Source organism: Lysinibacillus sp. NPDC097231 (genome assembly GCF_044761885.1).
GTDB lineage: Bacteria > Bacillota > Bacilli > Bacillales_A > Planococcaceae > Lysinibacillus.
The window spans coordinates 1-57,671 of sequence record NZ_JBIWDH010000023.1 but is presented as its reverse complement, the minus strand read 5'-3'; the positions used below and the strand labels follow the sequence as shown (position 1 = coordinate 57,671).

At 35.2% G+C, this 57,671-nt stretch carries 52 protein-coding genes and 1 pseudogene; 47 read left to right on the top strand and 6 right to left on the bottom strand.

Features of this window, described 5'->3' with window-relative positions:
• The first annotated feature begins 27 nt into the window (after positions 1-27).
• The 6 genes from mnmG (at position 28) to ACIQXF_RS14575 (ending at position 6,770) form a co-directional block, all read left to right on the top strand.
• On the top strand, positions 28-1,923 hold the full coding sequence (gene mnmG / locus ACIQXF_RS14600; RefSeq protein ID WP_402783913.1) for a tRNA uridine-5-carboxymethylaminomethyl(34) synthesis enzyme MnmG: 1,896 nt from the start codon (positions 28-30) through the stop codon (positions 1,921-1,923).
• A gap of 157 nt (positions 1,924-2,080) precedes the next feature.
• Entirely contained in the window at positions 2,081-2,797 is a 717-nt protein-coding gene (rsmG, locus tag ACIQXF_RS14595) for a 16S rRNA (guanine(527)-N(7))-methyltransferase RsmG (protein ID WP_402783911.1), read from the top strand.
• Between the two features lie 179 nt (positions 2,798-2,976).
• The gene (gene noc, locus ACIQXF_RS14590; protein ID WP_402783909.1) at positions 2,977-3,876 is read left to right on the top strand and encodes a nucleoid occlusion protein; all 900 of its coding nucleotides are present in this window, start codon (positions 2,977-2,979) and stop codon (positions 3,874-3,876) included.
• Positions 3,877-4,371: 495 nt separating this feature from the next.
• Complete coding sequence (locus ACIQXF_RS14585) at positions 4,372-5,133, top strand: ParA family protein (protein ID WP_402783907.1); 762 nt, start codon at positions 4,372-4,374, stop codon at positions 5,131-5,133.
• Complete coding sequence (locus ACIQXF_RS14580; protein ID WP_402783905.1) at positions 5,126-5,974, top strand: ParB/RepB/Spo0J family partition protein; 849 nt, start codon at positions 5,126-5,128, stop codon at positions 5,972-5,974. The genes ACIQXF_RS14585 and ACIQXF_RS14580 overlap by 8 nt, the downstream gene beginning before the upstream one ends.
• Positions 5,975-6,053: 79 nt before the next feature.
• Entirely contained in the window at positions 6,054-6,770 is a 717-nt protein-coding gene (locus tag ACIQXF_RS14575; RefSeq protein ID WP_402783903.1) for a DUF554 domain-containing protein, read from the top strand.
• Here ACIQXF_RS14575 and yyaC read toward each other — a convergent pair.
• The gene (yyaC, locus tag ACIQXF_RS14570; protein WP_402783901.1) at positions 6,687-7,319 is read right to left on the bottom strand and encodes a spore protease YyaC; all 633 of its coding nucleotides are present in this window, start codon (positions 7,317-7,319) and stop codon (positions 6,687-6,689) included. The genes ACIQXF_RS14575 and yyaC overlap by 84 nt on opposite strands.
• A gap of 91 nt (positions 7,320-7,410) precedes the next feature.
• On the opposite strand from yyaC, the gene ACIQXF_RS14565 reads away from it, so the two are divergent.
• The 3 genes from ACIQXF_RS14565 to ychF all read left to right on the top strand — a co-directional run bounded on the left by ACIQXF_RS14565 (position 7,411) and on the right by ychF (position 9,759).
• Positions 7,411-8,295: a mechanosensitive ion channel family protein gene (locus tag ACIQXF_RS14565; protein ID WP_402783899.1), complete on the top strand. Its 885-nt coding sequence runs from the start codon at positions 7,411-7,413 to the stop codon at positions 8,293-8,295.
• Between the two features lies 1 nt (position 8,296).
• Positions 8,297-8,497, top strand: a complete 201-nt coding sequence (locus ACIQXF_RS14560) for a DUF951 domain-containing protein (RefSeq protein WP_402783897.1) — start codon at positions 8,297-8,299, stop codon at positions 8,495-8,497.
• A 161-nt stretch (positions 8,498-8,658) separates the two neighbouring features.
• Positions 8,659-9,759 (top strand): redox-regulated ATPase YchF, encoded by a 1,101-nt coding sequence (gene ychF, locus ACIQXF_RS14555; protein WP_402783895.1) that lies wholly within the window; start codon positions 8,659-8,661, stop codon positions 9,757-9,759.
• Positions 9,760-9,849: 90 nt separating this feature from the next.
• On the opposite strand, the gene ACIQXF_RS14550 is transcribed toward ychF, so the two are convergent.
• Entirely contained in the window at positions 9,850-10,425 is a 576-nt protein-coding gene (locus tag ACIQXF_RS14550; RefSeq protein WP_402783893.1) for a DUF3267 domain-containing protein, read from the bottom strand.
• Between the two features lie 173 nt (positions 10,426-10,598).
• Here ACIQXF_RS14550 and rpsF point away from each other — a divergent pair, with 173 nt between their 5' ends.
• The 8 genes from rpsF to ACIQXF_RS14510 all read left to right on the top strand — a co-directional run bounded on the left by rpsF (position 10,599) and on the right by ACIQXF_RS14510 (position 18,350).
• The gene (gene rpsF, locus ACIQXF_RS14545; protein WP_402783891.1) at positions 10,599-10,886 is read left to right on the top strand and encodes a 30S ribosomal protein S6; all 288 of its coding nucleotides are present in this window, start codon (positions 10,599-10,601) and stop codon (positions 10,884-10,886) included.
• Between the two features lie 44 nt (positions 10,887-10,930).
• Positions 10,931-11,500 (top strand): single-stranded DNA-binding protein, encoded by a 570-nt coding sequence (ssb, locus tag ACIQXF_RS14540; protein ID WP_402783889.1) that lies wholly within the window; start codon positions 10,931-10,933, stop codon positions 11,498-11,500.
• Positions 11,501-11,543: 43 nt separating this feature from the next.
• Positions 11,544-11,780 carry a 30S ribosomal protein S18 gene (gene rpsR / locus ACIQXF_RS14535; RefSeq protein ID WP_012296211.1) on the top strand — a complete coding sequence of 79 codons (237 nt, stop codon included), beginning with the start codon at positions 11,544-11,546 and terminating at the stop codon, positions 11,778-11,780.
• Between the two features lie 327 nt (positions 11,781-12,107).
• The gene (locus ACIQXF_RS14530; protein ID WP_402783886.1) at positions 12,108-13,049 is read left to right on the top strand and encodes a YybS family protein; all 942 of its coding nucleotides are present in this window, start codon (positions 12,108-12,110) and stop codon (positions 13,047-13,049) included.
• A 12-nt stretch (positions 13,050-13,061) separates the two neighbouring features.
• Entirely contained in the window at positions 13,062-15,035 is a 1,974-nt protein-coding gene (locus tag ACIQXF_RS14525; RefSeq protein ID WP_402783884.1) for a DHH family phosphoesterase, read from the top strand.
• Complete coding sequence (gene rplI / locus ACIQXF_RS14520; RefSeq protein WP_402783882.1) at positions 15,032-15,478, top strand: 50S ribosomal protein L9; 447 nt, start codon at positions 15,032-15,034, stop codon at positions 15,476-15,478. The genes ACIQXF_RS14525 and rplI overlap by 4 nt, the downstream gene beginning before the upstream one ends.
• Positions 15,479-15,491: 13 nt before the next feature.
• Positions 15,492-16,850 (top strand): replicative DNA helicase, encoded by a 1,359-nt coding sequence (dnaB, locus tag ACIQXF_RS14515; RefSeq protein ID WP_402783880.1) that lies wholly within the window; start codon positions 15,492-15,494, stop codon positions 16,848-16,850.
• 210 nt (positions 16,851-17,060) lie between these two features.
• A complete protein-coding gene (locus ACIQXF_RS14510; RefSeq protein ID WP_402783878.1) occupies positions 17,061-18,350 on the top strand; it encodes an adenylosuccinate synthase in 1,290 nt (429 codons plus the stop codon).
• A gap of 45 nt (positions 18,351-18,395) precedes the next feature.
• Here ACIQXF_RS14510 and ACIQXF_RS14505 read toward each other — a convergent pair whose 3' ends face one another.
• Positions 18,396-19,208: a YitT family protein gene (locus ACIQXF_RS14505; RefSeq protein ID WP_483869733.1), complete on the bottom strand. Its 813-nt coding sequence runs from the start codon at positions 19,206-19,208 to the stop codon at positions 18,396-18,398.
• A 581-nt stretch (positions 19,209-19,789) separates the two neighbouring features.
• Here ACIQXF_RS14505 and ACIQXF_RS14500 point away from each other — a divergent pair.
• The 16 genes from ACIQXF_RS14500 to ACIQXF_RS14425 all read left to right on the top strand — a co-directional run bounded on the left by ACIQXF_RS14500 (position 19,790) and on the right by ACIQXF_RS14425 (position 37,348).
• Complete coding sequence (locus ACIQXF_RS14500; protein WP_402783874.1) at positions 19,790-21,250, top strand: peptidoglycan DD-metalloendopeptidase family protein; 1,461 nt, start codon at positions 19,790-19,792, stop codon at positions 21,248-21,250.
• 226 nt (positions 21,251-21,476) lie between these two features.
• A complete protein-coding gene (yycF, locus tag ACIQXF_RS14495; RefSeq protein WP_402783872.1) occupies positions 21,477-22,190 on the top strand; it encodes a response regulator YycF in 714 nt (237 codons plus the stop codon).
• A 5-nt stretch (positions 22,191-22,195) separates the two neighbouring features.
• Positions 22,196-24,058 carry a cell wall metabolism sensor histidine kinase WalK gene (walK, locus tag ACIQXF_RS14490; RefSeq protein ID WP_402783870.1) on the top strand — a complete coding sequence of 621 codons (1,863 nt, stop codon included), beginning with the start codon at positions 22,196-22,198 and terminating at the stop codon, positions 24,056-24,058.
• Positions 24,055-25,380, top strand: a complete 1,326-nt coding sequence (locus ACIQXF_RS14485; RefSeq protein ID WP_402783868.1) for a YycH family regulatory protein — start codon at positions 24,055-24,057, stop codon at positions 25,378-25,380. Before walK ends, ACIQXF_RS14485 begins: the two co-directional genes overlap by 4 nt.
• Positions 25,367-26,182, top strand: a complete 816-nt coding sequence (locus tag ACIQXF_RS14480) for a two-component system regulatory protein YycI (protein WP_402783866.1) — start codon at positions 25,367-25,369, stop codon at positions 26,180-26,182. The genes ACIQXF_RS14485 and ACIQXF_RS14480 overlap by 14 nt, the downstream gene beginning before the upstream one ends.
• Complete coding sequence (locus ACIQXF_RS14475) at positions 26,182-26,970, top strand: MBL fold metallo-hydrolase (RefSeq protein ID WP_402783937.1); 789 nt, start codon at positions 26,182-26,184, stop codon at positions 26,968-26,970. The genes ACIQXF_RS14480 and ACIQXF_RS14475 overlap by 1 nt, the downstream gene beginning before the upstream one ends.
• 389 nt (positions 26,971-27,359) lie before the next feature.
• Positions 27,360-28,664 carry a S1C family serine protease gene (locus tag ACIQXF_RS14470; protein WP_402783864.1) on the top strand — a complete coding sequence of 435 codons (1,305 nt, stop codon included), beginning with the start codon at positions 27,360-27,362 and terminating at the stop codon, positions 28,662-28,664.
• Between the two features lie 262 nt (positions 28,665-28,926).
• Positions 28,927-29,091 (top strand): CxxH/CxxC protein, encoded by a 165-nt coding sequence (locus tag ACIQXF_RS14465; RefSeq protein WP_402783862.1) that lies wholly within the window; start codon positions 28,927-28,929, stop codon positions 29,089-29,091.
• A gap of 90 nt (positions 29,092-29,181) precedes the next feature.
• Positions 29,182-29,661 carry a 23S rRNA (pseudouridine(1915)-N(3))-methyltransferase RlmH gene (gene rlmH, locus ACIQXF_RS14460; RefSeq protein ID WP_402783860.1) on the top strand — a complete coding sequence of 160 codons (480 nt, stop codon included), beginning with the start codon at positions 29,182-29,184 and terminating at the stop codon, positions 29,659-29,661.
• 187 nt (positions 29,662-29,848) lie between these two features.
• Positions 29,849-30,097 carry an AlbA family DNA-binding domain-containing protein gene (locus ACIQXF_RS14455; protein ID WP_402783858.1) on the top strand — a complete coding sequence of 83 codons (249 nt, stop codon included), beginning with the start codon at positions 29,849-29,851 and terminating at the stop codon, positions 30,095-30,097.
• Entirely contained in the window at positions 30,069-31,481 is a 1,413-nt protein-coding gene (locus tag ACIQXF_RS14450) for an ATP-binding protein (RefSeq protein ID WP_402783856.1), read from the top strand. Before ACIQXF_RS14455 ends, ACIQXF_RS14450 begins: the two co-directional genes overlap by 29 nt.
• Positions 31,482-31,548: 67 nt before the next feature.
• The gene (locus tag ACIQXF_RS14445; RefSeq protein ID WP_402783854.1) at positions 31,549-31,710 is read left to right on the top strand and encodes a hypothetical protein; all 162 of its coding nucleotides are present in this window, start codon (positions 31,549-31,551) and stop codon (positions 31,708-31,710) included.
• A gap of 333 nt (positions 31,711-32,043) precedes the next feature.
• Positions 32,044-32,229, top strand: a complete 186-nt coding sequence (locus ACIQXF_RS14440; protein ID WP_402783853.1) for a hypothetical protein — start codon at positions 32,044-32,046, stop codon at positions 32,227-32,229.
• Between the two features lie 382 nt (positions 32,230-32,611).
• Positions 32,612-33,898, top strand: a complete 1,287-nt coding sequence (locus tag ACIQXF_RS14435; protein ID WP_402783851.1) for a hypothetical protein — start codon at positions 32,612-32,614, stop codon at positions 33,896-33,898.
• A 5-nt stretch (positions 33,899-33,903) separates the two neighbouring features.
• Complete coding sequence (locus ACIQXF_RS14430) at positions 33,904-34,704, top strand: hypothetical protein (RefSeq protein WP_402783849.1); 801 nt, start codon at positions 33,904-33,906, stop codon at positions 34,702-34,704.
• Between the two features lie 484 nt (positions 34,705-35,188).
• A complete protein-coding gene (locus ACIQXF_RS14425) occupies positions 35,189-37,348 on the top strand; it encodes an alkaline phosphatase PhoX (protein ID WP_402783847.1) in 2,160 nt (719 codons plus the stop codon).
• A 98-nt stretch (positions 37,349-37,446) separates the two neighbouring features.
• Here ACIQXF_RS14425 and ACIQXF_RS14420 read toward each other — a convergent pair whose 3' ends face one another.
• The gene (locus ACIQXF_RS14420) at positions 37,447-39,033 is read right to left on the bottom strand and encodes a flagellin N-terminal helical domain-containing protein (protein WP_402783845.1); all 1,587 of its coding nucleotides are present in this window, start codon (positions 39,031-39,033) and stop codon (positions 37,447-37,449) included.
• Positions 39,034-39,378: 345 nt separating this feature from the next.
• Here ACIQXF_RS14420 and ACIQXF_RS14415 point away from each other — a divergent pair.
• From ACIQXF_RS14415 to ACIQXF_RS14395, 5 genes and pseudogenes are all read left to right on the top strand, one after another.
• Positions 39,379-40,665 (top strand): annotated as a pseudogene (locus ACIQXF_RS14415) (IS4 family transposase); the annotation flags it as partial.
• A gap of 649 nt (positions 40,666-41,314) precedes the next feature.
• Positions 41,315-42,040: a Fic family protein gene (locus ACIQXF_RS14410; RefSeq protein ID WP_402783843.1), complete on the top strand. Its 726-nt coding sequence runs from the start codon at positions 41,315-41,317 to the stop codon at positions 42,038-42,040.
• A gap of 235 nt (positions 42,041-42,275) precedes the next feature.
• Positions 42,276-44,150: a leucine-rich repeat domain-containing protein gene (locus tag ACIQXF_RS14405; RefSeq protein ID WP_402783841.1), complete on the top strand. Its 1,875-nt coding sequence runs from the start codon at positions 42,276-42,278 to the stop codon at positions 44,148-44,150.
• A 459-nt stretch (positions 44,151-44,609) separates the two neighbouring features.
• The gene (locus ACIQXF_RS14400; protein ID WP_402783839.1) at positions 44,610-45,098 is read left to right on the top strand and encodes a nitrous oxide reductase accessory protein NosL; all 489 of its coding nucleotides are present in this window, start codon (positions 44,610-44,612) and stop codon (positions 45,096-45,098) included.
• A 44-nt stretch (positions 45,099-45,142) separates the two neighbouring features.
• Complete coding sequence (locus ACIQXF_RS14395; protein ID WP_402783837.1) at positions 45,143-46,555, top strand: nitrous oxide reductase accessory protein NosL; 1,413 nt, start codon at positions 45,143-45,145, stop codon at positions 46,553-46,555.
• A gap of 225 nt (positions 46,556-46,780) precedes the next feature.
• Here ACIQXF_RS14395 and ACIQXF_RS14390 read toward each other — a convergent pair whose 3' ends face one another.
• Positions 46,781-47,203 (bottom strand): exosporium protein C, encoded by a 423-nt coding sequence (locus ACIQXF_RS14390; protein WP_402783835.1) that lies wholly within the window; start codon positions 47,201-47,203, stop codon positions 46,781-46,783.
• 460 nt (positions 47,204-47,663) lie between these two features.
• Between ACIQXF_RS14390 and ACIQXF_RS14385 the strand changes: the two genes are divergently transcribed.
• From ACIQXF_RS14385 to ACIQXF_RS14375, 3 genes are all read left to right on the top strand, one after another.
• On the top strand, positions 47,664-48,218 hold the full coding sequence (locus ACIQXF_RS14385; RefSeq protein ID WP_402783833.1) for a sigma-70 family RNA polymerase sigma factor: 555 nt from the start codon (positions 47,664-47,666) through the stop codon (positions 48,216-48,218).
• Positions 48,215-49,309 carry a DUF4179 domain-containing protein gene (locus ACIQXF_RS14380; RefSeq protein ID WP_402783831.1) on the top strand — a complete coding sequence of 365 codons (1,095 nt, stop codon included), beginning with the start codon at positions 48,215-48,217 and terminating at the stop codon, positions 49,307-49,309. Before ACIQXF_RS14385 ends, ACIQXF_RS14380 begins: the two co-directional genes overlap by 4 nt.
• Positions 49,310-49,561: 252 nt before the next feature.
• On the top strand, positions 49,562-49,840 hold the full coding sequence (locus tag ACIQXF_RS14375) for a hypothetical protein (RefSeq protein WP_402783829.1): 279 nt from the start codon (positions 49,562-49,564) through the stop codon (positions 49,838-49,840).
• A gap of 70 nt (positions 49,841-49,910) precedes the next feature.
• Here ACIQXF_RS14375 and ACIQXF_RS14370 read toward each other — a convergent pair whose 3' ends face one another.
• On the bottom strand, positions 49,911-50,402 hold the full coding sequence (locus ACIQXF_RS14370) for a hypothetical protein (RefSeq protein ID WP_402783827.1): 492 nt from the start codon (positions 50,400-50,402) through the stop codon (positions 49,911-49,913).
• A gap of 194 nt (positions 50,403-50,596) precedes the next feature.
• Between ACIQXF_RS14370 and ACIQXF_RS14365 the strand changes: the two genes are divergently transcribed.
• The 6 genes from ACIQXF_RS14365 to ACIQXF_RS14340 all read left to right on the top strand — a co-directional run bounded on the left by ACIQXF_RS14365 (position 50,597) and on the right by ACIQXF_RS14340 (position 57,025).
• Entirely contained in the window at positions 50,597-50,746 is a 150-nt protein-coding gene (locus tag ACIQXF_RS14365) for a hypothetical protein (RefSeq protein WP_402783825.1), read from the top strand.
• Between the two features lie 638 nt (positions 50,747-51,384).
• The gene (locus tag ACIQXF_RS14360) at positions 51,385-51,942 is read left to right on the top strand and encodes an RNA polymerase sigma factor (protein ID WP_402783823.1); all 558 of its coding nucleotides are present in this window, start codon (positions 51,385-51,387) and stop codon (positions 51,940-51,942) included.
• Positions 51,939-52,889, top strand: coding sequence for a hypothetical protein (locus ACIQXF_RS14355; RefSeq protein WP_402783821.1), 951 nt, complete (start codon positions 51,939-51,941; stop codon positions 52,887-52,889). Before ACIQXF_RS14360 ends, ACIQXF_RS14355 begins: the two co-directional genes overlap by 4 nt.
• 173 nt (positions 52,890-53,062) lie before the next feature.
• Complete coding sequence (locus ACIQXF_RS14350) at positions 53,063-53,656, top strand: RNA polymerase sigma factor (RefSeq protein WP_402783819.1); 594 nt, start codon at positions 53,063-53,065, stop codon at positions 53,654-53,656.
• Positions 53,628-54,755 carry a DUF4179 domain-containing protein gene (locus tag ACIQXF_RS14345; RefSeq protein ID WP_402783817.1) on the top strand — a complete coding sequence of 376 codons (1,128 nt, stop codon included), beginning with the start codon at positions 53,628-53,630 and terminating at the stop codon, positions 54,753-54,755. The genes ACIQXF_RS14350 and ACIQXF_RS14345 overlap by 29 nt, the downstream gene beginning before the upstream one ends.
• Before the next feature lie 782 nt (positions 54,756-55,537).
• The gene (locus tag ACIQXF_RS14340; RefSeq protein ID WP_402783815.1) at positions 55,538-57,025 is read left to right on the top strand and encodes a malate:quinone oxidoreductase; all 1,488 of its coding nucleotides are present in this window, start codon (positions 55,538-55,540) and stop codon (positions 57,023-57,025) included.
• Positions 57,026-57,671 lie beyond the last annotated feature (646 nt).

Here is a 57,671-nt window from a genome sequence, read left to right as displayed (position 1 = left end):
TTTTACTACAGAAAGGAAGATACGAGCATGCCAACAAAATATGAGGCAGGCACGTTTGATGTTATCGTAATTGGCGCAGGTCATGCAGGTTCAGAAGCTGCTCATGCTGCTGCCAAAATGGGTGCTAACACACTGATGTTAACAATCAATATAGATATGATTGCATTTATGCCATGCAATCCATCCATTGGTGGTCCTGCCAAAGGAATCGTAGTACGAGAAATTGATGCTTTAGGTGGCGTCATGGGGAAAGTTATCGATAAAACTCATATTCAAATGCGTATGTTGAATACAGGGAAAGGCCCAGCAGTACGTGCTTTACGTGCACAAGCGGACAAAGTTTTATATCAACAAGAAATGAAACGTACGTTGGAGGAAACTGAAAATTTAACAATCCACCAAGGAATGGTGGAAGAGCTAATTATTGAAGATGGCGAAGTAAAAGGTGTAATCACACAAATTGGTGCCGTTTACCGTGCTAAAACAGTTGTTATCACAACAGGTACATTTCTACGTGGAGAAATCATTATTGGAGACATTAAGTATTCAAGTGGTCCAAACAACCAACAACCGTCAATCCGTTTAGCAGACAATTTAAAAGAGCTTGACTTTGACCTTGTGCGTTTTAAAACAGGTACACCACCACGAGTGAATAACCGTACAATTGATTATACTAAAACGGAGATACAGCCAGGAGATGACGTTCCTCGTGCATTCAGCTTTGAAACAACGGAATTCATCATGGATCAACTTCCTTGTTGGTTGACTTATACAAGTCCAGAAACTCATGAAATTATCGAGGCTAACCTCCATTTATCACCGATGTACTCGGGGATGATTAAAGGTACAGGTCCACGTTACTGCCCTTCCATTGAAGACAAAGTTGTGCGATTTAACGATAAACCGCGCCACCAAATCTTCTTAGAGCCAGAAGGTCGCAATACACGTGAAGTATATGTACAAGGTTTATCAACTAGTTTGCCAGAGCATGTACAAACACGTTTACTTAAATCAATTCCAGGCTTAGAAAATGCAGAAATGATGCGTGCTGGCTATGCTATTGAGTACGATGCAATCGTGCCAACACAATTATGGCCAACTTTAGAAACAAAACGTATAAAAGGCTTATATACAGCTGGTCAAATTAACGGAACATCTGGTTATGAGGAAGCAGCTGCGCAAGGCTTAATGGCAGGGATGAATGCTGCTGCAAATGTACTTGATAAAGAAGAACTGATCTTAAGTCGTTCAGATGCCTATATTGGGGTATTAATTGATGATTTAGTAACAAAAGGCACAAATGAGCCGTACCGTTTACTAACATCTCGTGCTGAATATCGTTTACTTCTTCGTCATGATAATGCAGATTTACGTTTAGTTGAGCTAGCTTATAAAATGGGTATGATTCCGGAAGAAAGATATGCAAAATTCAATGAGAAAAAAGAGCTGATTGAAAACGAGATTGCACGTCTTCGTGAAGTTATTATTAAGCCAAATGAAGCAACACAAGCAGTTATTCGCTCAGTGGGGGGCAGTGAGTTAAAAGATGGTATTCGTGGAGCGGATTTATTAAAACGTCCAGAAATGCATTATGAATTGATTTCTTCATTAATTCCAGCAGACATTGAATTTTCGGATGAAGTGAAGGAACAAATTGAAATTCAGCTTAAATATGAAGGTTATATTGAAAAAGCATTGCAACAAGTTGAAAAGCTTCATAAAATGGAAAATAAAAAAATCCCAGAAAATATTGATTATGATGCTATTTCAGGTCTAGCAACAGAAGCGCGACAAAAATTAAAACAAGTTACGCCGCTTTCTATTGCTCAAGCATCACGAATCTCTGGTGTAAACCCAGCAGATATTTCAATATTACTCGTTTATATTGAGCAAGGTAAAATCGCACGTGTAAGCGGCGAATAATCAAGAACAGTAAAGTGAATAAGGGGCGGGCATACCTTTGTGCCCGCTTCCTATTTTTCAGGCTATGTTATGCATGTCTTTTAGAGGGTAACAGAGAATTAAATTTTGTTATACGCAGACGTACATTAGCACAGCCATATTATAAAGGAGACTTTACATGAACGAACAACAATTTATTGAGGCATTGAAAGACAAGGGTATCGAACTTTCCCAAAAGCAAATAGCTCAATTCAAAAAATACTTTGAACTCCTTGTTGAGTGGAATGAAAAGATGAACTTAACTGCCATTACCGATTTAGAAGGTGTTTATTTAAAGCACTTTTATGATTCGATTAGTGCCTCATTCTATTTTGATTTTACAAAAGTAACAACAGTTTGTGATGTAGGGGCAGGGGCTGGTTTCCCGAGCATTCCAATTAAAATCTGTTACCCACATTTACATGTAACAATAGTTGATTCTTTAAATAAAAGAATTACATTTTTAAATCATTTAAGTGATGAGTTACAATTAGAGAATATGCATTTTGTACATGCTCGAGCAGAGGAATTTGGTCAAAATGCAAAATATCGTGAGCAGTTTGATGTTGTAACAGCACGTGCAGTAGCCCGTTTATCGGTCTTATCAGAGCTATGTGTACCACTAGCAAAACAAGGTGGATATTTTGTTGCTTTAAAAGCGGCAGCAGGAGCAGAAGAATTAAAAAATGCAAAAAAAGCATTGACTGCATTAGGTGTTACACTGAAAGAAGAATTTTCTTTCCAGTTACCTGTTGAAGAAAGTGACCGCATTTTATATATCTTTGATAAAATAAAAGGAACACCTAAAAAATATCCGCGTAAACCAGGTGTACCAAATAAAACACCGATTCAATAATTAGTGTTTCATGTGAAACTTCTCAAAGTAGAAAATATTTTTTCTATTTTGAGCATACATACTAGTTATGGATGGTTCACGCAAATGACATCTATGAACTATATACATTTTAGGAAATATAATAAATAATAATAGAATGACACAGAGCAAGATAGTTACTTAAAGGTGGTGCCACTTGGATGAAAAGTCCTTTTTCACGTTTTTTTGGAGGCGGGAATAAAACTGAGCCTATTGTGAAAAATGAAGTAGAACAAGCAGAGGCGGTTCATACAGCAGAAGAAGTTATAAAGTTGCCGATTGATCAAATTGTGCCTAACCGATTTCAGCCACGTACTATATTTGATGATGAAAAAATTGAAGAATTATCAAGAACCATTCATACGCATGGTGTAATTCAGCCAATTGTTGTACGTAAAACAGCAGAAAATCAATATGAGATTATTGCTGGTGAGCGTCGTTATCGAGCAATGAAAAAGCTACAATGGACAGAGGTTCCAGCAATTGTACGAAATTTAACTGATAAGGAAACAGCTTCTATCGCGTTAATTGAGAACCTCCAGCGTGAGGAGTTAACTGCAATTGAAGAAGCTGTTGCCTATCAAAAATTATTAGAGCTTCATGAGCTGACACAAGAAGCACTAGCCCAACGACTTGGAAAAGGACAATCCACGGTAGCCAATAAATTACGTTTATTAAAGCTGCCTGAAGAAGTGCAGCAAGCTATTTTGAAGCGTGAAATTTCTGAACGACATGCACGTGCATTAATTGCGATTAAAGATCAGCCATTACAATTAGAGGTTTTGCAACAAACGATTGAAAATGATTGGAATGTTCGTCAATTAGAAGAGCAGATTCATATGTTATTGCATCCAGAGGCAGTAGATCAAGAGGAAGCGGCTCCAAAAAAGGCCAAGCCTAAGCGTAAGGCAATTAGTAAAGACGTCCGTATTGCCTTAAATACTATTAAACAATCGTTGTCTATGGTAACGAAGAGCGGTATAACGGTTAAGACTGAAGAAGAAGATACAGAAGAATATTATCAAATTACAGTGAAAATACCTAAAAAGAAAAAGTCTTGAGTACAAGGGTTAAAAATTATTTTTAAAAAATAATTTATTGATTTTTATGGTGTCATCAAAGTTGAGGATGATAGTTGTATAATGTATATCAAAGTTGATTGGAGTGGGGGTAGGGCGATTCCTTGGAGCGCAAGCGAATATGGGAACGAAGACTAAAAACATCACGTTCTGTAATAACCCCTTCGTTATCCACCGCTTCGTTAGCACTGCGCTTTCGTACAGAAAACGTTTGTTTGCCCTGGCGTCCCCAGGAAAGTGCCAGCCGGAACGAAAATCAACCCAAAATTATGGTGATAAGCCACTTTTATATTTTCATACAGTGGGGGCATCTCAGTAATATTTCTGAGATGCCCTCTTTTTTGTATATATTCTTAATATTTTATACAACTCTTTTCTATTTTTTTGATAGAATGAGAATAGATAGCGGTATTGAACAGTGATTTTACAAATGATTTGTCAAAGCGAACTTTGATAGATGAAAGCAGGTGCTTTTAAATGGGTAGAATTATAGCAATCGCCAATCAAAAGGGTGGCGTAGGGAAAACAACGACATCGGTCAATTTGAGCGCTTGTCTAGCATACTTAGGAAAGAAAGTGCTATTAATTGATACTGATCCACAGGGCAATACAACGAGTGGACTCGGCATTAATAAAGGAGAACTTCATGGCTGTATTTATGATGTATTAATTGATGATGAAAACGTTGAGAATGTCATTCAAGAAACAAATGTAGAAAACTTAGCAATCGTTCCGGCAACCATCTCACTCGCTGGAGCAGAAATTGAATTAGTTTCGACAATTTCAAGAGAAGTGCGTTTAAAGCATGCACTTCAAAATGTAAAAGAAGATTATGATTATATTATTATTGATTGCCCACCTTCGTTAGGGCTTTTAACAATTAACGCTTTAACTGCATCAGATGCTTTGATTATTCCAGTACAATGTGAATATTACGCGTTAGAGGGGTTAAGTCAGCTATTATCAACTGTCCGTTTAGTGCAGAAACATTTAAATCAGCAACTATATATTGATGGTGTATTATTGACGATGCTTGATGCACGAACAAACCTAGGCTTACAAGTTATTGATGAAGTAAAAAAATATTTCCAAGATAAAGTATACAAAACAATAATTCCTCGTAATGTCCGATTAAGTGAGGCTCCAAGTCATGGACAGCCAATTATCATTTATGACGCAAAATCAAGAGGTGCAGAAGTTTATCTAGAGATGGCGAGGGAAGTGATTAAAAATGGCTAAGGGTTTAGGAAAAGGCATTGGTGCATTATTTCCTGGAGAGTCTTTAGAACATAGTGGGCAAGTGGAAGAAATACAATTAGAGCTTATCGTTGCAAACCCATTTCAGCCTCGTAAAATTTTCGATGAAGAAGCCTTACAAGAATTAGCAGACTCTATACAGGAGCATGGTATTTTACAACCAATTGCTGTACGTAAAAAAGGACGTAAATTTGAAATTGTTGCTGGGGAACGTCGTTATAGAGCGACTCAATTAGCAGGGTTAGAGGTTATTCCAGCCATTATAAAAGAGTTATCAGATGCCCAAATGATGGAGCTAGCTATTTTAGAAAATCTACAGCGTGAAGATTTGACAGTTATTGAAGAGGCTGAGGCATATCAAAGTCTAATGGAAAACCTACATTTAACACAAGAGGAGTTATCCAAGCGATTAGGGAAGAGTAGACCACATATCGCCAATCATGTTCGTTTACTAGCTTTACCCGAGGATGTTCGAGTATTGATGAATAATGGCACATTATCGATGGGACAAGGTCGTGCACTACTTGGATTAAAGAATAAAAGAAGAATATCTGAAGTGGCAAATAAGGTTATTAAACAAGGCCTAAATGTTCGTCAGGTAGAAATGCTAGTACAAAATTTAAATGAAGAAGTTTCACGTGAAACAAACCAATCGAAGAAAAAGGACATATTTGTTGCAGCTAAAGAGACACAATTACGTGATTATTTTGGAACAAATGTTCAAATTAAGAAAGTGAACAATAAAGGGAAAATAGAAATTGAATTTTACTCTGAAGATGATTTAGAACGGATTTTAGAAATACTAAACTTACAAGATGAGTAGAGGGAAGTTTCTATAATGCAATCAGAGCGCCGAGCTATAAGGCGCTCTCTATTTTTCTAGAGAGAAGGAAGGTTGGGACGTGGTATTACTAGGAACATTAATTAACGCTTTGCTAATTATAGCAGGTGCATTTGTGGGGCGGATTTTCAAAAATATTCCTGAATCGATGAAATCCACTGTATTATCGATTATTGGTTTAGCAGTTGCGCTTTTAGGAATTAAAATGGGCTTTGAAAGTGATAACTTTATTATTTTAGTGGTAAGTTTAGTAGTAGGTACAGTGATTGGTGAGTGGTTAGATCTAGATAAGCAAATGAATCGACTTGGAAAATGGGTAGAATCTTTATTCAGCAAAAAGCGTACTAATAATAATCAAATTAGCATAGCAGAGGGTTTTGTAACTGCCTCATTAATATTCGTAGTGGGCTCTATGGCGGTCATAGGTGCACTCGATAGTGGTCTGCGCAATGACCATAATGTGCTAATTACGAAAGGATTAATCGATGGATTTACATCGGTAATATTAGCATCTACATTAGGTATTGGCGTATTACTATCCGCAATACCAGTTTTTGTATATCAAGGGATAATTGCACTATTTGCAGGCGTTATTAGTTCATATATACCAGAGGCTGCATTACAAATGTACATTACAGAAATGACTGCTGTAGGTGGTGTCATGATTTTGGCTATTGGTTTAAATATAGCAGGCTTAACCAAGATCAAGGCTGCTAACTTGTTGCCAGGTATCATCGTTGTCGGTATTATGGTTGCTATCTTCTATATTTTTCAGTGAGTAACGATGTGCAGCAAGTAAAAGAGCTCTTGAAAGTTTTTCTGCCATAGCATAGGAAATATGAAGTCTTGTATTTTGTAAAACAAGCATTTCCATAAAGCCTCCAATATTGACTATCCCCTTAACGGAAATGTCACCGATTGGAGGTAGTTGTTTTTTTACAGCTTTCCCTGGAAAAATAGGTCCATTCTGTACAGAAATGTGTCCAACATTTTGTTCACTACCAAGACATGCATCAATCGCAATAATGAATGGTTTTGTAGTATCATTGTGTAGCTGTTGCAAAGTAGTGTCTAAATTAAGAGCATGTAAAGGATCTTCTAAAGAACCTACAACTTCATATGGAAAACTAACAGACCTTTTTAGGAAGCTACCTGTTAATGGCCCAAGTGTATCTCCTGTACAACGGTCACTTCCAATACAACAGAAGATCAAACGTTCATGATGAAACGGTATATGTTCTAAAAATAATGTACTTAATTGCCAAACAGCATTTTTACTTTCATGATGAAGAGAATAAGGAAGTAACAATTTTGGTATAGTATTCATAAAAAAACTCACTTTCCTTTTTATTTGAGAAGTGCTCGATTTTTATGCAGTATACGCAAATTTTTAGCAAGTTATTCAAGAGGTGGTAATAATGGATTGGTTTAGTGAAAAGGTATTAAGTAACTTATGGGACAAGCTGATGTCAGAGAAGCTTTGGGAAGCGATAATAACTGCTTCAATTAAGATAACGGTTGTTTTGATCGCATCGTGGTTAGCTGTCCGATTAGGTAAAAAATTTATTAAAAAAGTGTTTTTAATGCGTATGCGTTCACCTTTAGACCATTCAGAACGTCGACAAAAAACAATTTCAAGATTATTACAAAGTGTCATTTCCTATGCTGTTTATTTTTCAGCAATCGTTGCCATTCTTTCTATCTTAAACATTAAGATAGCAGGGTTGCTAGCTGGAGCAGGGATTGTCGGTTTAGCAATCGGTTTTGGTGCGCAAAGTTTAGTGAAGGATATCATTACTGGATTCTTTATTATTTTTGAAGATCAGTTTGGTGTTGGTGATTATATAAAAATAAATGCAGCTGAAGGAACTGTTGTAGAGATAGGCTTACGTACAACAAAGATTAATGGTTCCACAGGGGAGCAATTTATTATTCCGAATGGTTCGATTGGTGATGTTGTCAATTACTCTGTCAACAACTCAAAAATTTATATAGATTTACAAATGACGACCGATGCCAATTTTGAAAGAGCCGAATCTATTATTAAAAAGTATTTAGATACTTTACCTGAAATTCATAAGGAACTTGTAGCAGTACCTGTCTTTTTAGGTGTACAAAATGTTAAGGGCACAGAGGTAACGATTCGTATAGCAGCAGAAACATTACCACAGCAACAATACGGAGTGGCACGTACTATTCGTCGAGATGTTACAAAACTCTTTGAAGAAAATAATATACCGATGGCTCATCCTAAAATGATGTTGTATGGTGGTAGTGGAAAAGAAGATGGGGGGAATGAATAATATGGAAGCAAAGAAATTTGGTCTAAATGATATTGTTGAAATGAAAAAGCAACACCCATGTGGCACAAATAAGTGGAAAATTATTCGCATGGGAGCAGACGTACGAATTAAATGTGAAGGCTGTCAACATAGTGTGATGATTCCGCGTCGTGAATTTGAGAAGAAGATTAAGAAGGTTTTAATTTCTGCCAGTGAAGACTAGTTTCATGTGTATTAGACTTTTTATGAGTGAATCAATATAATAGATAGGGTTATATAGTGATTAATCGGTGGGGATTTTCTGCATCTGCATCCCCGCAGCATCCGTTACTACGGAATAAAAGAGCAAATTTGAACTGAATTATAGAAAGGTTGTGTCCATTCATGGCATTAACAGCTGGAATCGTTGGTTTACCGAACGTTGGAAAATCGACATTATTTAACGCAATTACAAAAGCGGGCGCATTGGCTGCAAACTATCCATTCGCAACAATCGATCCGAACGTCGGTATTGTTGAAGTACCAGATGCACGTTTAGATAAATTAACGGAATTAGTAATACCGAAAAAAACAGTACCAACAGCATTTGAATTCACAGATATTGCTGGAATCGTAAAGGGTGCTTCAAAAGGCGAAGGCCTAGGAAACAAATTCCTTGCCCATATTCGTGAGGTAGATGCAATTTGCCAAGTTGTACGTTGCTTCGTAGATGAAAATATTACGCACGTTTCAGGTGCGGTTGATCCAATTGATGATATTGAGGTTATTAATTTAGAGCTTGCACTTGCCGACTTAGAATCTGTTGATAAACGTATACAACGTGTAAGCAAAATGGCTAAGCAAAAAGACAAAGAAGCAATGATCGAAGAACCGATTCTTTTAAAAATTAAAGAACAATTAGAAAATGGTCGACCTGCACGTGCTGCAGAACTTTCAGATGATGAACTTAAAGTTATTAAAGGGCTTCATCTTTTAACAATTAAACCTATGCTTTATGTAGCAAACGTTTCAGAAGATGAAGTAGCTGATGCAGATAATAACGAATATGTGCAAAAAGTACGTGAGTATGCAGCTGCTGAAGGAGCTCAAGTTATTACAATCTGTGCAAAAATCGAAGAAGAAATTTCTGAGCTTGATGATGAAGAAAAAGCTATGTTCTTAGAAGAGCTAGGGATTAAAGAATCTGGCTTAGATCAATTAATCCGCACGTCATATGATTTACTTGGACTAGCAACTTACTTTACTGCAGGGGTACAAGAAGTACGTGCATGGACATTCCGTAAAGGTATGAAGGCACCACAATGTGCTGGAATCATTCATACAGACTTCGAGCGTGGATTCATTCGTGCAGAAACAGTTGCTTTCGATGATTTAGTAGAGGCTGGTTCTCAAGCCGCTGCTAAAGAAGCTGGTAAAGTACGTCTTGAGGGTAAAGATTATGTTGTACAAGACGGAGATATAATGTTATTCCGCTTTAATGTATAAAATATAAAACAAGGGCAATCTTTCTATGGATTGCCTTTTTTGTTTATTTAGAAATCGCTTGTGTATGTAGAGCCCACTGAAAGTTGTCTTTCATTTTTTAGATGCTTCATTCTTTTCTTGAGGTATAAATACATAAAGCTTTGGTAAATGGGGGTCGTCCTGTATTAATGCCTTTTTAGGATATTTACGTAATTCTTTATACATTGCAAAATCACCCACTGCCCCAGCTATTAAAAAAGCCCCCACTAATACTAAAACAGTACTGTTAAGGTAGAAACCTGCAATCGTTGGAAGGACGCCAGTTGTCCAAAATGGAAGTAATAAAGCCTTCTTCATTGCATGATTTGGTAATGGTTGTTCTGTTGTTGCGTACGCTATACCAAGTTCTAAATTGAGGCCATACTTTAAAGATTTAAAAGGTACGCCCCCGAAAACCATAAAACCAATTAAATGAAAGGCTTCATGTAATACTATGAAAACGATATATAGGATGGTAAAAAGTGTAGCCCCACTAATCATATTCCAAAATGAAAAATAAAAATCTTTAAAGCAAATATATTGGATAGCCATAAATAATATGACAAGACCACTTGTGACAACAATATTGTCCATCATTAGTTTTTTCATATCTAGTTCAATGACAATAGGTTCTTTATTCGGTAGCATGAAAGCTCTCCTTTCATGGATCAATTAAATTCATTATATAGAATGAAATATATATTTGCGACTTGAAAGACATGTACCTATATGTTACAATTCATTGATGTGAGTAATAATTATTACTTGCTCCTTGCTCCCTGTGTACAGGAGAGCCTAAGTCCATAAGGAGGTGTAAACAGATGAGAAAATACGAATTAATGTACATCGTACGTCCGAACATTGAAGACGAAGCGAAGAAAGCTTTAGTTGAACGTTTCAACGAAATCTTAACTTCTAACGGTGCAGAAGTCATCGAATCAAAAGAGTGGGGCAAACGCCGCTTAGCTTATGAAATTCAAGACTTCCGTGAAGGTTACTACCAAATCGTGAAAGTAAACGCTACTTCAGATGCTATCAACGAATACACACGTCTTGCTAACATCAGCGAAGATATCATTCGTCACATTGCAGTTCGCGAAGAAGCATAATCATTTATTTTTAACTAAATGCTGAAAAAGGAGGTTGTATTCTGATGATAAACCGTGTCGTATTAGTTGGAAGACTAACAAAAGATCCTGAGCTACGCTATACGCCGAATGGTATTGCGTCTACACGATTTACAGTTGCTGTAAATCGAACATTCTCAAACCAACAAGGTGATCGCGAAGCTGATTTCATTAGCTGCGTTGCATGGCGCAAACAGGCTGAAAACCTAGCGAACTTCATGCGAAAAGGAAGTTTAATTGGGGTAGAAGGTCGTATCCAAACAGGCAGTTATGAAGGACAAGACGGTAAGCGAGTATACACAACAGATGTCGTGGCAGATAGCGTACAGTTTTTAGAACCTCGTAATGGTGGTGGTGCTCCTGCATCTCCTCAATACGGTGGACAGACTTACGGTAATAATCAACCGTCATATGGCGGTGGTCAACCACAGCAGCAATTTGGTGGCGCTATGCCTGGTCAAGGTTCATTTGGCGGCGATGCTTATCAGCAAAATCAACCACCTATGAATCAGCCGAATTATACACGTGTAGATGAAGATCCATTTGCTAATAGCAAAGGACCAATAGAGGTATCTGAGGATGATCTTCCATTCTAATATTTCTAAACTAAAATAAAAATGATAAAGGAGGAGACATACTATGGCACCACGTCGCGGAGGCCGCAAACGCCGTAAAGTTTGCTACTTCACTGCTAATAACATTACGCATATCGACTATAAAGATGTGGATTTATTAAAAAAATTCATCTCTGAGCGCGGTAAAATCTTACCACGTCGCGTAACTGGCACTAGCGCTAAGTACCAACGTAAATTAACTTCAGCTATCAAAGTTTCTCGTATCATGGGATTACTTCCATTCGTAGCAGAAGACAAATAAGATTGATGTCGCCAAGGTGTTGACCTTGCATCAATTTCTAAAACCAGCATGTTTCGATATTCGTATCGGTGTATGCTGGTTTTTTATTGTTGAGACAAATGTAGTTGGAGTGTTTCAACTAGCTTAAAAAATTCCTTGTTATCATGCATTTGTTATTGTCTTTCGGTAAAAAATCTTCTATATAGGTATGTAGTTTACTCTTTTAGTCATCGGTTCTACAAAAATAATGACAAAGCATATAGTTGTTCTTAGCGTTTTTTGTTCAATAACACAAAAAAATGGTACAATAAAGGTTAGTAAGTTTGACTGAAAAAAGGAAGGTTTTCAATGCCGAATAATCAAACAAAGGCGCTTGTTCAAGGCTCAATGATGGTCGCAATCTTTACGATTCTGATGCTTATTTCTGCATATGTGCCATTCATTTTTATGGTAGCTTTATTATTTGCTCCATTACCAATTGCGTGGTATAGCGCGAATTACAAGCGTTCCTCATCAATACTTGTAGCAGTAGTAGGCTGTATTTTAACTGTTTTAACTAGTGGCATAACTATGGTGCCATTTGCCTTTATCTTAGCGTTACTTGGTGTTGTGATGGGTAATGCAATCCAACAAAAGAAAAGTAAACTCTATCTTTTCATGTCATCTGGGATTGCCTTACTCTTGTCAATGGCAATAGTCTTTGTAGCATTTGTACAGTTTGCAGGTATCAATATGATTGACATGAGCTTAGAGCTTGTACTTGAAAATTATGAGCAATCAAATGAACTTGCAAAAAGTGTGACAGGTCAAGTAATGTTTCAGCCAGAGCAACTTGAGGCAATGTTAAAAACAATTGAGCTGACAATGCCTGCTACAGTAACAATTTCAGCATTTTTTGCAGCGTTTATTATAGTAACGTTAAATTTACCGGTATTAAAGCGTCTTGGTTTAGTGGTACCTAAATTTACACCTTTCCAAAATATGCGTTTACCAAGATCTATTTTATGGTATTACATGATTGTCTTATGCATTAATTTATTTATGCGTCCAGAAGTTGGTTCTACGCTTGATATTATTGTTTTAAACGTTTCTTATATTTTATGGATATTATTAATCCTTCAAGGGATTTCCTTTATACATTATTTCATTTCTAAAAAAGGAATGCCGAATGGTGTGAAATGGGTAGCTACCCTGTTAGCCCTACCACTATCATCCTTTATGATATTGCTTGGCATTGTAGATTTAGGTTTCGACGTTCGTTCACTTGTGAAAGGGAAAACTAAAGAATAAGGGGCTGATGTAATGGGAACTTTTAGAAAACGACCAATTCGCTATCCGCTTTTTGTTCTTTCCATTTTTGGCATTGTAACGTTCGTACTTTTATGTCTTTGGAATATTGGAATAGGTATTGGTTTTGGAATAGGCTTTGTTCTGATAATGGCTTATACGTGGAAGGTAGAAAAGGTTACTTTTGTAGAAACAGAAAAGCATATTGAATCCATCTCCTTCCGCATGAAAAAGGTCGGAGAAGAGGCATTACTTGAAATGCCAATCGGTATTTTACTTGTAAATGAGGAATATGAAATAGAATGGTCGAATCCGTATATGCAAGGCGTTTTAAATATGGAAACATTAGTAGGGAAGGGAATTGTAGATATATCCGATGATATCTATGTGCTAATGAAGACCGAGGAGACGAATGAAGCTACGATTACACTGCGTGATCGTAAATATCGGGTTTTTTATAAAAAAGAGGAGAGTCTGCTATATTTCTTCGATATCACTGAGCAGATAGCAATTGAAAAGCAATACTTTGCAGATCGTACAGTCATTGCGATTTTATTTGTAGATAATTATGATGAAATTACACAAGCAATGGATGATCAGCCGCGTAGTTTAACTAATACAATGGTGACATCAATAGTAAATGATTGGGCGGCTGAACACGGTGTATTTGTAAAACGAATATCATCTGATCGTTTTTTAGCTGTTTTAAACGAATCGATTTTAACAGAGCTTGAAAAGAAAAAATTTGCGATTTTAGATACGATTCGAGAAAAAACAGCACAAAAAAATCTCTCATTAACACTGAGTATTGGTGTTGGCGCAGGATCGTCTTCATTGGTGGAGCTTGGTGAATTAGCACAATCAAGTCTAGATCTGGTTTTAGGCCGTGGTGGTGATCAGGTTGCCATCAAGCAACCAACAGGAAAGCTAAAATTCTATGGCGGGAAGACGAACCCAGTTGAAAAGCGTACACGCGTTAGAGCACGTGTTATTTCACATGCACTACGTGATTTAATCCAGGATAGTGATCAAGTATTTGTAATGGGACATAAAAACCCCGATATGGACTCTATTGGTGCCTCTGTAGGTGTACGTAAGATGGCGCAAATGAATGATGTCAAAGGCTATGTCATTATAGATTTTGATGAGTTAAACGGAAGTGTAACGCGTTTAATGAATGAAATTGAGAGTAAGTCGGATTTCTATGAGAATTTCCTAACACCAGAGGAAGCTGCGACAAAGATGACAGAAAAGTCGTTGCTCATTATTGTCGATACCCATAAACCGAATTTAGTTATCGATTCACACCTATTGAAATTGGCCGAAAAGGTTGTTGTAATTGACCATCACCGTAGGAGTGAAGATTTTATAGAAAATCCAACTCTTGTTTATATGGAACCATATGCCTCGTCTACAGCAGAGCTTGTGACAGAGTTACTTGAGTATCAACCAAAGCGTGCGAAGATTAATATGCTAGAGGCTACAGCATTATTAGCAGGAATAATTGTAGATACAAAGAGTTTTACACTTCGTACTGGAGCCCGTACTTTTGAAGCGGCTTCTTATTTACGAACAAACGGTGCTGATACAGTGCTTGTACAGCGTCTATTAAAAGAAGATATAGATACGTACATTGAGCGTTCTAAAATAGTGCAAACTGTTCAGTTTGTAAAGCCAGGGATCGCTATTGCTGTAGGTGAGGAATTAAAAGTGTATGATTCTGTATTAATCGCACAAACAGCAGATATTTTACTAACAATGAAAGATGTCGGTGCTTCTTTTGTCATTGCGCATCGTGCAGATGGCAAAATCGGAATAAGTGCAAGATCGCTTGGCGAAGTAAATGTACAGCTAATTATGGAAAAACTTGGCGGTGGCGGGCATTTAACAAATGCAGCTTGCCAAATGGATGTAAGTTCCATTGATGGAGTGAGAAAATATTTAGAAGAGGCCATAAATGAGGTACTCGAAGGGAGTTCGGAATCATGAAAGTAGTATTTTTAAAAGATGTTAAAGGAAAAGGAAAAAAAGGAGAAGTTAAAAATGTAGCAGATGGCTATGCACAAAACTTCTTAATCAAAAATGGTTTTGCTGCCGAAGCAAATCCTCAAGCATTAAGTCAATTAGAAGGTCAAAAGAAATTAGAAGCTAAAAACGCTGCAGCAGAATTGGCTGAGGCGAAAGCATTAAAAGAAAAAGTAGAGACTTTAACAGTAGAACTAAAAGCAAAATCAGGTGAAGGTGGTCGCCTATTTGGTTCAATATCTACAAAGCAAATTGCCGATGCACTACACAAAGTACATGGCATTAAAATTGATAAACGTAAAATGACTTTAAATGAGGGAATTCGTGCACTAGGCTTTACAAATGTACCTGTAAAACTACATCATGAAGTATCTGCAACATTAAAAGTACATGTAACGGAAGAATAAGGGGCGACAATCCATGAACGAACCGATGATGGATCGCGTTCCACCGCATAACCGGGAAGCGGAACAATCGGTTATCGGTGCAATTTTTCTTGATCCTCAGTCGTTAATCACTGCATCTGAAATTTTACTAGCAGATGATTTTTATCATAATGCACATAAGAAAATTTTCGAAACGATGCTACGTTTAAGTGATCAAGGAAAAGCGATAGATGTTGTAACAGTTACTGAAGAATTATCAGCTAAAAAAGAAATTGAGGACGTTGGCGGGCTATCGTATTTACTAGAGCTCGCCAATGCTGTCCCTACAGCTGCTAACGTCGCGCATTATGCGAAAATTGTCGAAGAAAAGGCTCTGTTACGTCGTTTAATCCGTGTAGCTACTAAAATTGTAGAAGATGGCTATACACGTGAGGATGAGGTAGAGGCATTACTAGGTGAAGCAGAGAAGAAAATGATGGAGGTAGCCAATCGTAAAAATGCGGGTGACTTTAAGCATGTCAAAGACGTATTGGTGGAAACCTTTGATAACATTGAGCGGCTTCAATCACAAAAAGGTGATGTTACAGGTATCCCGACAGGCTTTCGTGATTTAGACAATATTACAGCTGGCTTCCAACGTAACGATTTAATAATCGTCGCGGCACGTCCATCTGTAGGGAAAACAGCCTTTGCATTAAATGTCGCGCAAAGTGTTGCCGTTCAGGCACGCGAAAATGTAGCAATATTCTCCCTAGAGATGGGTGCTGAGCAATTAGTTATGCGTATGCTTTGTGCAGAAGGAAATATTGATGCGCAAGTTTTGCGTACAGGTGCGTTAACTACGGAAGATTGGGGTAAACTAACTATGGCAATGGGGAGTTTATCGAATTCCGGAATTTTTATTGATGATACACCAGGTGTACGAATCAATGAAATTCGAGCAAAATGTCGACGTTTAGCACAGGAGCATGGGCTCGGAATGATTTTGATCGATTATTTACAGCTCATTCAAGGTAGTGGTAAGCCAGGCGAAAACCGTCAGCAAGAGGTATCAGAAATTTCGCGTTCATTAAAAGGATTGGCACGGGAATTAAAGGTTCCAGTTATTGCATTATCACAGCTATCTCGTGGCGTTGAGCAACGTCAAGATAAGCGACCAATGATGAGTGACTTACGTGAATCGGGAAGTATTGAGCAAGATGCTGATATTGTTGCCTTCTTATATCGTGATGATTATTACGATAAAGAGTCCGAGAGTAAAAATATGATTGAAATTATTATTGCTAAACAACGTAACGGCCCAACAGGTACGGTTACACTTGCGTTTAAAAAAGAATTCAATAAATTTATTAACGTGGACTGGTCACAAATGCCACCACCACCACGGGAATAATAATATTTAGATTACGCTAAGACGGAATTAATCTGAATGTTAGATAATATTCATATCATTCTGTTATTAAACACGAACGTTGGATCAATTTTTTTGATTTTATGTTCGTGTTTTTAACTATTTTTTGTTGACTAGGCATTTCTATCATTGTTACAATAATTAACGGCTTAAAAATTGAGATACAAAACGTATCTAACGGAGGTGCTGATTATGACATCAGTTGTAGTTGTAGGAACACAGTGGGGAGACGAAGGGAAAGGTAAAATTACAGATTTCCTTTCGCAAAAAGCCGAAGCAATCGCTCGCTTTGCAGGTGGTGATAATGCAGGACATACCATTAAATTTGATGGTGAGACATATAAACTACATTTAATTCCATCCGGTATTTTTTATAATGAAAAAACTTCAGTAATTGGAAATGGATTAGTTGTTAATCCAAAGTCATTAGTAACTGAGCTTAGAGGTTTACAAGAGCGTGGCATAAATACTGACAATCTACGTATTTCTAATCGGGCACATGTTATTTTACCATATCATATAAAACAAGATATCGCTGATGAAGAAAGTCGTGGCGATAAAAAAATTGGTACGACTTGTAAAGGGATTGGTCCTTGCTATCAAGATAAAGTAGCACGTATCGGTATCCGTATGGCTGATTTACTAGACAAGGACGTATTTGAAGAAAAACTACGTCACAATTTAGCAATTAAAAATAAGTTATTCGAGAAGTTCTACGAAGTAGAAGGTGTAACGTTCGAAGAAATTTTCGAAGAATATTATAGCTACGGGCAAGAAATTGCAAAATATGTAACAGATACGTCGAAAATCTTAAATGATGTACTTGATGAAGGCGGCAAAGTGTTATTTGAAGGAGCACAAGGTATTTTACTTGATGTCGATCAAGGTACGTATCCATTTGTAACATCTTCAAATCCTGTTGCCGGTGGAGTGGCAATTGGTGCTGGTATTGGCCCATCACGAGTTTCAAGTGTTATTGGTGTGTGTAAGGCCTATACATCTCGTGTTGGTGATGGTCCATTCCCAACGGAATTGTTTGATGAAGTAGGTCAGCAAATCCGTGAAGTAGGGCGCGAATATGGAACAACAACAGGCCGTCCACGACGTGTAGGTTGGTTTGATACGGTAGTAGTACGTCATTCACGCCGAGTAAGTGGTATTACACATCTTGCGCTAAATTCAATTGATGTTTTATCTGGCTTAGAAACAGTGAAGATTTGTACGGCGTATAAGTATAAAGATGAAACAATTACAGAATATCCAGCAAATCTTCATATTATTGAACAATGCGAGCCAATTTATGAAGAACTTCCTGGTTGGTCAGAGGATATTACAGGCTGCAGAACTTTAGAAGAGCTACCTGAGAATGCACGACGCTATGTAGAACGTGTTAGCGAATTAACAGGCATTCAAATTGCTACTTTCTCTGTTGGTCCTGCACGTGAGCAAACGAACGTTTTAATAGACGTTTGGGAAGCATAATAAAATGAAAAAATGGGCGTACCATATGCGGTACGTCCATTTTTTTTAGTGAATATCCTTCTTTTTGAAGCGACCACCTTTAACCTCTGCGATATTACCAATTGCCAAGAATGCATGATCGTCAATTTCAGCGACAATCGATTTAAGCTTCGATTCCTCTAAGCGAGTAATGACAGTGAAAATGACTTTTTTATCGTTACCAGTATAGGCACCTTCACCATGAAGGAAGGTTACGCCCCGCCCGAGTCGGTCCATAATGGTCTGCCCGATTTCATCAATTTCATCACTGATGATGTAAACCGATTTCGATTCTTCCATCCCTTGAATGACAATATCAATCATTTTATAGGCAATATAATAAGCTATGATGGAGTACATCGCTTGTTCCCATGTGAATATAAATCCAGCAACCGTAAAAATAATCACATTAAAGAACATAATAATTTCACCAACGGAGAACGGTGTATTTTTATTAAATAAAATGGCCAAAATTTCTGTACCATCTAAAGATCCACCATAACGAATGACGATACCGACACCAATACCTAAAATCATGCCTCCAAAAACTGTTGCCAATAGTGTATCTTGAGTAAATTGATGTAGATTATGTAAGAGAAGTGTTGTTAATGAGAGCACTGTAATACCAAGTCCTGTAGAAAATGCAAAAGTTTTACCGATTTGTTTATAGCCTAAAAAGATAAAAGGTAAGTTTAAAATGAAGATGAAAATACCAAGAGGTAAATTTAATAAATGGGAAGTGATAATGGAAACACCTACGATTCCACCATCCATAATGTGGTTTGGTACTAAAAATAACTCTAGTCCCACAGCCATTATTATAGCACCTAGTGCCACCATAATGATCCTTGTTATAATTTTTCGACCCTTATTTTTCTGTGGCCTCACTAATCTAGGTGTTATCTCAGTGGTTTGTGAATCACTCAATTTAATCGCTCCAATCAACTAGTATATCCTTCTTCTATATTTTATCGGAATATTGAAAAACTAAAAAGTGATAAGTCTAAAATCATGCTAAAAAAATATGAAAAGTATACTTATGGCTTATACAAAAAAAGACATGTAACGAACAAGTATATTGCTTTAACTCCTCTCCGATACCTGACGCAATTATGGCACATAAAACACCTGTTGCCCAATTGTCTTAGGCATCCCACTGCCAAATACTCAGCTAGAATGGAAGTCTATCTAACTTAAAGAAAAGAACGCTTTGAAATACCTAATACTTTTATAGTTATACATTTATTAGCAACTATAGGAAATAGAAGCTATGTAACAATTTGTAGATAAATAATACATTTATATTACAAAAAGATGAAATCATCCAAACGGTATTTTCTATATGGTACAGTATAGTGGTGCAAAATATCCTTGTAGGTAATTAATACTACTAAAGGATGAAGTTGGAAGGGGCTTTATTGATGAGTTCGTTTTGGAATAAAAAAGAAGAAAACAATAGATTCACTTACAATTTTTCTTCATTTAAAAAGGTATCCATTATTGCTGTTCTAATGACAGGTTTAACGATTAATGTAGGTTTTGCAAAAGCAAATCATAAAGAAGATTTAAATAAAATTTTTCACGTTTATGTGGGAAATAAATATATTGGTGCAGTATCTAATGAAAAAGGCATTCAAGAAATCATCGCATCAAAAGAAAAAGAAATGAGTCAACAATACAAAGAATTGTCTATTGATGCTAGCTCAGGTGTTAAAATCATCCCAGAGCAAGTGTTTAGTAATGAAACAAAAGATGCAGAAACTTTGGAGAAATTTGAGCAATCTTTGGTGGCTCAAGCTCCAGCTTTTACATTATTTGTAGATAACAAGCCTGTTGTCAATTTAAAAGATGCAAAATCCTATGAAGATACTATTCGTATGCTAAAGCTACAATATGTTTCACAGCAGGAGTTAAATAGTTTATATGCTAATCAGCAGTCTACTAATATACCACCGTTACAATCTGGTGAAACGCGCCTTTTAGAGGTTGCTTTTAAAGAAGGGGTTACAGGTGTTACACAAAAAGTAGCGCCGGATGCTATTGTATCACCTGAGGAAGCAGTGAAATACTTAATGACAGGTTCTCTTGAGCAAGAAACATATAAAATTCAATCAGGAGATGTACTTGGCTCGGTTGCCCAAAAGCACGACTTAACGACAGCAGAGCTACTGGCATTAAATCCTGATATCACGGCTGATACAGTTTTACAAATAGGACAAGCATTAAATGTAACAGTTGCCAAGCCATTTGTAACACTTGAGCTAAAACAGGAAAAGAAAGTTAAAGATACAATTTCGTTCAAGAACATAGTTAAAGAAGATCCGACGATGTATAAAGGTGAGAAAGTTATTAAACAACAAGGCGTTGATGGAAAAAAAGAAACAACTTATCTATTAACAACTGAAAATGGAACTCGCACATCGAAAATAGCGTCAGAAGAAGAAATCTTAACACAACCAGTTGATCAGATTGAAGTGGTTGGTACGAAGGTGATTTCTTCTCGTGGTACTGGTGAATTTGCTTGGCCAGCAGTAGGCGGTTATATTTCAAGTGGAATGGGTCAACGTTGGGGAGAGTTCCATCGAGGTATTGATATTGCCCGTCCTAGTAACTATAATATTTTAGCTTCAGATAATGGTGTAGTTGTTGCAGCTGGCTCCTCGGGTAGCTATGGTAATCGTATCGTAATTGATCATAATAATGGTTATACAACACTTTACGGGCATTTATCTTCAATTAACGTTGAAGTTGGAAATGTAGTAGAAAAAGGTTCTGTTATTGGTATTATGGGCTCTACCGGAAATTCAACAGGTACACATCTACACTTTGAAGTTGAGAAAAATGGTGCGTTAGAGAATCCATTATCATATGTAGGCCGTTAATCAGATTAAATAGAAGGCAGTCCACCTATTGGGCTGTCTTTTTGTATACTTCTTATCTATTATTTCCCGAGAAATATTTGTCGAAATATAGTTCGAAATAATATCGTTGAATTGTCTTTGAATTTAGATTAATGCATAGAAGCTAAAAGCATGATAGAGTTAAGAGTAGTGACTTTACAAATACACAATGTTTAAGAATAGATAAATAGCGAAAGGGAGAAAATGTATGAACAAAACGATTTTAGTTGTTGACGATGAAAAACCAATCGCAGATATTTTACAGTTTAATTTAATTAAAGAAGGCTACAAAGTTATTTGTGCTTATGATGGAGATGAAGCACTTGAAAAGGTTGAGGAAGAGCAACCAGACTTAATGCTTTTAGATATAATGTTACCAAAACGTGATGGTATGGAAGTTTGTAGAGAAGTGCGTAAAAAATATGATTTCCCTATCATTATGTTAACTGCAAAAGGCTCTGAGATTGATAAAGTATTGGGGTTAGAAATGGGTGCAGACGATTATGTGACAAAGCCTTTTAGTACACGTGAGCTGATTGCGCGTGTAAAGGCAAATATGCGTCGTTTACAAGTGGTAGCCTCTGCTACCGAAGAGGCTGAAGAAGAATCCAACGAAATTGTAGTAGGTTCTCTTGTTATTCAGCCCGATGCGTATCTAGTATTAAAGCGTGATGAGGCAATTGAACTTACACATCGTGAATTTGAGCTATTACATTATTTAGGTAAACATATTGGTCAAGTAATGACGCGTGAGCATCTATTGCAAACTGTATGGGGCTATGATTATTTCGGTGATGTACGGACAGTAGATGTAACGATTCGTCGTTTACGTGAAAAAATAGAGGACAACCCTAGTCACCCAGCTTGGATTGTAACACGCCGTGGTGTAGGTTATTATTTACGAAATCCTGAACAGGAGTAAAAGGGATGCAAAAAGTAAGCTTCTTTAAATCGATTCATGTCAAGCTGGTACTGATTTATATTTTATTAATCATGCTTGCTTTGCAAATAATAGGTATCTATTTTGCACGTGAATTAGAGCAAAATTTAAAAAGCAATTTCCAAGATTCAATTTTTCAGCGTGTCGATTTGATGCAATATAGTATTCGTGAAGAAATCTTAAAGGAACGCGATGAAAGTATGCCATCTCTTGAAGAAAGCCTGAAAGAAATTGTAATGGAGTTTTCCGCAGGTTTAAAGGATGTTTCTAATGGCGATATTCTAGAAATTCGCGTTATTGATGATAGACAGCGTATTCGTGCAACATCTGAGATAGACAACCAAAATTTGATTGGACAGCGCTCGAATAATGATCTCGTACGTCGAGCAATTTCTGCAGAAACATTATTTGATATCATCAAGCTAGATAATAAAACAAGAAATCGAGTATGGGTGTTAGCTTCCCCAATTCGAAATGGTGCAGGCCCTGATGATGAAATAATAGGGGTACTCTATATAGAAGCTAATATTGAATCTGTTTTCGAACAAGTGAATGACATTAACCGTATTTTCCTCGGTGGTACCGCAGTGTCCTTAGTGATTACTATTTTTTTAGGAATTTTGGTGGCACGAACAATTACACAGCCAATTGCAGATATGCGTAAGCAGGCACAGGCAATGGCCAAAGGAAACTATTCAAGAAAAGTGCGAGTTTATGGTACAGATGAGATAGGACAGCTTGCTATAACCTTTAATCATTTGACGAATCGCTTGCAGGAGGCACAATCTACTACAGATGCAGAACGGCGAAAGCTTGATTCTGTCCTTAGTAATATGACAGATGGTGTTATTGCAACAGATCGAAAAGGGCGTATCATTCTTATTAATGATCCCGCATTAGAACTGCTGCATATTTCAAGAGATATTACACTAGGTCGTCCGATTGCGTCAGTTTTAGGCATTGATCAAGAGTATAGTTTTGAGGATTTGATTCACATGAACGATGCGGTGAATTTGAATTTCAGTACTGCAGACGCACCGTATATTTTACGTGCCAATTTCTCAGTTATTCAAAAAGAAACTGGCTTTATTAACGGTCTCATTACTGTACTGCATGATATTACGGAGCAAGAAAAGATAGAGATGGATCGTCGAGAATTCGTATCAAATGTGTCTCATGAACTACGGACACCATTAACAACGATGCGTAGCTATTTAGAGGCGTTAGCAGATGGTGCATGGAAAGATGAAAACATTGCTCCAACATTTTTGAATGTCACACAAACAGAGACAGAGCGTATGATCCGCTTAGTGAATGACTTATTGCAGTTATCACGAATGGATAGTGCGGATTATGAGCTGAATAAAGACATTGTTCTATTCAATTCGTTCTTTAACCGAATTATTGACCGCTTTGAAATGTCTAAGTCAGACAAAGTGATGTTTGAACGTTTATTCCCTGAGGCATCTTATTATGTAGAAATTGATACTGATAAAGTGACACAGGTTATCGATAATATCATTTCAAATGCTATTAAGTATTCACCAGATGGAGGTAATGTTCGTTTTGGCTTTACAGTGCAAGGGGATATGCTGAAGGTCATGATTTCTGATGATGGTATGGGAATTCCTAAAGAAAATGTGGGACGAATTTTTGATCGTTTCTATCGTGTTGATCGTGCTAGAGCTCGTTCTATGGGGGGCACAGGCTTAGGACTAGCTATTGCCAGGGAAATGATTGAAGCTCACGGTGGTAAAATCTGGGCCGAAAGTGAAGAAGGGCATGGGACAACAATTTTCTTCTTGTTACCGTATGATGATGATTTTGACGAGGCAGGTGAGTGGGAATGAAATATCTAGAACCAGTTAAATCAGTTGTATTATTCCTACTCGTTATGCTTAGTGTGGTTTTAACCTTTATGATTTGGACATATACACCAGATTATAAATATATTGAAAAAACTGAAGGAAAAGAAATCCTAATTGGAACACAAAAACAAATGGCGGATGTAATTCGGCCTTATAAAGCTATTTACCGTTTTGATGAGGAATTTACTGGAACTGTATCTAATGGTGCAATGGTCGATATTATGAAAGCCTTTGAAGGCTGGAATATCCTAGATTTAGTGCGCGTTAACAATAACCTTTCGACCAACTCTGTAAACGAGATGATTCGTGATAATAATCGTATGACTGTCTTTTTTACTGGCGAGATTCCTTTTTCGGCCTTTAGTTCAATTTTTCAGTTTGCCGATAAGGAGCTTCCGGAAACAACCTTCAATCGTATGATTATAGATTGGAGTAATTATAGTAACAAAGAATTACAGGTATTTTTCATTAGTAGCAATAATGAATCATTGATGCGTTCACATGTAAGTCTACAAAATGCTAATCAATTTGTACGAGAGGTTATTGAGCCAGCAAAAACATACAGCACTTTTAAAGAAATAGAGCGCGATGGTTTTACCTCATTGTACACTGCCAACGATAAAATTGAATCAGCAAAATATACTTATATTATTGAAGATATGCCACCTGATTGGTTTAAAAATATTTTATTTACAAACCCAAACATTGTTCAGCGCACTGTTGAAAGTGAGAACTTAGAGAAATTTTCCGATGGTATGTCATGGATGACAATGGATTCGAAATTGAAATCATTGAACTATGTATATCCAGCCGCAGAAAGCAGTGTAAGAATAGAGCCTTCTAAGCTTTTGAATGATAGTTTTGAATTTATCAATGAACATGGGGGCTTTACAGCAGATTATCGTTACGTATCAACAAGTACAACTAAAAACCAATTAGATTATCAGCTGTATTTACAAGGATTACCTGTTTATAGTGACCAGGCTATAAGTCGAATTACAACAGTTTGGGGAAATAGTCGTATTTTTCGCTACAAACGTCCATACTTTTCTTTAAATATACCCATTGAGTCCGAAAAGGAAATTAAAGAACTGCTATCGGGATCGGAAATCGTGGAAAAGATTCAAAAGCTTAATAACATTGCATTATCGGATATAGATGAAATCGTTGTGGGATACTATTTAACGCAAGATCAAAGTAGGCGAATAATGACATTAGAGCCATGCTGGTTTGTTATTCATAACGGTATATCGACGAGAGTGACACCTGAACTATTAGGAGGTGTCAAAAATGGATTGGAATAGAACAAAATCTATCTTCATATTCGTTTTTTTAATCTTAAATATCTTCTTGTATTGGTTGTATCTAAATCGCTATAATGAAGCGCAGAGTATAGAGATACCGGGTGAAAAAACAATAGAAGCCCGTTTGAAAGAAGATAATATTACGTATGGAGCACTACCAAATGGTAATGAATCTGCTTCTTATATTTCAGGTAAAGTGCATAAATTTACTCAAGCCGATTTTACCGATAGGAATCAGCAGTTCATTGATGGGATACCTGCACGTGTTGTTTTTGTAAACCCTGTAAAATTGCGAAATATTAATGATGATACAAGCTTTACAGAGTTTATCCATAATAATGTTAAAGAAGGAGATTCCTATGCATTATGGAAGGTGGATCGAGAGGAACGAGTCGCGATCTTCTTCCAAAAAAAGAGCAATCGAATGTTTTATTACAATGAGAGTGCATTATTAAAAGTACAATGGAATACAGACAACGAAGTTACAATGTATGAACAAACATTGCTTGATAATATCCAAGAAGTGGAGGAACAGGAGACTGTCATACCACCACTTCAAATTATCCAAACATTGTATGGAAAAGGGCTATTAAAGCCAGAATCTCGTATTACGCAAATGAAGTTAGGTTACTCAACATTTAGTCATTTAACACAAACCCAACTGTTAGTGCCAACATGGGAAGTACAAGTGAAAATAGATGGAGAAACAGAAGAATATTTTGTCAATGCTAGTGAAGGGAATGTAATTGAAATCCAAGGAGACAAGCAAGAGGGCGAAGAAGAAGACTGGGGAGTTGAATGATGCGATTTAGTGTTTTAGCAAGTGGCAGTACAGGCAATTCGATTTATGTAGAGAACGATGATCATGCTTTTATTGTCGATGCTGGTTTGAGTGGTAAAAAAATGGAGCAGCTATTTACAAAAATTGACCGCAATATGAAACAGCTAAGTGGCATTTTCGTTACACATGAGCATAGTGATCATATTAAAGGAATAGGTGTATTGGCACGTAAATACAATGTGCCAATTTATGCAAACGCCAAGACATGGCAGGCGATGGACGGGCTTGTGGGTGAAATTCCAATAGAGCAACGTTTTGAATTTGAAATGGATACAGTAAAGCATTTCGGCTCAGTAGCGGTTGAATCCTTTGCCGTATCGCACGATGCAGCAGATCCAATGTTTTATACTTTTCATGAAAATGGACGTAAGCTTGTAATTATTACGGATACAGGCTATGTCAGCGATCGTATGAAGGGCATTATTCGAGGAGCTGATTCCTTTGTATTTGAAAGTAACCACGATGTAAATATGCTGCAAATGGGGCGTTACCCATGGTCTATTAAACGCCGTATTTTAAGTGATGTAGGACACGTTTCAAATGAGGATGCGGCCATAGCGATGAGCGAGGTAGTATTTGAAAAACAAACGAATATTTATTTATCGCATTTAAGTAAGGATAATAACATGAAAGAGCTTGCGCGCATGAGTGTCACACAAACTTTGCAATCCTGTGGCATTATTGTAGGTGAGTATATAAATTTATTTGATACAGATGCAGAAGAACCGACGAAATTAGTAACAGTTTAACTTCTTTCATCAGAAGTCTCCCACCTCTATAGGTGGTGGAGATGAATGCGGATTTAAGCTACTTTTCAGAGGATGTCCAAACACCTGCTGAAAGAAGTTAAAGCCCCTGGCGGATGTCACGGAATCGGAAAGGAGTTCTTTGTGCAAACACAAAGACGATTCCGGACGCAATTACGCCAAGGCATAATTGATTAAGTAGCATGAGTTTGTCATTGCAACTTTATACAATTAAAAAATAGATTTTTATGAGGCTGTCCGATAGCATTTTATAGAAAATGCTTTGGACAGCCATTTTTATGCCTATTTTATTTATTTTTCATCTAATTTTAATGTTTGAATCGTAATATTAGGGTAACAACTAAATAGTACTAGATGAAAGGATGAGGAGTATGAGCTATTTTCAAGATGATGATAAAAACAATGATTTCCTAAAAAATGATGAAATACAGAAATCACCTCTTCAGGAGCGCCTCGAACAAGAAGAGCGGGAAGTACAAGAGAAGCGTCTTAAAAAGAAAGGCGGCGGTGGAGGTAAAGGTGGTTATTTATTTACCGGTTTTATCGGTGTTATCATAGGCGCTTTACTCGTTTGGCTCATGATGCCTGGACTTGTCAATCAAATGCCAGGTACAACTGCAAGCAGCACAGCTAAAAATAATGAAACAACTACCATTAATCAAGTTGCAACAGAAGTGACAACTGATGTTACGGCAGCAGTAGAGAAGGCTTCAGATGCTGTTGTAGGGATCACAAATATTCAAGAAGTGTCAAGTGGCGGATTATGGAGTCCACAATCCACATCAGACGAGCCTGCTGGAAGCGGTTCAGGTGTTATTTACAAAGTTCAAGGTGATACAGCCTTTATCGTGACAAATAACCATGTTATTGAAGGTGCAAAACAGTTAGAAGTAACAATGCCAGATGGATCGAAAGAAGTAGCTCAATTAGTTGGTCACGATATTTGGACAGACTTAGCAGTCATTTCAATTAGCTCTAAAGATGTTAAGAAAGTAGCGACATTTGGTAACTCAGATGTATTAAAACAAGGTGAAACGGTAATCGCGATTGGTAACCCGCTAGGCTTAGAATTCTATGGTTCTGTTACTACAGGTGTTGTTTCTGGTAAGGATCGTTCTGTGCCAATTGATTTGAACAATGATGGCTCAGTAGATTGGCAGCAAGAAGTATTACAAACAGACGCAGCCATCAATCCTGGTAATAGTGGTGGTGCACTTGTTAACCTTGCTGGTGAATTGGTCGGCATTAACTCCATGAAAATTTCGGAATCCTCTGTTGAGGGTTTAGGCTTCTCAATTCCGATTAACTCAGCAATTCCAATCATCGAGGAATTGGAGGCAAATGGTGAAATGAAACGTCCAACAATGGGTGTTTCATTAAAAGACTTAACGGATATTCCATCATTCTACCAACAACAAATGTTAAAATTACCGGATAACGTAACAACAGGTGTTGTTATTACAGACGTTGTGGCGAACTCTCCAGCTTCAAAAGCAGGCGTTCAACAATTCGATGTAATTGTTGAAATAGATGGCAAAAAGATCGATACATCAATCGATTTACGCAAACATTTGTATAACGACAAAAAAATTGGTGATCAATTAACGATGAAAGTATATCGCCAAGGTAAATTAGTGGAGCTATCACTAACTTTAACAAATAGTAATTCATTATAATATTAAAAATCGGTGGGGAACGTATTAGCTCCACCGATTTTTTTTGCATATTCGGAAGCAAAGCAGATGGGATTATTAAGAACGTTTTAGAAAATATTGTGGATAACTAGAAAATTGTGAATAATAACTTTACACAGCAATTAGCGAGAGAAAGCCTTTTCTTCCATACTTGCTTGTCCTTTGTTACAATAGATTGTGGATAACATAGACCGATTTGTGAATAAGTTTGTGGAAATTTCGGAAAACAAGGAGACATGAGAAAATGGAAAAATACAGCTGTGAAAACCATATAGACCACGCTTTAGACATGTTTGTAGCAGAGCAAAAAGAGTTCCCAATTATGGATAGAGTTGATGAGGAAGAAAAGTTATCCACAAAATGTAGCTACTGTGAACAGCCTGCGGAATATATTGTATCAAGTAAATAACTTTACACAATATATAGAAATGACATGTGGATATGTTGATAAGTTTTGTGGATAATTTGTTTGTAAATGAATTGTAAAGGTGGATAACGTGTGAATATAACGATTGTATCAGTCGGAAAACTAAAAGAAAAGTACTTAAAAATGGGCATAGAAGAATACGTTAAACGCCTCGGCGGCTACGCAAAGATTGACCTAATCGAGGTGCCAGACGAAAAAGCACCCGAGCAGCTAAGCGATGCCGAAATGGACATCGTCAAGAAAAAAGAGGGTGACCGTATTTTATCTAAAATCAGCCCGGATACATATGTTATCGCTCTAGCCATCAACGGCAAAATGAAAACCTCTGAACAAATGGCGGCAGATCTCGAATCCCTTATGACTTACGGCAAAAGCAAAATCGCCTTCGTCATCGGTGGCTCCCTCGGTTTACACGATGATGTATTGCAGCGAGCCGATGAACAGCAATCATTTGGCAAAATGACATTACCACATCAGCTAATGAAGCTTGTATTGGTAGAGCAGATTTATCGAAGTTTTAGAATTATGAAGGGTGAACCGTATCATAAGTAAGTGCGGTTTTCTGTTTTATTGATAATTAATTGTTAGTAAAACAGAAAATAGCTGTGAGATGACAGTCCAACTAAGAAATTAGGTGGGCTGTTTTTATTTTTTGTTATGTATATAGATTTGGGAAAATGTTTCAGCATTTGCTAATATAAAAGATAACAGAAAGTTCTTCAATGAGGGGATGATGTTATTGGATATTAGACAAATTATTAAGGCAGGAGAAACAAATACTGTTGAATTTAAAAGTTGGAAAAAAACACCGAATTACAAGGAGATGATTGAGCTTTTAGTAAAGGAAGCTGTAGGACTTACAAATACAAAGGGAGGTATCATATTAGTTGGAGTTGAAGATGATGGAGAGATTACAGGATGTACAAAATTTGATACTCAAAAGATTGTAGAAGCTATTTATGATACCGAAATTATTTACAGACATTGAAGTTTATAAATTGGATGACAAAGAAATAATAAGTATTAGCGTTGAAAAATCTTCAGAAATAATTTCTACTTCAAATGGTATTACATATAGAAGACTTGGGAAGAATACGAAACCGTATTATCCATCAGAATATAGTTCCAATAAAATAGAAGGTTTTAAAGGAGACTATTCAGCAAAAATTATCGAGCATTCTTGTGAAGCAGATATAGATTTTGTTGAAGTCGAAAATTTAAAACGCAAGTTACAATCACGAGACAAAGACTCAACACTATATAATTTAGATGATTTGACTTTTTTAAAGGATCTTGAATTAATAAAAATTATAGAAGATGAAATTAAACTGACTGTAGCTGGTGTTTTATTTGTAGGAACAGAAGCTGCCATTATAAAGTATTTACCGCAAGCAGAAATATTAGTCTTAAGTTATAAAGAAGGGAAAACAGAGTACTACAAGAGATTAGACTTAAAAGTGCCATTGGTTAGAGCAATAGATAGAATTCAGCAAGTATTTGAGGACAGAAATAGTATTGAAAATATTCAAGTGGGTTTATTTAAATTAGAAGTTCAAGATTATCCAATTAATGTTTTTCAAGAAGCTCTATTGAACGCTATGACACATAGAGACTATGAAAATACATCCTCAATTATTATTAAATTTTATCCGACAGAAATTGTTATGGAAAACCCAGGCTCTTTCCCAGAAGGTATAGATAGTAATAATATTATTAGCCATCCATCTACACCAAGAAATAAACTAATAGCTGAGATATTCCAGAAATTAAAGTATGTTCAGAGATCGGGTCAAGGTGTAGATATTATTTTTAAGGACATGCTAGCTTTAGGAAAGTCTGCTCCAGATTATACTTTATATAATAATGCTGTAAAATTAATATTACGTAGTAGTTTAGAGGACGTTGAGTTTCTAAAGTTCATTACTAAGGAAGAAGAAAATTTGGGTGAATTTACAGTTCAGGAAATTTGTATTTTAAAATATATAAAAGAAAATAAAACCATTACGCTGTCAAAGGCTGCTGAAGTTGCACAAATTAATAAGCAATCAGTAACAACAGTGTTGAATAATCTATGTCAAAAGAAAAATATACTCCAGAGAGAAAAAAGAAATAGCTATATGTTTACTCATCGTGTATATGCTGAATTTGATGATCAAATCGAATATATAAAAGATAAAGATTTTGATGAGATTCAGGCTGAAGCTATGATTGTTGATTATCTAAAGAAAAATGATTTTATAACAAGGTCTGATGTAGAAATTTTATGTGGTTTTTCATCAACTAGTAGTAAAAGAGTTTTACAAAAATTAAGAAATCAAGGACAAATAGAATTGATAGGGAAGGGTAAAGCTAGTAAATATATTTTAAAGTAATTGGTGGACCGAATCCAAAGTTTTTGGACCGATTGATGGACCGAATCCAAAGTTTTTGGACCGATTGATGGACCGAATCCAAGTTTTTGGACCGATTGATGGACCAAATCCAAAGTTTTTGGACCGATTGATGGACCGAATCCAGAGTTTTGGACCGATTGATGGACCGAATCCAAAGTTTTTGGACCGATTGATGGACCAAATCCAAAGCTTTTGGACTGATTGGTAGTTCAAATCAAGAATTAAAACTGCATTTAGAGATAGTGCGGTGAACCGTACCATAAGTAAGTGCGGTTGTTTTAAAAAACAGGCACATTCGCATGAAGCGAATGTGACCTATTTGATTCGTATTTCTTAATTATAGCTTCAACAAATAACGCAAGCTTTGACATAGGAATATTTAAAACGTTTTTTGATAAAATATTTAAAGAGATAGATACACATTACGAAATACTAGAACCACATCAGATCCCCGAGGATTTTGCAGTTCCACATAATTCCCCTGTGTTTAACTATTTTAAAGTTGTAATTATTCAAGTTATAAACAAAAAGGACGGATGTAATGAAATATAATAAATCAATTATGCTAAAGCTTATCAATGAACATCGAGTGTTGCATGATGAATTAAAAAAGCTAAAATCTGAAATGGGTTTAGAGAAAAATTTTGCAGTAAAGGCATTGTATCATTCATATGTTGCGGGGGATGGTCCTTATATGAAAGAATACCAGGATTTAGAGCGATTATAATAAATCGCGGTGCCACACTAGTAGTGATATGTGTTATCTGATCACGTGCTTTAATAGACGAACCCTATCCGATGTAAAGGTCAGTTCAAAAAGCCTACTTTCTCGAAAGTGAGTGAGTTTAATAAAAGGAACATCAAGATCATTATATTTAAATAATCTTGATGTTCTTTTTATAGTCTATTTATAGACTTTATAAGCGGATAGTTATTCAATATACAAAAACTGTATTTTGCAAACGATTTAAGCAGTATAATATATAGAGTAAATTATTATGTAGCTAGATAAGCTATAACTATAAAAATTTGCAGTAATAAATTATACGTATATAAACTATTTATTATAATGCAAGTTAAACTCTATTTATAAAGGAGTTATGACTAACATGTTCGTAAGGTTAAGGAAATCTTTTTATAGAATCATTAATAAAATTTTCACCGAAACAGTTATTGAAGTGTTGTTCATGGGAGCAATTTTAGTAGCTATCTATTTCTCATTAGATTTAAATGGTCAAAACTTTTTTAGTAAAGTCGATGTAACGGTATTTTTAGCCGTTATCGTTGCATTTATCGTTAATATGGTAAAAACATCGGTTTCTAGATTTATTCGTAAAAAAATTGAGGATTTTAATAAGCTTTCAGATGACTATAATTACTTAATTAAACAGTACCCTTGCGAGAAAAACTTAATAAAATATGATAATACAGTTGAAATTAACCGTTTTTTATATAGAAAAACGTTAAAAAAATATAAAGATGGCACCGCAAAATTTCCTGTAATTATAGAGCGTATTTTACATGATGTTAAATTTGTAATAGAAGACAAGCCTCAAGAGCAATACGAGTTACCTGAGCGCATAAAAGAAAATTATGAAACCATTATGCAGGCACATGAGTTTTCAGATGTATATAACCAGTTAAATATTCGTTTAAATGATTATGAATATGACAAAGCAACAAATAGTTTAAAGCTGGTTACCACAAGAACTACTTATTTTGATTCTTTAGTTACGAACCGTGCAATGGATTATAAATGGGGATTAAAAAGTAGTAATCGTGAAATTTATGATTTTGGACCATACGTAAATCGACTGAAAGAATCTAAGCTTTCGAACCATTTAGGTTTTAATGGCTTTGTAGAAACATCAGACGGTAAAATTGTATTCGTAAATCGCAGTAATAATGTTTCAATTGGTAAAGGAACACTGGGGAATAGTGTTGGAGCATCATTAAAAACAATGTACGCGCTTAATGAAGACAAAGAGTTTACAGAGAATGGCTTAGTTGAAAGTATGATTAAAGAAATACATGATGAACTAAAGCTGGAACGTAAAGATTTTGATTTTTCATCAAAAAACATTATTGCAATATACAGAGATTTAGTAGAAGGTGGAAAGCCGCAGCTATTGTTTTATGTAAAGACGACTAAATCTTCAAACGAAGTAAATGAAACGTTTATAAATGCTACGAAAAAAACAGACAAGGCTTATATGCAAACTAAATTAGCAATGGATGGTAATGAACTAGTTTTCATTGATCGTAACCGATTAAATGAAGTCTATATAACGCCAGAAATGATTATTTTTGAAGGTAGATCATATTTAACGATGCCAAGTGCTTCAGCAGCCATTGTTATTTTAATGAATTACCTTGAGGAATGTGAAAAGAAATGAATATTGTGGAGAAAAGTTTAGTAGGAAAGCATGTAGACCAGTCTTTGTGTGAAGATGGTATTTTTATTAGTAATGATTTTATCGCTGTTATTGATGGTGTTACGTCTAAAGGGGAATTACGCTGGAATGGTCATAAAAGCGGTGTATATGCGAAAGATTTAATTATGAATTTGCTAAAAAATATACCGAGTGATATTTCGAATGTAGCTTTATTTAACAGTATTAACGAATTATTTAAGAATGAGTTCGTTAAAAGAAACATTACTGATTCAATTAACGAGTATTTACGAGCATCTTTAATTATTTATAGTGGGCATTATAAAGAAATTTGGTCGTATGGTGATTGCCAGTGTATGATCAATGCACAATATTATCCTCATACGAAAAAAGTAGATGAATATATTGCTAATATACGTGCCCTCTTTATTGATTCGTATATAGAAAGTAATTTAAAAGTAGAGAAAAATTATATAAATACATTAAGTAGAGAAGCAATTAATGTATTTATACAGAGACAATTATATTTAGAAAATAAAAATAGTGAGTTTTCATACGGTGTACTAAATGGACAACCAATTAATAGAAATTATTTAAATGTATATGCCGTTGTGAATGGCGCAGAAGTTATTTTAGCAAGTGATGGTTACCCGAGGCTATTTAGTACGTTAATAGAAAGTGAACAGTATTTAAAGGGAATTTTAGTAGAAGATCCCTTATGTTACAAGCAATACAAATCAACAAAAGGTGTAGAAGAAGGTCAATTAAGTTTTGATGATAGAGCATATATTAAATTTATAACGGAATAAATCAAATTTAAATATAGCAAATGGCGTATTCACTAAATAATACTCTTTAGCAATCTTTTAGTCGCGATCCTATTCATAAATTGTATATATTTAAACGAAAAGGACCGTTACAAGAAGAGTTAAAGGTTTAGTAACTAGGCTTGATTTTGGGGACCAAAGATTGAATATATAAAAACCGCCAGTTAAACTGGTGAGGTGAACCGTATCATAAGTAAGTGAGTTTTTTTTGAAAAACAGAGACAGCACCATTCCATTATGCGTGGATGGTGCTGTTTTTAGTAAACAATATTATAAATTTGAACTTTAATCAGCTACAATCTAGCTTTTAATTTTCATTATCTTGCCATTCTTCATGGGATGTTACAAAAAAGAGCCCATAGTAACATCAAATGTTTATAAATAATAAAAATAAAATCAACAGTAAATTAACATTCACATAGTTTAATAGAACTGTACAAAAGGATTCTACTAGGGGGCTTATTAGATGATTAATAACAAACTTGTGAAAAAAGGTGCTACTTTAGCACTTGCTCTAGCTATTACAGTTCCAGCACTATCACCGACAGCAGTGAACGCTCAGAAAAATGTAACAATAGAAGCTGTTAAATTTAATGGAATGAAAGCACCATCAACTATTGAAGAAATGGTAAAAACGTATACAACCGCAACAATTGATGTGAAATATAGCAATGGAAAGGTAAAAACATTTCCGTTGTCCTACAACTACCTATTTAAATCGGAAGATAAGGTAGCGACTGTTAAAGGGAAAAAAATCCCTGCAGGTACACCAATTGATGTAAAAGGAAATCCAATTAAGGATCCAAGCAGTACAGACGGAAAATACTTTGTTTCCGATGCTCCGGATTCAAACAGCTTAATGCTCCCTATTAATGGGAAACTTTATATGGTTACACATTATGAATATCAAACTATTGATGCTGCTGGTAAATCAGCATACGGTTTAGTTCCTGCATCTATGTCTTTAACTGAGTTGGAACAGGACAAAAAAACAGGTGAATTGAAACCTGTAAAAGTAGAAAAAATTGATTTTTCAGCAGTAAATGGACTTTGGATTCCATGTAACGGATCATTATCTCCTTGGAATACACATTTAGGTTCTGAAGAGTACGAACCAGATGCACGACTTTTCTTAGATCCAACTTCGAAAGTAAGAAGTCAAGTTGAAACATTCTCTCAACTCTATTTTGGAGATAAAGCAAAGGCTAATCCTTATTTCTATGGGTACACTCCTGAAATTACAGTAGAAAAGAACGGGAAAACATCAGTTGTAAAGCATTATAGTACAGGACGCTTCTCTCATGAGTTAGCGAAAGTCATGCCTGATAACAAAACTGTTTTTTACGGGGATGATGGTGGTAATACAGGAATGTTTATGTATGTGGCCGACAAAGCAAAAGATTTATCATCAGGTACATTATATGCAGCCAAATTTAAACAAATTGGTACTGAAAACGGTGGTTCAGGAGATTTACAATGGATTAATTTAGGACATGCAACTGATAAAGAAGTGAAAGCTATTATTGATAGCGGCATTACATTCAATGATCTTTTTGAAATTTCAGATGCACCTAGAGATGGTTTTACAGCTATTAAAACATATTCAAATGAAGGTAAAGTTGAGTATTTAAAACTTAAACCTGGCAAAGAAAAAGCAGCAGCCTTCTTAGAAACTCGCCGTTACGCAGCCATTCTTGGTGCGACTACAGAATTTAACAAAATGGAAGGTGTAGCACTAAACGAAAAGGATAAAAAAGTATATATCGCAATTTCCGATCAAAGTAAGGCTATGGAAAAGGATTCAACAGGAAAAGACCCAGCAGACCATATTCAATTACCAAAAATTAAAGCTGGTGTAACTTATCAATTAGATTTGCAAGGTGGTCAAAAGGATAACGAAGGAAAGGCTATTAATAGCTCTTATGTAGCACTATCAATGTCTGGATTAGTTGTTGGTGAAGATTTAATAGAAGCTGATTCATTTGGAAACACTGCAAATGTAGATAAAGTAGCCAATCCAGATAACTTAAGTTTCTCTGAATCAATGAGAACACTCTTTATTGGTGAAGATAGTGGAGCTCACACAAATAACTACGTTTGGGCATATAATGTTGATACGAAAGAATTAGATCGTGTCTTATCTGTTCCAGCAGGAGCGGAAGCAACTGGATTATTTGCTGCCGATGACCGCAATGGATTCTCATACATTTTCAGCAATTTCCAGCATCCTGGTGATGAAGTAGATACTAAGTCAATTACAGCTGTTAATAAAGATGAATTACTTAAAGCTGTTGACGAACAAATTGGAATTAATAAAACAGGTGGTATTGGTTATATCTCGGGTCTGCCTTCTTTAACAAATATGCCAGATTTCACTGCACTTGATGCTCCTAAAGTAGATAAAGTAACAGCAAAATCTAAAGCAGTTACAGGTACAACTGAAAAAGATGCTACTGTACAAGTTTATAACGGAAAAACATTATTAGGGGAAGCAAAAGCAAATTCAAAAGGGAAATTCACGGTGAAGATGAAAGCCCAAAAAGCAGATACAAGCCTAACTGTTGTGGTTAAAGACAAGGCTGGAAATAAAATTGAATCAACAATCATAAAAGTTGCTTCTAAATAACAAACACTTACAGAGTTAATCAATAGAGAGTTCTATATCGCCGTATTAATATAGTAATAAACGGAACAGGAGCGAAAATTAACTCGCTCCTATTCCGTTTATTTAAGAAGTTCTAGAACCCCTTGGCTCATTTGATTAATTTGAGCCATCATAGATTGAGAGGACTGTAGCAAAACTTGGTCTTTTTGTAATTTAGAAATCTCTTTTGCCATATCCGTATCACGTAATTTAGACTCTGCAGAAGTTAGATTTTCTTTGGCGTTACTAACATTATTTAAAATATGTTCTAATGCATTTTGATAAGCACCATATTTAGAACGCTCTTTTGATACATATAAACTGGCATTATCAATGTAGGCAAGTGATCTTTCAGCATTTTCACGTGTTAATACATTAAGTTCATTAATGCCAAGGGAAGTTGTTCGTGCATCTGTTAATACAACTTTAAAATGATGTCCTGCATTTGGTCCGACTTGTAGTATCAAATGATCTGGATCAACTGTTGATGGTGTCCAAGTACTTTCGGTTACAGATGGTGGTATACCTAATCCGTAAAATGTATTAACTTCAAAAGATTCACCTGGTGCAAGAGCACGTTCATTCCATTTTAATGCATAACCGCTATCTCCGACATCAAGATTGTTTTCTGTCCAAGTTGGTGATTGTATATTTGAATATTGTCCAACGCGAAATTCATCTGGAGATAGTATGATATTTTCCCCTGTAATTGTTCCTTTAGCTTTTAACTCAGCATTTCCAGTATTGTTAAATACTTCAAATGAATCTGGGACATTTCCTGCCTCATAACATTTTTCACTAACCAACTGTTGATTATTGACGATAAATGGTGCTCTATCATCATTATCTAGCATTGTATCCATATGAAAATAGAATCCGACGTTTTGCGAATCGTTACTTGTGTTTTCAATACTATATTTAAATTCAAATTGATCTTCTTTTAATTTTACATATTGTGTGATTTGTATATTATTAATGGAATAAACGGTTTTAAATGTGCCATTCGATAAAGTAGTAGGATATAAAATATTTGCTTTTAAAGAGCTAGAACTTCCATTTAATAATAGAGAGGGCAGGGTTGTTCCTTGACCAGCTCCATAAATTAAAACTTTATTATCATCATTTTCACTACCTGGATACCCTTGATTTGTACGCAAATCAAAGCTACCATCTGGGGCAACATTTAGAGCAAGATATTTATTCATTATATAATTATCGGCTCCTTCAATTTCGAAGTAGCCTGCTAACTTATCTTGACGTAAAGGGTGAATGGTATTGAATTCAGTATTATTTGCTATGTCGTTAATTCCCTTTTTTATTGCATCTATTTCCTGTTGAATAAGTGCTCGATCTTGATCTGTTAATGTATCATTACATGCTTGGATCGCTAGTTCACGCATACGTAGTAAATTTGGATCTTGAATTTGTGCAAGTCCTGATTCAGCAGTTTGAATAAGTGATATACCAGCTAATCCATTTTGCTCAGCTTGTTCGAGACCTCGAATTTGACCTCTCATCTTTTCGCTTATCCCAAGTCCAGCGGCATTATCGGCAGCTTTATTAATCTGATAACCAGAGGATAATTTATTAAGGGTTTTATTTAGTTCTGTATTCGTTTGATTATATCGATTGTGAGTAAATAGACCTTTATTATTTTGAATTAGCATATCTTTTCTCCTGAAATTAAGTAGATATATTATATCACTTAAAACCAAGATTAAACAATTGATAAATTATATGGCTCTTCACCATAACTTGTGGTTGACTTCCGCTCTGCCAGTGTGCTTTCCAGGGGGCGTCCGATGAGCCGCTTCGCTTCGCTGCAGGGTCTCATCTGTGACGCTTAATCCCCTAGGAGTCACACTGGCCATATGCGTCAAGTTAAGGATAACAGGATTACATAACCTCATTTGGTGGTAAAGAAAAGTACAACCACTAACATGAGGAGGAATGTATGATGAAACCGACACATGCACCCTATTCTTTAAAGCAGCTGTTCTCGGTATTGCCGCCCAAAAGAACTTCACCAGATTGCTACAACGACTAACTTTATACAAAGAACACGAAAATTAACCCTTTCTGCCTTCATGAAGCTCCTCTTTGAACAATCAAAAGGCTTATCGCACCCTTCTCTCACGACCCTTTGTGCGCATTTAAGCAAGCAACAGGTCTACATGACGAAAGAAGGGCTGAACCAACGATTCAATGAAAAGACCGTATGTTTTCTTCAGACCATTTTTCAACGCTTGTTTGCTCAACAATCGACACTATCATTGGCCAAGATGCCAATGAAGACCCACTATCCTTTTACGCGGATACGTATTCTTGATGGCACATCGATTAAATTGCCAGCTACTTGTTTGGCTACTTATCCTAGTACAGTTGGAGCAGGCATTAAATTTCAAATGGAGTTTGATTACCTCACAGGAAGTTTCCCATATATCGAACTACAAGCCGGTAAGGCAGGCGATTGCCCCTCTGGTATGAAGCGTTTAGAGACGGTCGAGAAAGGCGATTTACTGTTACAAGATCTTGGTTATTTTCAATATAAACTGTTTCAAAAAATCGATGAAAAAGAAGCGTTTTTTATTTCTCATGCACGTGTGGATACTACGTATTTTGTGGATCATCCCAATCCCCCTCGACACCCCGATGGACGTATTCGAAAGATGTATGCTTATGAACGGCTATATTTAGAAAAGGAGTGGTCAACACTGAAACGAGGGGAAATGCGTGAATATCCGCGTGTGTATTTGGGGAAAGAGGAAAAATTACCGACGCGTTTGATTCTCTATCGCTTCACTAAAAAAGAACAACAACGACAAGAATATCGAATTAAACGCCGTGCCCAAACTAAGCCTGGTCAAATTAAGCAAAAATCCAAAGCATTGTCGGGCATTTCTACCTTAATTACGAATCTACCACAAGCAATCACGGCCGAAGAAGTAGTACAATTCTATCGGTATCGTTGGCAAATTGAGTTATTATTCAAAACATGGAAAAGTGATTTCAAGGCAGCCGACTTCCGAAAAATGAAACAGGCAAGATGGGAATGCCATATCTATGCAGAACTGATTATTCTCTTAATTAGCACTTTATTTGCCTATCAATTCCGTATTTATTTTTGGCAGGAAAAGAAAATTCTTCTGAGTGAACGACTAACCATGCGAGCTATCCAGCCAAAAATAGGGGTACTTTGGCGCGCTCGTGATCAACCAAGCTGGCAAAGTACCCTACAAGAAATAGAATGCATCCTGTTTACGATTGGACGAAAGCGCACCACCCAAAAAAACAATTAAGAGGTTGGAGAGATGAGATTCCAACAAATACGCATTTTTCGGAAGGAAAAATGTGTATTTTGTGATGCTCGTTCATTCAGGATACTTTTTATTTTCCCTGTTTATCAAAAAATGAAACCCATTTCAAGCAATAGCGGCACAAAAAATGACCGATAGATGGGATAGTAGACAAACAACCTTGCTTAACTTGACGCATATGGTCACACTGGCGCCGCTCCAGTCAATTACTATTAACAATTAAAAATGTCAACCACATCTTTTGGTGATGAACCAATTATATAACAATATATAAAAACGCACTTAAAAAACCACCTTAAATGCTTTTGAACTGCGTTTTAGGCGGTTTTAAGATAGGAAGCGAAATAATGTTTTTTCTGGAATTTCAATTGTATTGATATTTAAATCTCCCAATGGCTAGATACTTCATAATTATATTTCGTTGTTAAGTAGCCACCTACAATGAAGGTTTGATCATGTTCTTCTAATTCATTTACAGTTGGTATTTCAATTTTAGTTCCAAATATAACTTGCTAATCTCAATAGGTTTACCTACTTTTAATTTGATGTCGTTTTATCTTCTATTTATACATAGTATATAATAAATATATTAAAACCGTAAAAATTAGAGGCTTTGAGAGGAGCTGAGACAATGTTCGAACAAATTGATTTAAAAAAGCAGCAGTTGGATGCCAAACGACCACTGCCTAAATATACAGTTCAAAGCCTACGAGAGAAATTATTTTTAGAATGGACATACAACTCAAACGCAATCGAAGGTAATACTTTAACGATTAACGAAATAAAAGTAGTTCTTGAAGGCATTACAGTCGGTGGCAAAACGATGCGAGAGCATTTAGAAGTTATTAACCACCGAGATGCAATTTCTTATGTTGAAGATATTGTTCGAAAAGAAGAGTCTTTTTCAGAGTGGCAAATAAAAAATCTACACCGCTTAGTATTAAAAGGAATCGATGAGGGTTATGCAGGTGTGTATCGCGATCAGCAAGTGTTTATTTCAGGTGCTGTTCATACACCGCCTCCGCCTTTCAAAATTCAGGAGCAAATGGATACTTTAATGAGTTGGTACGATGGGGAAGCACAAGCATTACATCCAATTGTTCGTGGTGCGATGTTACATGCAATTTTTGTTGGAATTCACCCATTCATTGATGGAAATGGTCGTACATCAAGATTGTTATTAAATTTAGAGTTAATGAAATCGGGCTATCCACCAATTATTATTCGAGTAGAAAATCGCTTGGCGTATTACAATGCATTAGACAAAGGACATACAACAGAGGATTATGGGGACTTTGTTGAGCTTGTTGCGAAGGAAGTTGAGGCTTCGTTAGATTTATATTTGAGTGCCGTATAAAAACCATACTTAGTAACATCATGTAGAACCGTATCAAGTGATAGTAAAACAGAAGGTTTGAACTTATTGTATAAAAAAGTGAATAAACAAATAAAAGTCGCCATTTATAACGTCTTGGCGACTTTTTTGTTGTAGGTCTAAAGTTGAGATATAATTGTTACTTTGTGTAAATATTGACATTTATTTTTCGGACAACTAAGCTTAATTGAAAATAGAGCTGGGGGAGGGACTGCCAGTGGAATTCATTAAATTAAATTGTCCGAATTGTAATGGAAAAATTGAATATAAAGAGGAACAATCATTCAAATGTCCTTTTTGTGAAACTGAAATAATGTTGAAGGAGAATAAAGTCTATTATGTTGATCAGACGATTAATAATTATTATGGTACAACTTCTGCGAATAAAGCTACACATCCCAAAACAAATTTAAAAGCGCTTTTAATGGTACCGATTGTAATCCTTTGTGCAATCCTTGGCTATTTTCTTTTGAGCGGCAATGAAACAGAATACGGCAATCATGAGGAAAAGTATGTTCGAAAAATGCCTGAAAGTGAAGTTCTTTTATTCTTTTTAAAAGATATTTTTGATAAAGGTGAGGCTATGCCGACTAAAGAAGAAATCGCAAGTATCCGTTATTTGACTGCCTACTATTCTGAAAATCAGTGGCATTTTGATTACAGTCTTGACGATCCATTTACAAATAAGCAAGCCGAAATTTCTAACTATATTATTATGGATAAGTTATTAAATACGCAAAAAATCGAACAAAAAGATTTTGAAGCCTTCACTGGTCTGACGGTATTGAATTTGATGGGCGATTATGAAATATCACAAAATGAAAAGGTAAGCTTCCGACATCTGGAAGATTTAAAAAGCTATACAGGTAGCTTTAATGAATCATTTAGTAAAATTGCTGAATATTTTAGCGATAAGTCTAATGTTGTAGAGCTCTCTATCCAAATTCGAAGTAATGATGAACTTGCTTTATTATTAGAGTTTCCTAATCTTCAATCACTTGAAATTTCGTATTACACCGAGACGGTTACAGACTTCCCTCTTTTGAATCAACTGCCATTAAAATCATTGTCTTTAAGATCTGCCAATGATTTGAAGTGGTTATCTTCATTAACTGATTTAGAGTCGTTAGCAATAGATATTAGTGAAGCAACAGATTTTAGCTCGTTCTATTCACTGAATCAATTACAAGAATTGAAGCTTACATCAATAAGAAATTTAAAAACGCTTGATTTTATACAAAACATGCCCAACTTGCAATCGCTTGATCTTGAAAATATGGATATTACAAATTTAGAACGCCTTAGAAATAAGTCTTCATTGACAAAGCTGCGTTTAGCTTCTCTTTATAAATTAGAATTGCTCGATATTGTGAACAGCCTGACTTCACTGACCGATTTATCGATAACTGGTTATAGTGGCCAAATAGCATCGGTTGTAGCACCCCATTTAAAGAAAGCGGAATTAACAAGTACTTTCCTACCCAAGCTAGAGGCACCTGCTTTAAAAGATTTGACTGTTGTTATAAGTGGGGCACAGTCGTATTTGAATGGAGCAGATTTACTGAAATACCCACAACTAGAACAACTTATAGCAATGGAGTCTGGCGATTTTATAGGCATCCGTTCTTTAAATCGTCTACCAAATCTGCAAACAATAAATTTAAATGAGACAGCTTTTTATGAAGAGACAAGTGAATTATTCAATTTACAGCATGTAAAAACGTTAAATTGTAATGAGTGTAGATTTCAAATTAATAGTCAAAATTCGTTTAACAATAATATACTGGAACATTTAACTTTGAATGATGTATCTTTTCGAATAGATAATGGTGACTGGGTGCATGAAATTGATAAGGTTATGCCTTACTTTGCTGGCCTTGCAGCCCTGCGTTCATTCACTATACAAGATAGTTCACTACAATCATTAAGTTTTATGGAAAATTGGCAACAAATTGAGGTACTTCATTTGGAAAATAACGCCGTTTCAAATGTGGAGCCTTTAGTGAATCTGCCTAATTTGAAAAAGTTATATATTTTAGGAAATCAGGTGCAAAATAAATCTGTTCTAGACAAAGGAATTGTGATTTATTGAGGTAATGTGCTTTTTTTAAAATCTCACTTAATCGATCAGGAGAACCGTATCACAAGTAATTTAAGTTTTTGAAGACATGCTCAAGAAAGCTTGTGTATTTTCTTTTACAGTTGTTCTATTGCATATGGGTGAGACCAACGTTCACTATTGTGTAAGGAAGTTCATATTTTCGTATGACCTCTATTTAAGATATTCGGTTCCCTTTAAAATTTAAAAAGGGTAATTGTAAAATAAATTTAATTTAATTTAATAAACTGATAACACAAAGCGAAAATTCCTAACGTGATTTTTCGCTTTTATACTATAGTGAATTGTAAAACTTTTGAGTATTCACAAGGTTAAATCTAGATTATGGGTATGATCCATATTTAAGTTAAATTTTTCTATTATTTCACAGTTATTTTCATCTTATTTCACATCTGCGCTGTATTATTAGAAATTGAAAGGAGAATGTAAACATTGAAAAAACTATTCGTATTAGTAGCTATATTGTTAAGTATCTTCACCGTAGGTTTTATAGACAATTATCACAAAATGAATGCTGAGGCAGCTGAGTCTAGTTTAGAAAAAGATGTACCTAAAAATACAAATTGCGCATTTTGTAATATGGTTGTGTACCAAAAAAAAGATAAAATGGGTGTTTTTTCAGCACAGGCAATTAATAAGAAAGGTAAGGTGGTTTATTACGATGACATTGGTTGTCTTTTATACGATGAAGTAAAAAATAAAACAACAAATAAAAAGTATGTTCGTGATTACAAAACATTGAAGTGGGTTCAAGCTGAAAAGGCGACTTATGTTAAAACATCGCTAGCTTCACCAATGGACGATGGTTATATATATTTTGATAAGGCAGCTGATGCGAAGAATTATATAGCCAAACATTCAGGTACAAAGATTGTCCCGTTTAAAACTGTTCAAAAAGAGAGTGTTCAGAAATATCAATAAGTATGTGTAAAAACACAATAAAATTAGAAAGGAAAATATATAAAATGGGAAAATATTTAAGATTTGGTTTGCTTATATGTATAATTTTAGTAGCATTTTTAAATGGTAATCAAAATTCAACTGCATTTGCAGCAACTACAGATGTCCAAGCTATTAAAAATGGAGGAGTAGTTTATTATAAGAATGTATTTTCTTTGTTATATGATGAATTAAATGAAGGGGTCACACTCACAAAAAAAGTTCAGGATTATAGTACAAAAAAATGGGTTGCGTTAGATTCAGTAACTATTGTTAAAACTAATGCTTCAAAATATATTTATTTCTCAGAAGAAGCAGATGCAGATAAATATATAAAAGCTTATAAAACGAAAAACAACGTAACATTAAAAAAGGTTGATTTAAATACAATTAAAACTAGTGCTCTGGAAAAATATAATAAAGAGGCACCAAGTATTGTATTAAATGCGAGCACGACAAATCAAACGAATACAGATGTCACAGTGAATGTCGATGTTACAGATAATAAGAAAGTGACCTTGAAAAAATGGTTAATTGGTACAAAGCCTGCAAATAAATTTTCGATTGCTGGCACAGGCAAAACATTGACAGATAACTCATTTACAGTAAGTGAAAATGGAACATATACAGTTTATGCTTTAGACAATGATGGTAATAAAAGAACAAAATCAATCATAATAACAAATATCGATAGAACGGCACCAGCAATAACACTTTCAATACCTGAAAGTGATGTAACAGCAGTAAGTAAAAAAATACAAGTTTCAACTACTGACGATACTGGGATTCATGATCAAAAATGGGCATATGGAAATAAAGAGGTAGAATACTTCGTAGATAAAGGTTCAAGAATAGCACCATTACAAAATGCAAATCAAAAGGATAAAATTATTGCGCTAAAAAATGGTGTTTATACGGTGTATGCTGAAGACAAATTTGGGAATAAAGCAGTTAAAACAATTACTATCGATGGAATTTCTGAATTTACAGAAGTAACACAAACGGGTGTACATTGTGAAGTATGTCGTATGGATCTTTATAACACTGACCCAAATAAAGTGTATTCTGCCAAAGCGATTGACCAAGAAGGAACTACACATTATTTTTGTAGAATCGGATGCATGTACCATCAAGAACATGCAAATGGTATAGCATTTACTAATAAATATGTTCGTGATTATAGTGCAGCAGCACCACGCTTAAATAACTGGATTGCAGTTGAAAATGCAGTAACTGTAAAATTTAAAAATGGTGAAACAGCCAAAGGAATCATGGGTTGGAATCTTTTCCACTTCGCAGATTTATCAAGTACAGCAAGCTACCTAGGTGTGAGCAAAGAAAATGTAGTAGCTGAAAAATTAGAAAATATCGCTGAATATACGAAAACGAATAATAAGGGAATGAATTATCAATACGAGGTTGATAAAGTAGCACAGTAGTAAATATTTACCTTCTTAACTTATAGAAATTCATACTTTTCTAAATATAAGTGAATAAAAGAGGCTGCATAGGAAGTTTTTACTTCTATACAGCCTTTTTTAATTCTTATTTAATGTGTCACTAGACATGCATTTTACAAGATTAATACTAAAAAATTCAATCATGTTTGCCACAGATTTGACTGGGCATAAACATGATCAAGATGCGAAGAAAGGGTTAGTTCGTTAACTTTTTATAGCTAGGCCACTAAATGAAATGGGTCCAACAATGTCTGCTTGTGTGTTGGGTGTAATATTCTCAACGGTAAGCTGATAGAAGTTAGGGCCAGCTATTAAATTGGAATCAATGGCTTGGAATGTAAAGGTGTAGTTTTGTTCTGAATCAGCTGATTCTACCCCATCTTGAGTATTAAAGATTTCTTTCCCATTACGGAAGATTCTGAATACAACTTGAGAAATATTCGTAATTCCTGCCACACCCACAGTTGAAATTAGCTCAACGCGATTATTTCTTGTAGCAATAGCGGGGATGTTTATTTGAATCGATGCTAAAATAACTCTAAATGGAGCTTGTGGAATTGTAAAAGCATTGTCTGGGTTAAAACTGCTTAGAGGTTCAGTTGCTTGGTAATCAAGGACTTGCACCATATTATCACCTCCTTTTGTTAGGATACTATAAGATATGCTTTTTAATAGAGCTTGGTTGTACAGTAAACTAAGTCGTGCTATTTTCTAATCTTTGTTTATTTAAACTGTACTGGATTCTCATAGAGTTTGGTGTTTAGTGTAAGCCCTTAAAAACATTTAGGGTTTAGAGACTAGGTAAAAGAAATAAAGGGGAACAATGAGGAAGAACTAGGGTATGGGCCTTAGTTCTTTTATTTATTGAAAGCGTAAAATCACACTTCGAATAGTAAAGGTGAGTATATCATAAGTAGTTAAATTCCTATTAGAATGTAAAAATCTTATACACTCGTTCAGTATTTTGATATATAATTTTTCCATTATTTTAAAAAATCGCAATATTTTTGAGTTATTGTGAGAAGAAATTTGATTTTTTGCGATATTTTAAGTGTAGGGCATTAACGGTTTAAGAAAGGGTGTTTGTATGAGGATAACAAGTGAAAACTTTATAAAGCATCTTAAGAAAAAGCGAGAAGAAGCACTTCAATATGTAATAGACGAATATGTCGGTATCGTAAAAGCAGTAATATACAATGCTCTAAAATCTTATAATGATCCTCAAATAATAGAAGAATGTGTAAGTGATACATTTTTGGGTGTTTATGAAAATGCTAAGCAATTTAAAGGAGATAAAGAGGATTTTAGAAAATGGATTTGCACGATAGCAAAGTTTAAAGCAATTACTAAACAAAGAAAATTATCTAAAACACCATTTTTTTATGAGATAGATGAAAAAAATGATGCTGTCAAATCCGCTGAAGAAGAATATTTGATAAAGACATCTACAGAAGAGTTACTAAAAATGATGAGCCAATTAGAGCAATTAGACCGTGATATTTTTACGATGAAATACTTCTTAAATATGAAAAACGAAGAAATTGCTGAGCATTATGGTTTAACAAAAGCCGCTATTGATAACCGATTATATCGTGGAAAAAAAAGGTTGCAACAGATTCGCTTAGGAGGAAGTGTGATATGAAAAAGTTATATGAACAATTTAATCGTGTAAATATAAATATTAATATAGAACCGATGGAAGTGAGCACTCTTGAGAAAGAGCGAATTAAAAAAAATGTAATGAAAACAAAGAAGAAAAAGCACCTTACAAGAAATCTTGTAGCTGTAGCTACCTTTTTTATTGCTTCTAGTATTACAATCGGCTATACATTCCCTACATTTGCAGCAAACATTCCGATAATCGGAAATATATTTGAGCTATTCATTGATGACGAGAGATATGTATTCGACAATTATAACGAGCATTCTAAAAATATTGAAATGAGCCAAGCAAGCAATGATGTAGAAGTAACGGTAACAGATGCCGTTTACGATGGAGAAAATATTACGATTGCTTACACAATAAAAAGTGAAAGGAATTTAGGGGAAAGGCCAATCTTAGAGGGTGAAGATGGTGAACTAACTGCTGATGAATTTGGAAATCGATATAAATATAGTGGATATGCGACCAATTATATAGTTCAAAAAATAAATGACAATGAGTATGCTGTTTTATATATTTTTGAACTACTTGAAGGTTCGAAACCAGAAGAAGTTCACATTAATTTTCGAGGAGATCGAATTGTTGATTTAAATAATGGGAATAATTCAGTAGCAGGAAACTGGGCATTTAATTTCAATTTAGCTAAGCTTGAAAGTGAAACTCAACTAATTACAAAAGACAGTATGAAAACGGAAGCTGAGGGTTTAAAGGTAGCAGTTACAAAAATAACAAAAACACCTATTTCTACAGCACTTTATTTTTCAGAAGAGGTTTTAGTAGCAAAAGATGATGGAGATTGGCGTGGCGTATTAATCGACTATATTATGTCCGATAATTTAGGAAATGAGTATAATATTGTTCACTTTAGAGGGGCAGGTCATAGTACAGATTTCGAAGGACGTAAAAATTTCTCACGTATTATAGCAAAAAGTTTTGATGAACAAGCAACATCGATAATGATTACTCCTGTAGTAGGTGTTTACAAAATCAAAGACAGTACGGGAGCACTGGAACTTATAAAAGAACCATATACGATTAAACCAATTATAGTTCCTATCCATAAAGAATAAAAAATGTTATTAGAATAACCATACATGACTGAAGCTTGCTTATGTCAATGAATGTAAAGGTAGTTTTTAGATGGAGAACTAAGGTATGAGCCTATGTTCCTACATTTTTTATCAATTTTATAACCTGGGAAATAATAAGCTATTTCATCTCATTTGGTTATTTCCTTTTTCATTCATGCATATTTTCTGGATATTTCATAATACTACAGCTATACCGTATTTATTATTTGTCATGAAGGGAAGATGCATAAATTGGCTAAGCACTCAGATACAAGTTGGAAGCAGGACCATCCTAGTACTTTGTTTAGTAACTCTGTTCAAAAGGCAGATCGTTTATTAAAGCATGCACAGTCACATCCGGAGGAAATAGCGATAGAGCATGCTTTCAATCAAATAGGACATGCAGAAAATGCACGTTTCAATGCAGAGCAATATGGGGAGCATTTGGATACAGTTCAGCAAAATAAAGAGTACCTAGAGGAGATTAAGCAGCAATTACATGACATGAAAGAAAACATAAAAGAGAAATAGGATATACAGATTTAAACGGCTTTAGTCCTGTTGTTTAGGGAATTAGCCGTTTAAATTTTTTTCAAAGAAATTAACACCAAACGATTATTTTATATGGCGTGGTTTGCCCAGGAATACTTCTTGTAGTAGGGCCATAGATGACAATAAGATTTCGATTTGCAGGATATTTTGAAAAAGGCTGACCATTTTTAAGTAAGATAATAGTGGAAGGGGAGAGATTTAATTGTAATTGGCCATCACTACTCACTAACTGACTATTAAAAAAGTCTACTTTAACATTTTGGTAGTTGCTTTCCTTTACCACGATCAGTGCCCGATACTGTGGTGGGTATATCAAAGGTACAGGTGCATCTCCATCATAATATCCAGTAATCTGATCACCGAGAGTAACAATTTCTTGGTTTACAAAATAAGAAGAAGGTGAGACGACAAAATTGACGATACCGCCAGCACTATCTCCTACTGTCATAAGCTTATAACAACCTTCCCTTTCCCCATTTTGCCCAATTGTAAAATCCTCAATCTGTGTAACCATTCCACGGAAAAATTTAAAATTTACCATAATTACTCCCTTCTCTGCTCTACAACTAAACATAAAAGTATCATTTTATTTTATGTAGCATTTCCAATAAGGGTGATAGAGAATCAACTGGACTTCTACTTTTATCATGAAGAGGGTTAGTATATATTTAGTATGCTTGGATCAATACGTAATTTACTAACTAACATGTTATTTTTTCAGAGGAGTGGAATCTATTGAACTGGATTTCTAAAAATAAGAAACCTTTTATATTTTTAATGATTGTTATTATTTTCATTGCTGGATTACTTGATATTAAATATGAAGGATTATTCTTTCAAATATTACCCGAATCCATTCAAACCTATTTGGCGAACATTTTTTAGATAAGAAATAGCTATTGTACTGGAATATTAGACTTTTAATCCCTTTATAACAATTTAAAAAGTTTTATCTTCATTCAGCAAATGTTTTTTGCGCGAAAGTACAGTGACAGATACAGAAGACTCCAGGTGGTGAGATGAATGCTATTTTGATTACTTTTTAAGTGGTTGTCCAATTAAGAATAATACCTACAATCCTAGCCCATCCTTGTATGTGCTAGGATTATTTTTTATCTTCATTCAGCAAATGTTTTTTTGTATCGAAAGCGTAGCGGCAAATGTTTTATGCGCGAAAGCATAGCGACAGCGCAGATACAGAAGACTCCCACCTTTTGCTTGAGGTGAGATGAATGCGGTTTTTATTCCTTTTCAGTGGGTGTCCAAACACCTACTGAAATAGTGGAACTCAGGCTAAAAACTTCACATCCTGTGAAAACGCCTGAATGACCAACATCGTGTTGGACCAAAGCCTCCGGGGGATGTCACGGATTTTCAAAGGAATGAATTGTGCAGGCACAATTCAAAATCCAGACGCAATTACGCCAAGGCGAAATTGATGAAAAATAATGACCATATGTGCAACCAATCTTGTAGATCTCCTACTATATAGGTAAGAGCAAAATCAAAGGAGAAAAATTAAAATGGAAGATGAAAGCATAGTTTATTTATACTTACAGCGTTCACAGCAAGCTATTTTGGAAACGAAGAAGAAATACGGGGCTTACTGCCGAGTGATTGCGAGGAATATACTTTCAAATTATAGTGATATTGAAGAATGCGAAAATGATACATACCTGGCAGCATGGAATACAATACCGCCTAATATTCCTAGAAAATTCTCCGTATTTCTCGGAAGGATTACCCGTAATATTGCACTTGATAAACATGGTTATAATACGGCGAAAAAGAGGAATAGTGAGTTCGAAGTTATTCTAGCAGAGCTGGAGGAATGTATTGCCTCCATTCATACTGTAGAAGCAGAGTACGAGGCTGGTGAAATAGCAAATTATATTAACAAATTTTTATACACTATTGATGTACAATCCAGAAATATCTTTATTAAAAGATATTGGTATTCAGATTCAATCGCAGAGCTTTCTAGGCAATTTGATATGAGTAGTAGTAAAGTGAAGTCCATATTATTTAGGACAAGAAATAAACTTAGATTTTATCTGGAAAAGGAGGGGGTAAACATATGAAAAAAGAAGATTTGTATAAAGAGATAGGATTAATTGATGAGGAATTAATTGAAGCGGCTAGGCAAGGCGGAATAGAGAAAAGAAAAAAACGTATCTCTAAAAAGTGGGTGGCTGTAGCTTTATGTCTGATGATTTTTAGCTCAGTCTCTACTGCTTCATTGGCGGCAGCATACTATAAAAATCAAAATGCAGAGCTCTACATTCGCTATTTGACAGCAGAAGATATGGAGCTAGTGCCAGCTACTAAATATGATGCGGATAAATTTCTTAGTGCTTTAAAAAGTGATAATGATGAATATGTCTATATTGCCATTAATAGGCTGATAGAGAGCTTTAATGACCCAAAAATGAAAAATAAAGCACTAACAGCAATCAAGCCCTTTATGAAAAGTGATAACAAAAAGATCGCTGATGCGGCTACCTTTGCAGTCGATATTTTGTCACAAAGTTATCAAAGTCAGTATGTTTATAAATTTGCGGATGGTAGCATAATGTTTACGTTATTTAACAACTACTCTGATTACGGAAGTCAAAATGTCATTTGGAGAATAAAAAATAATGTACTTGAAACGTATTTTAGTTTCTCTAATCCATCTATGTATATTAAAGAAATCATTCCCTCACCCAATCAAAAATTAGTTGCGATAGTAACATGCTCTAACAAAAGTGAATTCGTTGAAGTGATGAATGTCGAAGAAAGAATGCATAGTCCAGAGTTAGTAGAATCAGCAAGAGTCAAATATGGTGCACAAAAAGCATTAGATACTTGGATTCGTATAGATCATGAGAATTATAGTTATGTAAATAACATCAGATGGAAGGACAATGATATTTTAGAGTTTGAGAGTAGCCTTTCATACAATGATACGGCGACTATAGAAAATGTGATTGTCAGTTATGAATTTAAGCACAAGGTTATGAAGGTTGAAGAATTTAACGGTAATTGATGGGTAATATTGGTATATTAAAAATAGAAGTAACAGAAGACTTATTTTAAAATGAGTTTTCTGTTATTTTTTTATAGATATACATATTATTTTTTTCCCCCAATGTTTTTTATTCGTAGTTGTCACAAATCCCTATTGATTTCAGTTATATAAGTTAGAAAGGAGGGATACAAGTGACTGCACCGGAGAAATTCCTAGAGAATGCCGATTTAGATATAAAATCTATTGTGGAACAAGTTCAAACAGGTGATACCCAAGCCTATACCGAAATCATACGTCGTTTTCAAAAACAAATCTATATTTACTGCTACTATCTACTAGGAAGCAAAGAAGAAGCAGAGGATGCTTCACAGGACATTTTTATAAAAGGGTTGGAGAATATCAGTAACTTTTCTTATACTGTCTCTTTTTCAGCATGGCTTTATAAAATTGCCCATCATCACTGTATCGATTTAATCAAAAAGAAAAACAAAGGCAACAAATTTTGGACAGGTTTTAAAAAGGACTACGCTTACGATCAGTCTCAAAGACAAACATATAGCTACGACGATATCATTCATGAGTTATTAGAAAAATTAAAGGTGGACGAAAAAAGAATTCTGCTCCTTCGCTCCATAGAGGAGTATAGCTTTGATGAAATTGGCTCTATTATGGATCTAAAACCAACAACTGTGCGAAAAAAATATGAACGATTACGTAAAAAATTAATGAAAGAAACTAAGTTAGGAGGAGAAATTTATGAGCACTCGTTCAAAACTGGAGGATAAAGAGTTAGATCAGTTAGAAAGATTTATACGAGAAACACCCTTAGAAATTGATCTTGTTGATCGTACAATGAACAAATTCGAAAGCAATCGTTATACAAAGCAGCCAGAAAGATCTAGAACCCATAAGAAAATGCGTCAAAGAGTAATGATGATAACAGCCTCAGCCGCAATGGTTTTTAGCCTTTTATTTGTCACTAGCTTAATTTCACCAACGATGGCTGCGACGCTAAAAGAAGTTCCCATACTATCATCTATTTTTAAATTTGCGGGTGATCTTGGCCTGAAAACGGCTGATGAAAAAGGACTCTCAACGAAACTTCATACAAGTGTTACTTCTGAGGGCTTTACATTAAATGTATCGGAAGTAGTGTATGACGGTACGCGTGTTTCAATTGCTATTGAACGCCCCCATATAGAAAATGAGAAAGAAACTTTACAGGATAGTATTAGTGGTATCGATATGTTCATTAATGATGCTCCTATTAATTCCTTTGCCAATGAAAATTCACTTCGTCATATCGGATATTATATTAAACCAGGTAAAGATAATGATTCTGTAATTATTGAATTTTCGGATCTTAGCAATCAAGGAGGTCGCCCTTTCCCAGAACAGTTTGATTTAACATTGAGTACTACAATAACGGGTATACAGAACCCTTTAATAATTGATATTCCTGTGATAACTAAAATCGAAGACAACGTAACTTTACAACCTAATGTAAGTCGACAATATGATAATATTCATTTTACTATTGAAAAGATCCAGCTTACTCCTATTACAACTAATATAACGACAAGAACCATTTTAACAGACAATTCACCCGTCGCAGAGCTAACAATGGGAATAGATGTTGTTGATGAACAAGGGCATAAACTAGAACTAATAGGTGGCCGTGGTTCGTATGAGTCAAATGGTAGCGATATGATTATGGATCATCGATACACACCTTTTGAATCCATTCCAAAGACAATAACCCTTAAGCCATATATACATCTCTTTAATGAATATCCAAAAGGTACTTTTCAAATGGATGAAAATAATAAACCAAAGATTCAATACATTCCTGAGCTAGAGGTTACAATACCTATTAATTCATAAAAATAAAAAGGTCGAGAAAGTAAGGTTTGCGCCTCGCTTTCTCGACCTTTATTTCAAATTGTCCAGAAAGAATAAACACCAAATACAGCCCCAATAAATTAGAAAACTTTAACTGACCAGTATGATTGTATTAGATTATTTTAAAATAATAAATGGATGAAAAAATGACACGAAATTTGGTCAAACCAAAAAATATGATGAATGAAATGAGCCGAAATTAGAAAAAATAAAAAGAGTGTTTTAAATAGCATCCATGAAACAGATAAGCTGAGATTGAAGGAGTTAATATGGGGCTTCTAAAAATGACTAAACATATAGCAAGAGATTTATGCTCCTATTATTAGCAATAATTTTAAAATAACACTGGATAATTTAAAGAAAATTCGGTATATTTAAATGTGGAGTGGAGCTAGTACAAAAACAAGACTAGTTCCATGTTTTTGTGTTATTATATAGATATAATAATCAAAAAGACTTATTTATATGAAAGCGCTAACCATTTTTAGGTTAATAATTCCATAAACACAAAAAAATAACTGGCATTATGGATAAGTAAATAAGGGGTTTTTTGCTTGAATTATGAACGAGAAGTCTCGAAAAAAACGGATAACTCTCATATAAATAGTTGATATTTTATTCTTGAACTAATTGTGATAAACTGCAATAAGGTAATAATTGATACAGAATAGGTGTGCTCCTTGGTTGCTCTATGGCTTACTGTGACATCTAAGCGGGAGAGCTTACATCCTTTCTGCAAATCTTAATATATAAGGAAGGTAAAAATGAGTAACAGACAAATTAAATCAGATGTTATCTTAATTGGTGCCGGAATCATGAGTGCTACTTTGGGGACAATTCTCAAAGAATTAGCGCCAGATTGGAAAATTACAGTGTTTGAGCAGCTCGATAAAGCTGGTGAAGAAAGTTCTCACGAATTAAATAATGCGGGAACTGGGCATGCGGCACTTTGTGAGCTTAACTACACTTCAGAGAAAAAAGACGGATCAATCGATATTAGCAAAGCGATTAACGTTAATGAACAGTTCCAGGTTTCAAGACAATTTTGGTCTTATCTTGTGAACAACCAACTGATCAGTAATCCACAAGACTTCATTATGCCTTTACCTCACATGAGTTTAGTACAAGGTAAAGACAATGTAGAGTTTCTAAAAAAACGTCATGAAACGATGACAAAAAATCCTTTATTCCAAGGTATGGAATTTTCTGATGACCCAGAAAAACTAAAGGAATGGATTCCACTTATTATGCAGGATCGTCCAGCAGATGAAGCGATCGCTGCGACAAAAATTGACACTGGTACAGATGTTAACTTTGGTGCATTAACACGTATGTTATTCGATCACTTAAAAACTAAAGACGTTGACATCAACTACAATCATAGTGTTGAAAGCATGAAACGTAATAGCGATGGTTCATGGGAAGTACGAGTGCACGACAAGAATGGCTGTAAAATGGAATACCATACAGCAAAATTTGTCTTCCTTGGAGCTGGTGGAGGAAGCCTAGAATTATTACAAAAAACAGGTATTCCTGAAGGAAAACACATTGGTGGATTCCCAATCAGTGGGTTATTCTTAGTATGTAAAAACCAAGAAGTTGCTGAACAACATCATGCGAAAGTATACGGAAAAGCTAAAGTTGGTGCTCCACCAATGTCTGTTCCGCATCTTGATACACGTTATATTGATAACAAAAAATCATTACTATTTGGACCGTTCGCAGGTTTCTCACCTAAGTTTTTAAAAACAGGTTCAAATATGGATTTATTTGCTTCTATAAAACCGCATAATATTACAACGTTATTAGCGGCAGGGGTTAAAGAAATGGGATTAACAAAATATTTAATCCAACAACTTATGTTATCTAAAGAACAACGAATGGAAGAGCTACGTGAATTCATCCCGAATGCTAAGAGCGATGATTGGGATATTATTGTAGCTGGTCAACGTGTACAAGTTATCAAAGATACTGAAGCTGGTGGTAAAGGTACACTTCAATTCGGTACGGAAGTTGTAAGTGCTGACGATGGCTCAATCGCTGCATTACTTGGAGCTTCTCCGGGTGCTTCTACTGCTGTACACGTTATGCTTGAGGTAATCAATAAATGCTTCCCTCAACATGTTAAAGAATGGGAAGCGAAAATTAAAGAAATGATCCCATCTTATGGCAAATCATTAGCAGAAAATCCAGAGCTGTTTAAAGAAATTACTGCATCAACAGACGAAGCGCTTCGTTTAAATAAATTTTGATATAGAAACAGAGGCTGTAAGCGATTGTTTCTACATCATATAATATAGAACCTTCAATCTAATTTTGGATTGAAGGTTCTATTTTTTATTTAGGGAGAGAATTACATTTTCTAAAATAAGATGTAGTGAGAACTAACATCCATATTAACTAATATATTAAAATAGGCTTTAATTAATGACAAAATTATAATGATTTTATGAAAAAAAGTTTTATCAACAAATAAAAGGACCCTATAAAGGAGTCCTTTTAGAAGCACACTTTTTAAAAGGCGTGCTTTATATTTGAAACTTTAACTTCGATAGACAGAATTGGATAGAGCGTTTGACATACATTGAACAAAAGAATAGCAATAGAGCTACGAGAAGGGCTAGGGGTATACTGAAAATAACTGGAAGGTCAATACCACTCCATATACTCATCTTTATTTGTTCAAGACCAAATGTCCGCAAAATACCAGCTAGTATTGACAATAATGCACCTAAGATTAATCCTGCATAGAGGACAGCTAGTACAAGAAGGGCTAATGAGCAAAAAAAGCCTCGAATGATTTTTAAAATGTACCCTATAAGATAGACACTTAAAAAAAGTCTCTCTTACAGGGTACTTTTATTTATAATGAACATAACAACTAGATGGAGCAGAACT

What these genes read in the sequence shown, in the direction of transcription:
- ACIQXF_RS14440 (WP_402783853.1), top strand. Translation starts at nt 32,044, where the DNA reads ATGAAATATAATAAATCAATTATGCTAAAGCTTATCAATGAACATCGA.
- ACIQXF_RS14370 (WP_402783827.1), bottom strand. Translation starts at nt 50,402, where the DNA reads ATGGTAAATTTTAAATTTTTCCGTGGAATGGTTACACAGATTGAGGAT.
- ACIQXF_RS14530 (WP_402783886.1), top strand. Translation starts at nt 12,108, where the DNA reads ATGCCGAATAATCAAACAAAGGCGCTTGTTCAAGGCTCAATGATGGTC.
- yyaC (WP_402783901.1), bottom strand. Translation starts at nt 7,319, where the DNA reads ATGAATACTATACCAAAATTGTTACTTCCTTATTCTCTTCATCATGAA.
- mnmG (WP_402783913.1), top strand. Translation starts at nt 28, where the DNA reads ATGCCAACAAAATATGAGGCAGGCACGTTTGATGTTATCGTAATTGGC.
- ACIQXF_RS14355 (WP_402783821.1), top strand. Translation starts at nt 51,939, where the DNA reads ATGAAAAAAGAAGATTTGTATAAAGAGATAGGATTAATTGATGAGGAA.
- walK (WP_402783870.1), top strand. Translation starts at nt 22,196, where the DNA reads ATGCAAAAAGTAAGCTTCTTTAAATCGATTCATGTCAAGCTGGTACTG.
- ACIQXF_RS14550 (WP_402783893.1), bottom strand. Translation starts at nt 10,425, where the DNA reads ATGCTACCGAATAAAGAACCTATTGTCATTGAACTAGATATGAAAAAA.
- ACIQXF_RS14525 (WP_402783884.1), top strand. Translation starts at nt 13,062, where the DNA reads ATGGGAACTTTTAGAAAACGACCAATTCGCTATCCGCTTTTTGTTCTT.
- noc (WP_402783909.1), top strand. Translation starts at nt 2,977, where the DNA reads ATGAAAAGTCCTTTTTCACGTTTTTTTGGAGGCGGGAATAAAACTGAG.
- ACIQXF_RS14420 (WP_402783845.1), bottom strand. Translation starts at nt 39,033, where the DNA reads ATGCTAATTCAAAATAATAAAGGTCTATTTACTCACAATCGATATAAT.
- rplI (WP_402783882.1), top strand. Translation starts at nt 15,032, where the DNA reads ATGAAAGTAGTATTTTTAAAAGATGTTAAAGGAAAAGGAAAAAAAGGA.
- ACIQXF_RS14450 (WP_402783856.1), top strand. Translation starts at nt 30,069, where the DNA reads ATGATACCGAAATTATTTACAGACATTGAAGTTTATAAATTGGATGAC.
- ACIQXF_RS14465 (WP_402783862.1), top strand. Translation starts at nt 28,927, where the DNA reads ATGGAAAAATACAGCTGTGAAAACCATATAGACCACGCTTTAGACATG.
- ACIQXF_RS14445 (WP_402783854.1), top strand. Translation starts at nt 31,549, where the DNA reads ATGGACCGAATCCAAGTTTTTGGACCGATTGATGGACCAAATCCAAAG.
- ACIQXF_RS14410 (WP_402783843.1), top strand. Translation starts at nt 41,315, where the DNA reads ATGTTCGAACAAATTGATTTAAAAAAGCAGCAGTTGGATGCCAAACGA.
- ACIQXF_RS14585 (WP_402783907.1), top strand. Translation starts at nt 4,372, where the DNA reads ATGGGTAGAATTATAGCAATCGCCAATCAAAAGGGTGGCGTAGGGAAA.
- ACIQXF_RS14380 (WP_402783831.1), top strand. Translation starts at nt 48,215, where the DNA reads ATGAAAAAGTTATATGAACAATTTAATCGTGTAAATATAAATATTAAT.
- ACIQXF_RS14560 (WP_402783897.1), top strand. Translation starts at nt 8,297, where the DNA reads ATGGAAGCAAAGAAATTTGGTCTAAATGATATTGTTGAAATGAAAAAG.
- ACIQXF_RS14580 (WP_402783905.1), top strand. Translation starts at nt 5,126, where the DNA reads ATGGCTAAGGGTTTAGGAAAAGGCATTGGTGCATTATTTCCTGGAGAG.
- yycF (WP_402783872.1), top strand. Translation starts at nt 21,477, where the DNA reads ATGAACAAAACGATTTTAGTTGTTGACGATGAAAAACCAATCGCAGAT.
- ACIQXF_RS14395 (WP_402783837.1), top strand. Translation starts at nt 45,143, where the DNA reads ATGGGAAAATATTTAAGATTTGGTTTGCTTATATGTATAATTTTAGTA.
- ACIQXF_RS14505 (WP_483869733.1), bottom strand. Translation starts at nt 19,208, where the DNA reads ATGGTGGCACTAGGTGCTATAATAATGGCTGTGGGACTAGAGTTATTT.
- rsmG (WP_402783911.1), top strand. Translation starts at nt 2,081, where the DNA reads ATGAACGAACAACAATTTATTGAGGCATTGAAAGACAAGGGTATCGAA.
- ssb (WP_402783889.1), top strand. Translation starts at nt 10,931, where the DNA reads ATGATAAACCGTGTCGTATTAGTTGGAAGACTAACAAAAGATCCTGAG.
- ACIQXF_RS14565 (WP_402783899.1), top strand. Translation starts at nt 7,411, where the DNA reads ATGGATTGGTTTAGTGAAAAGGTATTAAGTAACTTATGGGACAAGCTG.
- ACIQXF_RS14480 (WP_402783866.1), top strand. Translation starts at nt 25,367, where the DNA reads ATGGATTGGAATAGAACAAAATCTATCTTCATATTCGTTTTTTTAATC.
- ACIQXF_RS14435 (WP_402783851.1), top strand. Translation starts at nt 32,612, where the DNA reads ATGTTCGTAAGGTTAAGGAAATCTTTTTATAGAATCATTAATAAAATT.
- rpsF (WP_402783891.1), top strand. Translation starts at nt 10,599, where the DNA reads ATGAGAAAATACGAATTAATGTACATCGTACGTCCGAACATTGAAGAC.
- ACIQXF_RS14425 (WP_402783847.1), top strand. Translation starts at nt 35,189, where the DNA reads ATGATTAATAACAAACTTGTGAAAAAAGGTGCTACTTTAGCACTTGCT.
- ACIQXF_RS14345 (WP_402783817.1), top strand. Translation starts at nt 53,628, where the DNA reads ATGAGCACTCGTTCAAAACTGGAGGATAAAGAGTTAGATCAGTTAGAA.
- ACIQXF_RS14385 (WP_402783833.1), top strand. Translation starts at nt 47,664, where the DNA reads ATGAGGATAACAAGTGAAAACTTTATAAAGCATCTTAAGAAAAAGCGA.
- ACIQXF_RS14390 (WP_402783835.1), bottom strand. Translation starts at nt 47,203, where the DNA reads ATGGTGCAAGTCCTTGATTACCAAGCAACTGAACCTCTAAGCAGTTTT.
- ACIQXF_RS14485 (WP_402783868.1), top strand. Translation starts at nt 24,055, where the DNA reads ATGAAATATCTAGAACCAGTTAAATCAGTTGTATTATTCCTACTCGTT.
- ACIQXF_RS14475 (WP_402783937.1), top strand. Translation starts at nt 26,182, where the DNA reads ATGCGATTTAGTGTTTTAGCAAGTGGCAGTACAGGCAATTCGATTTAT.
- rpsR (WP_012296211.1), top strand. Translation starts at nt 11,544, where the DNA reads ATGGCACCACGTCGCGGAGGCCGCAAACGCCGTAAAGTTTGCTACTTC.
- dnaB (WP_402783880.1), top strand. Translation starts at nt 15,492, where the DNA reads ATGAACGAACCGATGATGGATCGCGTTCCACCGCATAACCGGGAAGCG.
- ACIQXF_RS14510 (WP_402783878.1), top strand. Translation starts at nt 17,061, where the DNA reads ATGACATCAGTTGTAGTTGTAGGAACACAGTGGGGAGACGAAGGGAAA.
- ACIQXF_RS14500 (WP_402783874.1), top strand. Translation starts at nt 19,790, where the DNA reads ATGAGTTCGTTTTGGAATAAAAAAGAAGAAAACAATAGATTCACTTAC.
- ACIQXF_RS14360 (WP_402783823.1), top strand. Translation starts at nt 51,385, where the DNA reads ATGGAAGATGAAAGCATAGTTTATTTATACTTACAGCGTTCACAGCAA.
- ACIQXF_RS14470 (WP_402783864.1), top strand. Translation starts at nt 27,360, where the DNA reads ATGAGCTATTTTCAAGATGATGATAAAAACAATGATTTCCTAAAAAAT.
- ychF (WP_402783895.1), top strand. Translation starts at nt 8,659, where the DNA reads ATGGCATTAACAGCTGGAATCGTTGGTTTACCGAACGTTGGAAAATCG.
- ACIQXF_RS14340 (WP_402783815.1), top strand. Translation starts at nt 55,538, where the DNA reads ATGAGTAACAGACAAATTAAATCAGATGTTATCTTAATTGGTGCCGGA.